Raw genomic sequence first — 57671 nt, forward strand, 5'->3', positions numbered from 1 at the left:
TCGATTAAAGTCATTAAACGGCATGAAGCCATTAGAGTTGACTGTTGAAGTGATTGAGTAAGACAGTAAGAAGTCAATATCAACCAAATCCTTCTCATATGAGGAGGATTTTTTGTTTAGGGCAAGTAACCAGTTCAATTAATCTTTGTTATCCTGTTTCAAATGAACAAAACCCCAATATTTTGGTATATGATAATAGAACTAAAGACATTAGTTTTGGGTCTTTAATCACAATATACAATGAATGTACATCAACACGAAAAGAAAACCTTATGGGTCGTTCTGCTAACGGCCATTACTATGGTGGTTGAGATTATATTTGGCCTCACCACCAATTCAATGGCCTTGCTGGCCGATGGTATTCACATGGGCTCGCATGTTTTGGCTATTGGTTTAAGCTGGTTGGCTTATGTGATTGTGCGTAGAGTATCGAAGAAAGAGAGCTTCAATGGCAATTCAAATAAGATCCTTTCTCTATCAGGCTATAGCAGCGGATTGATGCTATTGCTTTTTGCTATTGTGATTATGGTTGAGGCTATTGAACGCCTTTATAATCCGGCCAATATTGTTTATAAAGAAGCTATTGCAGTGGCAGTAATTGGTTTGGTAGTTAATATTGTCAGCGCGTTTTTATTGCATCACGATGACGAGCATTCGGACCATAATATCAAGGCTGCATACCTGCATGTTATTGCCGATGCGTTAACCAGTTTATCTGCTATAATAGGTTTGTTTGTAGCGATGGTTTGGGATATTCCGTTTATTGATACCATTGCGGCCATCATCAGCTCGTTGGTAATTATTAAGTGGTCGGTTGGTTTGCTGAAGAATTCGGGTGCCGACTTATTGGATGTGCCGCAGGACCATAAGCATCATCACCATCATCATTAATAGAGTGGTGGAGAACGTGAGGTGTTTATTTCTCAACTTCTTACAAACTAAAAATATAACCCAGCGAAATACGGAAAAAAGAAGTGTTAGGATAGGGCTCTCCATCGCCAATGGTTCGGGGAATGTTATACAAGTAGGTCAGTTGCATATCAAAATTATTCCAGTTAAGGCTCAATGGCAGGCGCAGTTGTGTGTTTAAAAGCGCGAAAACATCTCTGTAGTAGGTGTCAATTTCTTCGTTGGTGGTTTGATCAAAGTAGGCTTCGTTCAGCAAAAACTCGGCAGCTTCGGAACCAAAGAATAAAGATACTTCTGGTTCTAAGCGCAGGTAATTGTAGTTGCCAAATCGGGCCAGATACAAGTATGCATCGGTATTCCAGATAAACTGTTGCCCAAATTCCTGACCAACCAGGAGTGAACCATCAATGCTTGTGCCCAGTGTTTTGCTTTTGAGAGATAGGCCTGCATTGAGACTACTGTTGTAAATCGGATCAAACTCCGGATCGTTGACATGAAAAATGAAATAATCGGCCGAAAAACGATACCGAAAGTACGAGTGCTTTTTGAGGCTTTTTCCGTAACCAATACTCAGTATTGTGCTGCGGTAATTAGGTTCCAGCTGACTGTACCAGCTTCCGGATATTCCGGCATAGAAACCGTTTGAATGCATGTAATAGATTTGTCCGGACAAGTTAGACTGATAGCTGCCATTTTCTCGCCCGGCATAGTAGGTGCGGTTACTCCAGTTGGTGGCAACGTAAAGGAACTGAAAAGTGTTTTCCTCCAGCAGAAGGTCTAGTAAATCATCATCGCCAAACAGCACATCGTTCAGTAATGAATCAACCTGAGCGACACGCTCTTTATCCATAATATCTGTCCGTTGTGCCTTGGCTTGAAACGATAAAAGAAGAACTAAGAATAAAATAAGACCAACTGCTTTCATGATAAGTTTCTCTTTGGTATAAGCATGCAGAAAAGATAGCTTTTGATGACACTAATGTGTATAATTGGGAGCACTGGAAATTTCGATTGGCTACATTGGGTTGTCCCTAAAATCCGTAACCACAAAGGCACAAAGTAATCAAGCAAAAGTTGGTTTTCTTTGTGTCTTTGTGGTTTGCATTAGCTTTTAAGCATTACTAAAACTTGTTTGATAAGGCTTTTAATACTGCTTCATTTTCATGAATTAGTTTCCGCCATTTTTAGCACCGCCTGAACCTTGTTTGGCTCCCTGCTGTGCCTGTTGTTTAGCCTGTGTCTGGCTTTGCTGACGAACCGCTGTGGCTGTTTCACAGTTTTCGCCGTTTTGCAACTGCTGACGAATTTGCTTTTTCTGTTCAGATGAAAGGCTGCTGTGCAATTGCTGACGGTTTTGCTCTCTCACTTGGTTTTGCTCCTGCATCATCTCTTTTTGCTCTTCAGATAAACAGGCTTTCAAGGCTTCGCGTTTCTGCTCTCGGGTCATTTCCTTATTTTCCAAAATTGCTACCTGTTCTTCACTTAATGTTTCTCTAAAGGCCGCTCTGAATTGCTTATTTCCTTCCTTGTTTTGTTCCATCAAAGCTTGTTGCTCTTCGCTCAGTTCTACATGCAGACGATCACGCGTTTGGTCCTTTGTTTTGTCCTTCGTTTGGTCTTTTGTTCTGGGTTGCGTTTTGTCTTGCTGTTTTACAGGTGTTTCGGTTTGTGCATTCATTGCCGGAAGTGCTACAAACATAGCCAGAGCAATTACTCCAATTAATCGTGCCATTGCTTTCATAACGTATATGTTTTAGATGATTACTGATATCCATTTATATAGTAACCGCATCAACCTTTCGTTACCCTACCGAATGAATAAAAAAACTTTTGAATTTGCATTTGTAAAGCAGAGGAGACATAATACCGTACGATGCTTTTAACATCATTAAATCCTTTAACTTTGTTGTATGAGCACAACAACATTGCACATCAAAAACATGGTTTGTAACCGCTGCATTAAAGTGGTTAATGATGAGTTTGAGAAATTGAATCTACCTATTATATCCATTGAATTAGGTGTTGTTGAAGTGGATGATGAATTATCAGGAATACAACTGCTTGAAGTTAAAGAGGTGTTGCAGGATAACGGGTTTGAGCTGATTGATGACAAAAAAGGACAGTTAGTAGATAGCATCAAAACACTAATTATTGAGCGAATTCATCACAATGAAAACGTTGGAGAGACTGTTAATAGTTCCAGTTATTTATCTAGTACTCTGGGATACGATTATTCGTATTTGAGTAAACTGTTCTCATCAGTTGAAGGCCAAACAATAGAACAATACATTATCCGGCAGAAGATTGAACGCGCGAAAGAGCTGATGGTGTACAATGAGTTGTCGTTAAAAGAAATAGCTTGGCAGCTTGGCTACAGCAGTGTGCAGCATTTATCCAATCAGTTTAAGAAAATTACCGGATTAACGCCGTCACATTTCAGGCAGTTGAAGGATAACAAGCGCAAGCCGCTGGATAAGGTATAGACCAAAATCATATAACTCTTTCCCAAAAAGCTGTAACACATCTGAACCTAATTAGTGCTTACTTTGTCTTGTAAACAGATGCACTGGTTGACCGGTGATATAATTTGAAAGCACTATGAATATCTTGGATTTCATTACCTCTTTTATCGGCGATTTCTTTGCCATCCTGAGTGAGATGTCGCCCTATTTACTGTTGGGCTTTTTCTTTGCAGGTTTATTGTATGCGTTTATTCCCAAACAAAGTATTCAAAAATATTTCAGTGGAAGTCCGATGCGTTCCTCGGCTTTGGCTGCATTTTTCGGTATTCCCTTGCCTTTGTGCTCATGTGGCGTGATACCAACCGGAACAGCCTTCTATAAAAACGGAGCTTCCAAGGGAGGAACAGTGTCTTTTTTGATATCGACCCCGCAAACAGGCGTGGATTCGATACTGGCAACCTTCTCATTGATGGGTTTGCCTTTTGCCATTATTCGGCCTTTGGCTGCGTTGGTAACCGGTATTACAGGCGGTTTGATCACCAGCGTGGTGACACAAAATGAGAAAGATGAGCGTGTCTTCAGGGAAGAGACAATCCGTAAAAAGTCAGGAGCAGAGAAAGTGAAAGATGTGTTTCGCTACGGTTTTGTTGAGTTCATCCAGGATATTTCAAAATGGCTGGTGATTGGTTTGGTATTGGCTGCTTTTATCTCCGCTTTGGTGCCCGATGATTTCTTTGAATTGCTAAATATGCCACCTGTAGTCCAGATGCTGATGATTCTGGTTGTCTCAATTCCTTTATACATTTGCGCGACCGGCTCTATTCCTCTGGCTGCTATCTTAATTTTAAAAGGTATTAGTCCGGGTGCAGCGTTTGTATTGTTAATGGCCGGACCGGCAACCAATGCGGCTACTATCACCATGCTGGGAAAGGTGATGGGTAAACGCAGCCTGTTTGCTTACCTTGGAACAATTATTGGTGGTGCATTGGCGTTTGGCTTGCTTATTGATTACGCATTGCCAGTGCAATGGTTTACGCAAATTGCCAATGAGCACCTGGGACATCAGCATAGCGAGCGATTGAGTTGGTGGGAAATTGCATCAGGCGTTGTTTTGCTGCTGCTTATCATCAATGGCTATTATCAAAAGTATAAGTACAAAAAGTCGCAAAAGAAGGAACAACCGGTTATCAATCAGCAAACGGCTGCTCAATTTACTTTCCGACCTGTTGCTACAAAAGTGATTCGGGTCGATGGCATGACCTGCAACCATTGTAAAGCCAACGTGGAAAGTAACCTGGAACAACTTGATTTTATTGATAGTGCAAAGGTGAATCTGGCCGAGAAGACGGTAACACTGGAGGGCAATAATATTGAGCTGGAGACCGTTAAAGAGACGATTAATTCATTGGGTTATACCCTTAAGCAATAGATTGAATGGAACCATTTAAGTTTAAAAAACTGGAAGTGCAAGATGAAAGAAGTTGGATAGTTCGTTTATTCGCCTCAGCTTTAATTCGTCAAATGCTGTTGTATTGTTTTGTTGGTGCTGTTATCGGATATATTTTATTCTTTTTTGGTCAGGATGGAAATACGACTGTGTATTGGAATGACAAAGCTGCCGAGAATGTATTCATCGGATTGGGTTTTGGTATTTTTCTGAGTACGAGCCCTTGTGCCCGGGGACGATGTTCGTAATCGACGTTCATAATTGCTTCTATACCCGTGGCTAACTTTACTTCTTTCTAAAATAACGGTCATCGCTTGACTTTTGGAAGTAGCGACTGTCAGCCTCACCAAAACCAGATGAATCCTTAACTTTATTAACCTTTTGCACTTTTTTTATCGTTTCCTGTGTTGTATCCGGATCATCACTCAGGTAAACCGCTTCCTCTGAGGTTGATTGAATCTCCAATACCCGGCCAAAAGCTTCAGGAAGGTTAAGCGATTCGGCACTCTTCCAAACGCCCTTGCCATACACTGCTACTTTTTCTCCTTGTTCAAGTATGCCTTCTTTGTAGCGTAAGGTTTTATTAAAACCCAGCATGTTTTCACTTTCATGACCTTTCTGCTTAAGGTAGCGTTCCAGGTTTTGAGAGGCATCGTTAAAAAGGCCCGATTTATACTTTCGGTCTTGTACAATATAGCTTTTAACGGTTGGACCCTGAATAGAGGCCCGATTTGCGCCATCACGAATAACAAAATCGCCCGATACTTCTTCTTCAATAAGTGTATGCCAGCTAGAACTCTTACCAGATGAACGCTCTTGTTCGACCAAAATATAATAGTGAGCACATTTTCGCCCCGATAAAGGAGCTGTTAATGGTGTGCCAAAACACTCTATAGTACCTACCACCCGGGCACTTTCTCCATCAATAAATTCGCTCAGACGTTTGCGTTCAGCTTTTTTTAATTTACGCTTAATAACAGCTTTATTATTAAAGAAAATGATAATTAATGCAAATATTGCAATACCAGCAATAACAAGAATAATGACGGTTGTTTCCATGGGTATAGTGATATAGGTATGGTTTTAAAATTGTTCATTTGTATTCAACTGCTCAAGCGCATATTCCGCCTGTTTTTTAATATTATCATCACCGTATTTAAGGACTTTTTGATAGTAGCTAATAGCTTGTTCTTTATTACCATTTTCCATATAGGCGTAGGCAATATTACTCAAAACGATATAATCTGTTGGATTAATTCTTTCTGCCTTTAGAAGTGGTTCTAATGCTTTATCATACTGCTTTGTCACTAAATAGCCGATGGAAAGGTTTGATAAGCTTTCTACATGGCTGGGGTAATACTGAAGTACTGTTTGGGCGATTTCTTGCATGTTTAGGAGCAGTTGGTCATCCATTGTTTCATACAATTGTGCCTGATAGTCTTGTAACGATGATAGAAACATTTTCTTACCACCTTCATAGGGCTCATTATTGGTCCAGGTCCATTGGTTTTTGTTGATGGCAGAATAACGCACGGTCACTATAATTTCGTCGGTGAAACTTCTCCAATCACCAATTTGGCCAAGCACATATATTTTTCCAAAACGCATATCCAGTCTGTTGGGATATAGTTCAATACCTTTATTTATACTCTCAAATGCCAGTTTTAGATTGGATTCTTCGTAGTTGATTTGACTGCCAATAAATCCGGCCACCTGGTTGGTGCTATCTTTTAATATCAGAACCTGTTCATCATCAGGTGGTGTACCCCCATTTAAGGTAATAATCTCGTTGCGGCTATTATTAAAATGATAGTTAAATAAACAGGTGTAAAGTTCAGCATCTTTAGGAGATTCTTGCTGCCACTGGTTCAAAAAGATTCTTAGACTGGCAGTATCTCCATTTTGAAAATATTCCTGGAATTGCTGAAGCTTATCTTGTGCCTTCAGAGATGGCACAAGTAGGCTTAAAAAAAGAAATATAAGAGATTTTTTCATATTAATTAAGGTCTACTTTATAGTTCATTAAGATACTATTTATATGTTAAAATTCTAATTGGCCTAACTCTATCTCTTCTTCATCTTTATCCAATCTAAAAATCAGCGTTTTTTTCTGTTCATGCTCTCTACCGTAATCAGTGAAAATGGTTGCTTTAAGTATGGTTGGGCCAGAAATTTTTTGAAGGTTATCAGTGTAATAATCAACCAATATTTTGTATGAACCTCCAATGGCTTTTTTAAGCATAAATTCTTCCGGACCATAACCTTCTGTAAAATCTTCCGACATGCGTCCTCCAATTTTAGTATCCGTATTCTTGTAATACGCTTTTTCACCAGTAGGATCGATAACCCATAAGTCAATATCTGTGTCGTTATGATTCCAATCAATTACAACTCTGATATCAACAGGTTTTTTAGTAAAATCAGAGGGCTTCAGCTTGTTAGTCGCCAATAATTCAGGATATTTATTAAGCAGTCGGGTTAATTCGATATAAGCGATTTGCTCGATACCATAAAAACGTTCATCCATGTCTTTCTCCAGTAATTCTCCATTGTATATTTTATGAAGTAACGCATAGCTTTTCTGAATTTCCCCAACCTGCTCATAAGCCAATGCTAAATCTCTGTATGATTGAGGTTCTTCAGGACGGAGCTTTAGAACTTGTTTGTAAATATATACAGCAAGCTTGTACTGCTCAAAATACTCAAGCTTATAAGCTAAAGCTCTCATCAACTCATGGTTATCCAGCTTCAATTCAGCCAGGTTACTGAGGATCATAATTGCTTTTTGAGCATTTCCTTCTTTATCAAAGAGGTCAGCAACATCCAGGTAAAAAGAAGGACTGTTGGAATAATTATCCCTTATTTGGAGGTATTTCTGGTAAGCCAATTCCAGATTTGGTTCATTGCGGAGCGTATCGATATAAGGACTATCAGGGTTCCATGATTTTAATTCTATTTTATCAGCAATCTTTTTATTTAATTCATTAATGGCTTCTGCATTATTTGCTATGCCTTTCTTTGTGGTGATAATGATTAGTCCATTTGAGGCCCGCGAGCCATACAGTTTAGAGGCACTCTCGGGCTTTAGAACCTCCAATGCATCTATATCTTCGGCATCCATCGAACCGATTGGATTGCCTGTGGTTATAACACCATCTACAATATACAGCGGTTGATTGACAGCGGTGTTATAGTTGACTGAAGGTGAAGCATTATTATCTTCTACAATTTGTACACCAGATGCTTGTCCCATCAATTGTTCTGAAACAACGGTTGCAATGGAGCCAGTCAACGATTGTTGACGTGTGGTTCCGTAAGCTACTACCACAACTTCATCCATCTGGCATGCATCCTCATTAAGTGATATGTTTACTTCGTTGTTGTCACCTACAACCTGGTTTTGAGCTTGGAAACCAACAAAAGAGAAGACCAGCTCGTCATCTTGATCGGCATTAAGCGCATAATCTCCATTGACGTCACTGATAGTGCCATTAGTGGTACCTTTAATATAAACAGAAACGCCTGGTAAGCCTAAACCATCGCTGCCAACGACTGTGCCTGTTATAATTCTTTTGTTCCTGTCTAATCCTCTTCGACTGGTTGGAGGTGCAACAGGTACCCTTGAAGATGGTGTTTCTGTTTGGGCCACTTGGTTAATTGGCGTGTTATTCGATGCTATAGTTGGATTTTCAATACTATCAGAGTCATTATTTTGAACAGTTTTTAGTCCTTTTTTAGTCCATTTCCCTAAATACCATTGATGAATTAATTGATAGTCTTCAAATAGCTCTTCTTTTCTATCTTTCAGTTCATCAAGCCTGGTAGCTTCGTGCTCTTTAATGTTTTTAATACGTGATTTGTATTCTTCTTTTAGTTCTTGCGGAGGTTCGATTCGATAACGAACGTAATCTTCAATACGGTCCAAAATTAACATTGAAGTATAATCACTGACCAGTTTGTATTGTTTACCCAGTTCTATGATTGACTCTTTGTTTTCGTCTTTGTCCTTGTTAAGATGCTGTAGTTTTTGTTTGGCCCACAATCGTTTTACAAGTATTGAATTGTGCCTGTAATTAAGAGGTACTGACACTTCTTTGGTCACCTTTCCACTATAACCCAAAAGTAGTGTAAGGTTTGTTGCTTCGGAAAATCGACCCGCGATAGAAAAGCTTGTACTAATATTGGTGTGTTTGGGATATACTTCACTTACAGCATTGTTTTCTTTTATTCCAAGAAATTGATATGTTTCTCTGTTTAAGAGTTCAAAGGCTTTATTGCTATCTAATCGATTAAGGTTGATGCATTGACCACCTGAAGAAGAGGCGATATTGTTTAGGTCTTCATAATTAGCTGAACTGACTGAGCAAATGGTATAAACAGGACTATTATTGATGGAAGCGAATTGACCTAAATTGGATATGCCATCACTAAATAAAAGGATTTCATCAGATTTTATTGTAAGCACACTGAATAAATCGTAACACGTTCCGCCGTCATAGGTAATTTTGTTTAGTACAGTTTTTAGTTGACTCCAATTACCATCTTTTACCTCGAAATTCAGATTACTTTGAATAGCATTGCTAAAGGAGATGAGTTGTATGTCAACATTCTGAAGATAATCAAGGTATTGGTCAAGTAATTGTAGCTCTTTATCCTTTTGACGCATTCTTTGGGAATAAGAAGCATCCCATAAGATGGTTATTTTCTTAGGTTTGGCTTTTATGCGTGAATTGGCCTCAAGAGGAATATTGACGTAGAAATAATCTTTATAGTTGAGTGTGTTAGTGCGACCTTCAGATACTGGTATTTTAATAACAATAGGAGCTGAAGGAGTCAGGTTTTTTTGAGAAAAAGCAGCTTCGTATGCCTTGTTGGTAGCTTTAAATTTCAGGCCTTTGTATTTCGATTTTGTTGCTTCAGGTATGCCATTAGACCCTTTAATATTATACCTGACAGAAAAGTGTTCCAGTTTTTGTTGAATACCAAGTGGTAATTCAAAAACTTGACTATTATTGTCGACAGGTAATTCTTGTTCATAGGTGAGCACAATACGTTTATTGGCTTTAGGCAGTATAGGATATACCCGGGCTTTATAATTATTCCCTTGTGTTTTTTCTAACAAAGCCGGATCGATATTTTGACGTACTGTATTCTCATATGCACGCCTGGCTAGTTCTTTTTCGACTACTACAGCTTTTCTTAACTTACCGTTTATCTCCATGGCAAATTCTGATACATCTTGTCCTTCACCAAGGGGAAATGCTAACTCACCCTCCAATGTTCGATCCAGCTCATTAAAGAATTGCATATCATATGTGACTGAAGCAAAATTACCAATGATATTCACTTCAATAGATAGACTACTTAGTTTTAGCTGACTAGAGTCTTTTAGTAAGACCTGGGGAACTTCCTGGGCAAATAGAGTGGTAGGAAGTATAATAGAAATGAGGATTAACTGGCGCTTTAGACGAGTCATTAACCAAAATGCAGTTAAATTTAAGGAAGAGTTCTGGTTTGATTGTTTCGTTTTTTTCATAGTGTAGCATTTAATGTATTACTACATGTATGATGCACGTACATTTAAGATTCCATAAGTTGATGTGAAAATTTTAAGTCTAATCTTAAAATATTACTCCTTCATCTTAATCAATACTACCCACTTTTGGCGTAGCGTCTCACTACGCCAAATATGGGCTAACATTATACATTAAACAAAAACGCACTAAACAACACCATGAATATGGCTGAAACCACATAGAGTGAGATAACCACGATGGTGAAAATACCCCAGAATTTAAAGAATGACTTATGGTTGCTTAAGGCAGTACTTAGCTCATCGCTGTTTTTGGTGAGAACGGCCACCTTTGTTTTTTGCGAAAACTTAAACAGGTACATGGTTGGGAAAAAGTAAAGAAGCCCAAGCAAAATGTATACGCCACTAAATATAAAGCCTATTCCGGCAGGGAAGGCACCCATGGCATGTCCGCCTGAAAAAATTGACATAAGAGAGCCTGCAAATAAACCCATAATGACAATGAAGCCAATAAAAATAAAGCCCATAATAGATAGGAATTTGGCCCATTTACTGGTTTCTAATAAATAACCAGCGGCACTTTCTGAAATCGTTAGTTGTTTTTCGGCTTGTTCTTCAATGCTTGTTGGGATGTTTTGTTCTTCCATTGTTTAATTTTTAAATATGTGTGAATGATATTAATTAGGTTATAATTCTATAAATGCCATATCTTATCGTATTGCACATCGTAATCTTCTACTTCTAGCACCTCAATGCCCACCGACTGCATAAAAAATTTCTTACCAATATAAATAAGGTCATCATTATTGCGGGTGGTGATGTACCAGCCTTTTTTTCTCCTTTCGGGGAAGCGGTTAAAGAATTTGGCGCGCTCAATTAACAGCCAGCGGATAAAAACTTCGTTTTCTTCCAAACCAAGCCCCAGGATAAAGATGGATTTGTTAAACAGGATATGCAGCCAGGTATAGTAACCAGACCAGTTGCGCTGGTGACTGTCGTTAAAAGCGATGGCCTCGTAATTGCCATGTATCATTTTGCGTGCACGTTCCACATTACCCATGTATTGCGACAAACCCAGCTTAATGCTGCGGTGGTATTTGAGCATGCCGTTAGGGTACCACACCCCAAAGCCATCGGCAGGATGATTCAGTTTGTCATCACTATAATAACAGTTCCAGGGATAATAATCGGTAAAGCTTTTGCTGTAGGCTTTGAAAAATTTTAGCCCAGCCGACTTGGGTATTAAATCGTCGAAATTGGTGGTGAGGATAGGGGCTTTAAGACCGCGAATACGGTCAATAATTAAGTTTTGCCTGCTATTGGGTTGCCAGGGAAGTAGCTTTTCTTTGACCTCCTTTTGAATATGAGAGCTAAAGTTCGACTTTCGGAAATTCTGAATCTCAATGGCATCGTAGAATTCAGTAAACGAAATGCCCGAGAATATCTCTTTTTGATGGAGGTCTTTGCTTGAATGTTGGTTCCATAAATCGAGCAATAGCTGTTCCCACGACAGGTTATCGTTTTTGTAATAGCGGTTAATGCCATTGCCCAATATAAACGATATATCGTGGCGGTTGCTTTCGATAATTTGTTGGACTGATTCGGGAGAATGGAGCTTATTCATTTATTGTTAGGGTGTAATACTGTTGTTTTATTGTTCGAATTAGTATAACGTTAAGCCAGACAAACGCACGTGTTTATTATGGAGCGTAAAAGGTGATAAACTTGTTAATTGGTTCATACCAGATTTGAAGTTTGCTTCCTGCTTCAAATTGGCTATGTTCAATTAAATTGCCTTTATAGCTTCTTATAAATTGTTTGTATTCATTTATACCTACATCAATGTTTTCTTCTTGAATTTGATCATATCCTAAATCCACTATATGCTTAAGTATCTCTTCATCCAGTGGACTCCACATTGCAACACTCCGTGCCTGACAATTATTCACAGCTAAGAAGCCAAAGAAAAAGTGATTGTCCCATTCCTGGAATAGTTCATTGTCACCTAACCAAAAATAGGGGTTAGAGCTATTGGCAATTTCAATAGTTTCTCCTTGTCGTAATAGTTTATACTCAAGAACAATGACGCCATATTCCTTTTCAATTATCCTGGTGGTCACCGTATCTAATCCAGTAGAATTATCAAAATCACCTATAGTATAAATAAGGGTGTCTAATTGATTGTATAAGTGGTTCTTGATAAAGGAGAATATACCAAGAGCCGTTTGTTTATCTTTATTAGAAAACTTTGTATAGTTGTTTTCTATGTTCTTAATCGTATTAGCAGCAAGCGTTTCTTTTTGACTTAAATTGTTTAGTTTAAAGCTTTCCGTAGGTTTGTACCAATCCTGATTATTAAAATAATTCTTTAAATCTTGTGATGAGAAAGTTCTTCCATGACGGGCAAATATTTCATTTCTGAAAAGTCTCATTTCAGTTAGTAATAACTTGTCAGAGTTCGCTTCCTGGCTTTGTATATTAAAGAATGAGATAACTAAAACAGCTATTATAAAAATGCCTCGCTTCATTTATTAGTTTGTATTGACTGATTTTACTTTTAATTTACTATGAATGTGTGGTTTTAGTGATTTAATATTAGGTCGTACGAAGGTGCTGATCGGTTGAATTATTTATTTGTAAATCTCATGTATTTCTTCACTTCATCAACGTTGTTTGTCGAAGTAAGCATTTCCAACAATGTGAATGCAACATCTAGACCTGTTGCCGGTCCTGTTGATGTGATTATATTTTTATCAATCACAAGGTGTTTATCCTGAACATTAACACCCAAATCAGCCAGATAAGCTCTACCATATATGTCTGTTAAATCATATGTGGTGGCCTTTCGGTTTTTTAACACACCTGATTTTGCAACTGGCGCTGCCGCCGCACAAACAGCTGCAATAATTTTGTTGTCTTTATCAAAGGCACGTATCATCTCTTGAAACCGCTCATCAAGTACATCTTCATAATAACCAGAGTTTTTGAAACCACCAGGAATTGCTAAGGCATCATAATCGTTGATATCGACTTTGTCAAACTCCAGCTCCGGGCGAACAATTAAATTCCATTTGCATTTAATTTCTGGCCTGAGTGCCGTAGAAACCATTTCAACAGGCTCCTTTCCCAGCTCCCGGCTCCATCCAATTACATCGGTAAATACACCGGCTTCATACTCTTCGAATCCTTGAGAAAGAAATAATAATACCTTTTTATTTTTCATGTTTATTGTTGGTTTTGCTTATTGCTCTTAACTATAATTAACGGGTTAGTAGCCTGGTTAAAAATGGCGTAACGTAATGCTGTTCGGGGTGTACTGCTTTTACAGACCTGTCAGGTTTTAATGACCTGACAAGTGTAAGTTGTATTACATTTCCCTTAGTAGGCATAGGTTGTTGCTAAAAGAATAGTCCAAAAAACCATGCAATAATCTGGTAGACTAAAACTATTAAGCCTATTATTATGCCAATAATCCATAACACAACTTTTGCTATAAATGAGATTATAAATGTTAAACCCGTAAAATTCAGCAGTAAGAAAATGCTGGTTATTAAGCTGGCATATATGAGATTGGTTAAGAAGCCCAGAGCAAAGCGCATGGGAGCATTGGGCTTATAACCAAATAAGTTTATAGACTTATCATCTGTTTTGCGAGTAAAAACCAATATAAAGAAAGAGGTTACTAAGGTCATTGCCCATGGATGAATATCGTGCAAAAAATTGGTTGGGTTATTTACAAAATCAAACCAATTAAAAACATAGTTGATATCTTTATAATACACATAGCTTAAAAGGCCAAAAATAAGGAAGGCCATTCGATAGGCTAAACTATTACCAAATCGATAGGCAGCTTCAATTTTATCTTCGACTTTAAACAAAGAGTTACTGACTTTATCAGCCTGGCGGGGATCATTTATGTCTTCACATTTCTTCAGTAGTTTTCTGGCCTTACGGTAGCTTTTTTTATGAATGGCTGATTGTGCATCAGAATATATTGTTTTTTGAAATTCCGTAATAGGGCTTTTGCCTTGAATAATCTCATAATTGCTACCATGAAACAATATTTGATAGATATGGCCATTAAAAGAATATTCGAGCACCCAGGTGTTAATTTTGATAATATTTAATTCCTGAAAAAGAATTTTTTCATAGCTATCTCTGTCATTTTTCGACCTTTCAATAACAGCTTCAATACATCCATCTAACAAAGTGCCTTGTGGAGCATCATTGGTCGACAATGAATTCTTTGTAGTGTTAAATAAATTAATGCGAGGCAAATTGTTCTTGTTGGAAATAAACTCAGGAAAGAGCTTACTTACAGTGGAGTCGACTAAATAGTTTTGATTTGTTTTTGATCGGAAGTTCTGTTTAATCTGAATGTACTCCATTAACTGTTTGGCTCCCAAACAAGTTGGGCATGTCTCACGTCCTTTACCACCACATGCCGAGCAGGTAATATAACCTTCGCCACTACATTTTCTGCAGCTAACCTTGCCTCTGCCACTGCAATTATAGCATGTGTCGTAGCCTCTGCCACCGCAACTGGTACAGGATTTTGTTTCTTTGTTGCGACCGGCTCCTCCACAATAGCTGCAATGTCCTCCAAGCGAATAACTGCCTGATTCACGGTCTGCTTTGTCTCTTCCCGTTCCACCACACTGATAGCAGTATTTATCTTCAGTAATAGTTCCACTGCCTCTGCAGCTATAACACTCTTTTTTGCCATCACCATTGCATGTAGTACATGTCGTTTGGCCTGTTCCGCCACAGTTGGAACATTTCCATGTTCCGGCACCACCACAGCTTTGGCATGCTATATATCCTTTGGCACCACATCTGGAGCAATCTTTAATAAATTGTGAGCCATTTTTTTCATAATTGTAATTGATATTAGTAAAGTTAGTCACCGACTTCAGAGCTTCGTCCCACACATTCACTTGCGAAATGTCGTAAATGGTTCGTTCGGGCAGGGAGCCTCCTGTATAAGGTGTTTCGTTATATCGTTTGTCTCTTTTCTCAAGCTGTGTTTCAACAGAAACGGTATAGCATGGCATTTTATTTACAGACCGAACCTTAATATTATCTCCTAGATTTTTAAAGGGATGATGAGGTATGTTATTGGCCCAATCATTTACCTTAGTTTTTAATCTTATGACAAATTCCTTATCCGATGATACATCTAATCGAGTATAGATGTCTGTACTCATTTTATTAGCAATATTAGATTCCATCGATAAATACTTTTTTAAATTTTACTATGATATAAATTAAATAGAAAGGAGCTAACACTATCCATAAAACAGTTAGAAAACGCACTCTGTTAGACAAAGTGCTGGATAAGGCAGAGGTAATGACTTTAGTTTTTTTATCCTTGTATTCTTCAAGTTGTGTCAACCGCTCTTTTTCTGTTACGAAGAACGTGACTGTTTTTTTAACTTCAGATATTTTAAAAGCTTTAAATACCTCCAAGGTAGTTGATAATCGTTGTGTTACATCTTGATGAATGGAGTCGTTTCCGGTTTTGATGTTACGTGGAGTAAAATAACTTTTTTCTTGTGCCGTGCCAGAACTGATAACTGCAAATAGCAAAAGAAACCAGGCTAATAGTTTTAGGTTCATAAATGTTCTTGCTTTAGGTTGTCAGACTATTGTCTGTAGTTTAGTTTGTTATGTAAATATTCTTCAATTTCATGTTTTAAAGAACCATAAGGTATTAATGCCATGATGGGGTTGCACTAATTCTGAAGCGTCTGGGGGAGAACACCTTCTATTTCCGATTAGTGCTTACTAAAATAGCTTTTTTGCTTTAGCTTCTGCCATTATGTTGATAGAAATACTTTTTTTATTGGTTAATACAACCAAAAAGTGGATAGACTATGCTGAGTGGTTAAAGCTAGTATGTGGGTAAGTTTATTCGTATAAGCCTATTGTAGCCGGTTTTTCATTACATGAATCTGATGGTGAATCGCCTGTTGTTTTCAAGCTTTTTTCTGGTTTCGTAAGTTGTTGAAAATCAGCTATGGGTGTGGGGTTGAAAAAACATGCTTATGTTTTGACAAAAACGTCAGCATGTTTTTGGTAAAACATCACTACGTTTTTACAAAATCATAGGCACGTTTTTAAGCTGCAGCAGAGAGAAGTGCCAGGTTTCTCTTCTTTTTTATAGTAAATGGCCGGCCCAAACAATAAGGATGCCTTTTGTCGCTGGCGTAATAGAAACAAAATATCTGGTGCCACATAGGTTATCACTTACAGGTTTATTATTAATCTCAATCCTTCGACTTAATATGCACATCGCGTTGCGGGAATGGAATTTCAATACCAGCTTCGTTCAAGGCATTGTACACCTGCTGAGTAATGGCACTGTGTATCTCCAGCCCGTTTCTTACCTTCGATATCCAGTAGAGCATGCGGAAATCCAGTGAACTATCGCCCATGTTGATAAACAAAACGGATGGCTCAGGAACTGTGAGGATATCATCATGCTTGGCAATTTGTTCTTCCAGAATGGTTTTTACCTGCTCAACATCAGAGCCGTAGGCTACGCCAACCAGCACTTCGTAGCGCCTGATTTGATCGGAGTGTGTCCAGTTGATGACTTCATTAGAAATCAACTGTCCGTTGGGCACTATCACTTCGGCACCATCAAAAGTGCGCACCACGCTTGAGCGGATACCAATGGATCGTACTCGCCCGCGCAATTCGCCTACTTCAATCACATCATCAATTTTAATGGGGCGTTCAAACAATAAGATAAGGCCGGAAACCAGGTTGTTAAAAATGTTTTGAAGGCCAAAACCAATACCCACACCAAAGGCTCCAATTAACACGGCAAAGTTCTCCATGGGAAAACCGGCAACCGAAAAGGCTAGTGATACACCAATGGTTATCAGCGCATATTTGGCTAATAGCGCAATGGTATGTGGCAGACCTTTGCTCAGTTTGGTATGACTGAATACATCTTCTTCCAGAATGACCTTAATGACATTGGATACAAAAACCGATAGAGATAAGATGATGATTAAAGTGATGATGCGACCGATGGAAAAACTCATTTCGCCAATTTTAAACTGGTAGGTGATGCTGTTGATGATGGCATTCACCACTGGTTCGTCAAAATTAATACTGGCTAATATGATGTAAATTACCAGTAACGGGGTGACGATGGTTATAAACTGTATTAACCGGTTTTTAATACTATCACCATAATGTTGAATCACCTTCAGGCGCTTTGTTTTTTCATAGTTGAATACAAGTTCGATTATACCAATAACGATGAGCATGGATACATATAGCAAGCAAATGCTAAATGCATTGATCAGAACCAGGTTGACAACCAGTTCGCCCAAAACAAAATAACCAAGTATGCCAAGCAGAATCACCAATGAGATAAGACCAACGGCCAATAGCATCAGCTTATTTAGGGCTGAACTTAGTACTTTGCTTTTAAAGTGAATAGTCTTTACAAAGGCCTTGATTTTAAACATGACAAATAGCTCAAGCAAGATGGCAATAAGTAAATAAAGCCTGTAAGCCATGTGGTTGGGAGGGAAGAGGTTGATGACTGATTGTACCAGAATGAGAGAAAACAGGATGACGATGCTAAAGAAAAGTTTTTTATCTATCAGGCGGTATAGCAATATGGTTAATGGGATGCATATAATGATGCGAATAGCATCTTTAAATAACAGCGGCTGATTGGGGAAAAGCAATGCTGAAAACCATATAACCAATACAAAAGCGGTGCTAAGGTAGGCGGTTAGTATGCGTTTAAACTGTTGCATGTAAAAGCCGTCCGATTCTAAATTACCTTTTCGGATGATGTTTTTGTGAGCCTGCCTGAAGATAAACATGCCGAACACCAGTATGATGATAAACAGAAAAGCATTGCCTTCTTTGTCTTTCAGGTAGTTACCCATCAGCTTAAGTTCGATCGACAGATTTTTTTTAAGTATAGTTATGGCAGAGGCATATTGTCTGGCATTAAATATCTGAGCAAAAGAAATGTTACTGCGGGCAAAAATATTGTGTCGTTCCTGATTGACCTTATTTTCAATACGCTCAAGTATGTTTGTGATGTCTACGGTTTTTGAAATATTCCTATTTTGTATAGCTAATAAAACACTGCGTTGTTGGTGCAGTTGTTTCAAAAGAGAATCGTTTTTAACTATAACTTGTTCGATATTCGCACTTACGATACTGTCTTGCTCATCGCTGGGTATAGACAAAGCAATATTCGACCATTCATTACCTATTGCCTGAGCTTTTAATGCCAGGTCTTCATTGTCTTCTAATTGCTCTGTAATATCATTTTTTATGGATTCCACTTGCTGAAGTCGTTGGTTCCATAACGAGCGTTTATTAACAAGGTGCCGTTTGTTAAACATGATGAGTTCAACACCTTTTTCGTGGTGTGTTAAACTATCAATAAGGTTAAGGGTCGTTGTATCGTTACTTATTATTTTTTTCAAATGCTCAGAGTTGAGCATGTTCCGTTGCAATTGGTTTAATTGCTTGATGGCTTCGGCGCTTCTTGCAGGTATCTCAATAACATCAACTATGGTCTTAACAGCAGTGCTGTCTGTTGTTTCCTGACATTGTGCATTAAAAAGATGAATGTAACTGCAAAATAAGAGGATAAGAGCAAGTTTGTTGATCATCGTTTGGTTTGGTTTTAGTTCTAAGCCTAAAAATAGTAGAAGATCTGCAATTTTTGAACTAATAACCTGAGTTCGATTAAAATTAAACCGCTCAGATTTTATTAAATAACTGATATACAATGTATTTTTTTGAAGCATAGTGAACTATGATGATAAAATTTAAAGAAGTAGATTAGTTGTTTAATAAAAAGTTTGATTTACCGCTTGTAAACAACTGTTTTCTACGTCACATTTGCTAGAAATAGCCCGCTGTTCCTTCGCAATTGTTCCTTGAAACCAATTATTTACAAACGGTCTGAGCAATTAATTTTATGTCGAACTCAGGTTAGTAGATGCGATTAAATTGTTTTCGAATCATTAACCATTCTTTTTCGTTGAGTATTTCCAAAAGCTCAAAGAAAGTAGTTTTGAAATTGGAGTTATAGTCTTTTCGGATAGCAATGGCCTGTTGCATTTTGGCTTTCAATACTTGTTCATCAATTGTATAATTTAACCAGTAATGGGTTAAATCCTCTTGTAGCTCGTCATAATCATCCAGATATTGATTGGTAATTGTTTCAAAATGATTCACAATCTCCAACGTTTTGGGGTTGATTCCTTTATTGGCAATCAATCGCTCCACTCTGGAACTAAACCGGGCAATTGATTTATTTAGTTTATGGCGGGTTTTGTGTTTTTGTTTCAGGTATTTTTCGAGGTTTTTACTGGCTTTCACCATGGCTTCATCCCATTGTTGCTCGCTAAAGTGTTGTATAATTATTTGCCTTCTGACAATGCTCAAACTGTCGAGTCGTTCAAAGCCCGATATAGTCTGGCTATAGAATTCATCAAAGTGTTCGGATTCAATGTCTTTCTCCTGCCTTTGTTGATGAAAGGTTTTGATACGTTTCTTTTGAGCTTTGTAAAATAGCTTTGTGTCGGCCTGATGTTCGTGCAGGGTTGTTACTACAATAGTTTTGGCTTCTTTATCGAAGTTTTTTTTACTGTATTTTTCAATCGATGGAATCAGGTATTCATCAGCACCGCCGCCGAAGAGAAGTTTTATTAATAATGCGATTAGCATAATGTTAAAATCTATTGATTAATAAAAAACAATAAGTTACAACTAAAACATTTAAACAGCCAATGTTCGTTTCAACTTAACGGATAGAAGTTATATAATACCTTTTTTGATGAGCGTTGTTGATTATTAATTAAATAGCTTGATTTTAAATTATAATTGCCATAGGTCATCAGTTTGATTTATCAGCTTGATACCTGTACTAACAAACATTTCTTTTATATCGATGTTTGTAAAGGTAAGGACCATCATATACTGATAACGCTATGAAAATATTTAGTTATAATATCAAAAATTTCAGGCAGATTGAATACATGAAATTGTTACCGGAAGAGGTGAAGCAGGAAATTGAAGTTGTATCCAAGGTACTGCCCTTTAAGGCTAATAATTATGTAGTTGATTACCTGATTGACTGGAAGAATTACGAAACCGATCCATGTTATATTCTTACTTTTCCTAATAAGCATATGCTTCGAGAGGCTGATTATGAAAAAGTTAAATGGGCTGTTGAAAAAGGCCTGCCACCACATGAAGTAACTAAAATAGCCAATGAGATTCGTTTGAGTTTGAATCCTCATCCAGCACAGCAACAGTCTAATATACCAACATTGAATGGGGAACCGTTGCCCGGGGTGCAGCATAAGTATCGCGATATTGCTTTATTCTTCCCAACACAGGGGCAAACCTGCCATGCCAACTGTACTTTTTGTTTTCGCTGGCCACAATTTGTGAAGGATCTGGATTTGCAGTTTTCGATGAAGGAGATTGACCAGGTATGTGAATACTTCAGGCAACACGAGCATTTGCACGAACTATTGTTTACCGGTGGCGACCCCATGATTATGAGCCCGCGAACGATTAGTAAATACATCGAAACCATCTTTAAGGCAGATTTGAAGAATTTGAAAACCATACGTTTTGGAACCAAATCATTAACATGGTGGCCGTTTGTTTTCTTGCCTCAATACAACGAGGAGGCACAGGAGATGCTGGATTTGTTTAAGCGCATTACTGATAAAGGTATTCACTTGTCCATTATGGCGCATTTTAATCATTACCAGGAAATGTCGAACAGTGCCGTTGCAGAGGCCATTGCCAATATAAGGGCAACAGGTGCTGAAATCCGAACACAATCACCATTACTTAATCACATTAATGCATCTGCCGAAGTGTGGGCCACTATGTGGGATCAGCAGGTGAATATGGGCATGATCCCTTACTACATGTTTATAGAAAGAGAGACAGGGCCTTATGCCTATTTTCAAGTGCCGTTGGCGAAAGCCTATGAGATTTATACCGACGCTATTAGAGTAACATCGAGCCTGGCAAAAACAGTGACGGCTCCATCCATGTCGGCAGCCAAAGGCAAGGCGCAGGTTATGGGCATTATCGAAAACCCGCTAAACGGCGAGAAATATTTTCAGATTCAATACATCCGCCACAGGGATTATCAGCAGACCTATAAACCGTTTTTAATGCACTACGATGACAAAGCGACCTGGATTGATCAGCTTAAACCGGTGGAGATGCAAATTCATCATTCTGATTTATAGTCCATAGTTTGATAAAGAAGAGAGGGAAGAAGTCCGTTAATAGACTTCTTCCTGGTATTGTTTATTGGCTTTTAATTGTTCCAGGTAGGCTAATGATTGTGTATCATCAATTGCCTTTTGTTTACTTAAAATGTCAATTAAACTTTGCCGAACAGAAACGGCCAGTTTGTCTTTGCTACCACAAACGTAAATAATAGCACCTTGCTCAAGCCAGCTAATAATATCTTTGGCTTGCTGTTCAATCACATGATTGACATATACTTTGTTCTTTTGGTCTCTCGAAAAAGCGGTACTCAATTTGTTAAGCACACCACTTTGCTGATAGCTTTGTAATTCCTCTTCATAAAGGAAATCGGTTTGACGATGACGCTCACCAAATATCAACCAGTTTTTTCCCTTGGCTTTTTTGGCTGCTCTTTCTTGCAGAAAACCACGGAAAGGAGCAATGCCGGTTCCAGCGCTAATCATAATTACAGGCTTATCATCTTCATCCGGCAATCTGAATTTATTAATCGTTTCAAGGGTGACTGGCACCATATCGCCAACATCGAGGCGGTTCCAAAGAAAAGACGAACAAACACCATTGCGCATTCGCTGTTTGTTTTTGTTCTCAATAATCTTAACCGTTATATCGGCCTGTTCGCCCACATGTTCCCTGCTGGAAGCAATGGAATAGAGGCGTTGACCAAGTTTACGCAGGATACTTAGAAACTGTTCAACATTAAGCTCTCCCGGAAAGTCACTCACTAAATCAATTATGTCGTGTTCTTCAGTATATGCTTCCAGTTTCTTATTGTCTTCAATTAGTTTGTTAAGCTCCATATTATCAACTATGGCAGCATAATTACGAACAACTAAAGGCGTTATTAATGTCAGCTCATAATCGTGGATTAAAACATCCTTCAGTAAGCGTGTTCTTTCTTTATCTTTTACCGGATAGGCTTTGTCAAAGTTGAGTGTTTTTAATAGCTCATCTACCAAACTACGCGAATTTGTTCCATAAACACCAATGGCATCTCCCGGCAGATAATTAATGCCTGAATTTTTGAGCGACAGGCTAACATGCAACACTTTCTTACTACTATCCTCAGCCGTTAGCATCTCTTTATGTAATAATTCAGCTTTATAAGCAGAATTGGAATGGTCATCGAGTTTCAAATCAAAAACAAATCCTTCTTTCACCGTTTTATTAGCCACAGTCAGGTGCTTTTCAAATGCTTTAATGACATCTAATACCCAGTTTTTTGCTGTCTCTTCAAAATCAATGTCACATTTGACTAGTGGTAACTGGCGTTTGCCTCCAAGCGTTTCAAAACGTCGATCAATATCCTCACCAGTCTGGCAGAAATAACGATAACTGCTATCGCCAAGCCCAAGCACGGCATAATTGGCTGTAATATGCAAGTTTGTGTGCTTGTGAATGTATTCATGGAAATCTTCGGCTTGCACAGGCGGTTCACCTTCGCCATGTGTGCTGACGATTACAAGCAGGTTTTCTATTTGAGATAGTTCTGTAAAATCCATGTCTTGCATATCTCTTAATATGGAGGTGTATCCAAGACTCTGAGCATACTCATGTGCCAATGTGGCTACGGCTTTTGAGTTACCCGTGCGACTACCGTAAAGAATGTATAAACTGTTTTCAAATGTATCCATTGCAGATGTGGTTTAATCATTCAAGGAACTACATCCGAAAAAGTTCAGTCAAATAGTATTTTGTAGTTGAGAAGATGAAAAATCACTATTTATAAATGTTGTTTCACGCAAAGTAACGCCAGGCACGCAAAGATGAAAAGTGTGCTTCTTCAAAACTTTGCGGCCATTGCATTTTTTATTCATTGTGTGCTTAGCAAGAACTTATTTTTATGGCAATGGCATTCCCTCTATCCAGGGGCCATCGTTTTCTAACAGTAATTGCATTATTTGTTTAAACTCTACTTCTGTTATTTGTTGAATGTCAGTTTTAATAGTCGTTATTTCTTTCTGCGCAATAGCCAGATTCTGGCGTTGAGTAGCAGTTGGGCCATAAGTGTTATTCGCAATGTTAAAAGCAGCAACCTGCAAGCGACTGTTGACAGTTGGTTTTGTTTTTTCACCTACCAGGTTCTTGTTTCTATCACCATTAAGTGCCTCATCGATGTCAAAAAGTTGCTGTTTTAACTCGTGTAAACGTGTTTCCAGCTCACCGGGTTCCAGCTTCGAATGTTGTGCCGATTGTCGCAAGGCTTCCAATTGTTTAAAGGCTGTTTTAAGGGTTTTGTTAATGGCTGAAAGCTCCTGCTGGCTTGCCTGTAGCTCTTTTATGTATTCATTAATTGCCGTCTCAGGCTGTGCTTCCAGATGTCCTTTATTCAATGCTTGAACACTGACATTCACTGGCGCTGATAAATCCCTGACAGAACCATTCGACTCAAGGGATAAGCTGGCTGTGTAATCGCCCGATGGAACGAGGTAACCACTGGTATTGCCACTTGCTTGTCCGGGTTTAATAGTTGCCGGAGAAGCGTAGCGTAAATCCCAGGCTAACCTATGAAATCCTTTGCCTGTGGGAGCTCTCAGACGGCGAATAAAACGGCCATTTTCGTCGCTAATGCTGAGCCAGAGTTTGGTGGTGTCTTCACGCGCTTCAGCTGCCAGGTGCTCCCAGCCTGGAAATGATACTGTATCACCTTCTTTAAGAGTTTTCTGCTCTGCTTTTTGTCGCTGTTGACTCATTAAGGGGTAATCTTCTTTGAGGTAATATGTAAAAACGGCTCCAAATTCAGGATTGGGAGCTGTGTAGAAACCTGCTCCCTGGGAGCCTTTACCTTGCATGGTCATGTCAGGACGAGGAATGTACTTTAAAGCAGTTCGGGTGGGGAAGAGGGTGGCTTCTTCATTCAGCTGTTCTTCTGTCACATGGCGTAAGGCTGTGTAATCATCCAATACATAAAAGCCGCGACCAAAGGAAGCTCCCACTAAATCATTCTCTCTTCGCTGAATAGCAATATCACGGAAGGAGATGGTTGGCACATTACCTTTTAGCTGTACCCAATTTTCACCACCATCGATGGTAAAATACAGTCCGAATTCTGTTCCAAGGAAGCACAGTGCTGGTTTGACATGGTCTTGTACAAAACGCCAGACAAGTGTCTGTTCAGGCAGGTTACCAGTCATTGATTTCCACGATTTTCCCTTGTCAGTACTTTTATACAAATAGGGTTTGAAATCGCCATACTTATGGTTGTCAAGTGCTACATACACCGTATTAACATCAAATAAATCGGCTTTAATATCATTGACAAAAGCAGTGGCCGGCACTCCCGGCAGTTTGTTTATGAGTATGGTTCGCCAGTTGTCTCCACCATCTTCGGTGATGCTAATCTGACCATCGTCTGTTCCAGCATAAATCAAGCCTTCCTGCAAAGGCGATTCAGCCAGTGATGTGATGGTGTTATAAGTTGACATGGCATATAAATCCCAGGCATTGTCCCAGCTTTGTGTATTACCCATAATAGACAGGCTCAGTCGTTCTTCGTTTTTAGTCAAATCACCTGAAATGGGTGTCCAGCTGTCGCCCCGGTCGTCGGAACGCCAAACACGCTGTGAAGCAAAATACAGTCGGCTTGGTTGGTGTGGGCTAACCAATATAGGAGCATCCCAGTTGTAACGTTCAAATGGTTCACCTTCTAACGGTTGAGGTTGGATATGTACAATTTCGCCTGTCGTTTTATCGACTCGCACCAGGTTACCTTCTTGCCATTCGCAATAGACAATATTGGGGTTGCCTGGTTCAGTAGCAGGCTGGTGTCCATCGGCAAAAAGGGTGATGTACCAATCGGCATTGGTGATACCATTGGCTTTATCGGTGCGCGATGGTCCGCCTTGTGTATTGTTATCCTGTGTGCCACCATAAATATTGTAGAATGGCTCAGCATCATCAACCGCCACTTTATAAAACTGTGTGATTGGCAGGTTAGAAACATAGCGCCAGTTTTTCGTATTGTCAAAGCTTTCGTATAATCCGCCATCGGTACCTACCAGCAAGTAGTTGGGGTCATTCTTTTTGAAAGCAATAGCATGGTTGTCAGAGTGCTTGTGCTGTTCCGCCATGGGCTTAAAGGTTTGGCCTCCATCACTTGAAACCTGCATGCGCACATCAACCAGGTAAAGCTTATCGAACTGATGTGGACAGGCATATAATTCCTGGTAATAATGTGGACCTGTGGCTCCCGATACGGCATCCGACATTTTAACCCATGATGCGCCTCTGTTGCTGGAGCGATAAACACCACCCTTACGATGGTTCAATTCAATAGCGGCATAAATAATGTCTGGCTGTTGTGGCGATATGGCCAAGCCAATTTTTGCCATGTTACCATCGGGCAGCCCTTTCGATAGTTTTTGCCAAGTTTCGCCACCATCATCAGAACGATAAATGGCTGTGCCGGGGCCACCTCCCAGATAAGCTGCCACATTACGGTGCCGCTGCCACGTTGCCGCATAAAGTCGGTTAGGATTTCGTGGGTCAATCAGTATGTCTGTTGCGCCAAGCCATTCGGTGTCACCAAGTGTCTGTTGCCAGGTTTGACCACCATCACTTGATTTGTAGATGCCACGTTCGCCGCCTTTGTTCCATAACGGGCCTTGCACTGCTACCCAAATAATATCTGAATTATCAGGGTGAACAATGATTTTGGATATGTGCTGTGATGTTTTTAACCCCATGTTGGTCCAGGAAGCACCATCATCTTCACTTTTGTAAATACCATCGCCAAAACCAACATGGCGACCACCAACATTCTCACCGGTTCCCAACCATATTACATGGTGGTTATTGGGGTCGAGGGTGATACATCCGGTTGAATAGACCTTATGATTGTCGAAGATAGGTTGCCAGGTTGTACCTGCATTCACGGTTTTCCAAACGCCACCCGAGCCAACAGCTATATACCAGGTATTCTCTTGTTCGGGATGAATGGCAATATCTGCAATACGTCCCGACATCAGCGCCGGACCAATACTGCGCAATTTCAAGCCTGTAAACGTGGTGTCGTTTAGTAATGATTGTGCTGTTAAGGCAAATGAGAAAGTTAACAGCAATAAAGAAAGGACGAGTCCTTTTTCTTTCGTTCTTTTCATGCTTATGTATTGAAGGTGAGTGATAAAGTAGAGTAAATATACTAAGAATTGTTGGAATGTTTAATTGCTGAAAAGTATTGAAAGAATGATTTGGTAAGTGTTTGCATAAAAAAACGCCCCACTTCAAAAAAAATATGAAGCAGGGCGCTTAACACTATATATACACAAACTTTACGGTAAATCTAAATCTACATTGTTACGATAATCGCCTAATAAATGCTCCGAAAAATGATACCAAATCATCTTTTCGAAATAAGGTGAATATTGTGAAAAACCATGTCGTACATTCGGGATAATCATAAAATCGAAACGCTTCCGTGCATCCATTAAGGCCTTTACAACACGCATGGTATTAGCCGGATGTACATTGTTGTCAATTTCGCCGTGTACCAGCATTAGATGACCTTTCAGGTTCCTTGCAATCGTTGGATTGGTTGGTATTTTACTCTTGAACGTTATCTCGTATTCATCGTCAGGGCTATCAACTTTTGTTGAGTCTTTCACTTCTTCTTGCTTCTTAATCTTTTTCTTCACCTCTTTAACGCCGTGATGCGTTTCGCCCCACCATTTATTATAGATGTTGTTATCGTGGTTTCCAGCCGATGAAACAGCGGCTTTGTAAAAATCAGGGTAAGCAAACATGGCAGCTGTTGACATAAAGCCTCCGCCACTATGGCCGAAAATACCAACCTTATTAATGTCGATGTAATCGTAACGGTTGGCCAGTTGCTGCAGTGCAAACATATCGTCTTTTAAAGCATAATCGCGCAGGTTATCGTAACCATAGGTGTGATAATATTTATGACGTTTAGGACTACCGCCGCGGTGACCAACAGAAACCACTACAAATCCTAATTGAGCCAGCGCTGTATTATAGCGCGCAGTAACCGTGAAGTCGCGTACCACAGCCTCTGTTTGGGGACCTGGGTAAACGTATGAAATAACTGGGTATTTTCTGGTTGAATCAAAATCGAAAGGTTTCCAGATTACACCGTGCAAGTCCGTAACACCATCATCGGCTTTCACTACAAACTTCTCAGGGAAGCTCCAGCCCAATTCTTTTACGCGTGATAGGTCCATCGTCTCCAGTTCCATAATAATGGCACCATTTTTATCGCGCACCACAGCTTTAGGCGCCAGGTCAACACGTGAGTAGTTATTCACAAAATAGTTGGCATGTTTGTCGGTTTTAGGCATGCTAAAATGGTGGTTTGCTTCTTCTGGGGTGATAGTGCGTGTGTTGCTGCCATCGAAACTGGTACGGTAGTATATGTCGTAGTACGGGTCATAACCTTTCTCCTTGCCATAGGCCGGGTAATAAAGCGTATTAGAAGCTGTATCAATTCTGGCCACTTGCCCTACTACATAATTGCCTTTCGTAATCTGGTTTTTCAGGTTGCCATCGGCATCGTAGCGGTAAAGTTGTCCCCAGCCAGTTCGTTCCGACCACCAGATAAACTCTTGTCCTTCGTTAATAACATGAAGCTGGTTCATCTGATCGTTAAAGTAAGGTTTAGACTTTTCGCTAAACAAAGGTTTTACATCGCCTGTAGATGTGTTTACTTTCACCAATTCCAGCTCGTCACAGGTACGTTTTTTACGTATAACGAATAAGTTATCCGATGTTTTGGACGGACGGTAAGTACGGATGCTTTGGTCTTTCCATTTGCTCAAATCTGGTTTAGTCCAGTTCTCTGATGCTATATCATAAATCTCCAAATGTGGAATGCCAATGTGTTCATCGCCCGGCATGGCGTATTTATACGTTTCTACCGTTGGCCGCGGATTGGCTACAGAGTTGACAACCGCCATCTCCTTAACTTTACGCATGTCATAACGAACGGTGTAGAATTTTTTCTCATCCTTAAACCAGTAGACCCAGGCTTTTAAACGCTTATCGCTTGTCGTGTCGCCCCCTTTGCTTTGATAACTGAACCAGCGTGTACCATCAGTTGTTAGTTGTGTTTCAGTGCTATCTGTATCATCGGCACGCATCATATACAAGTTGTGCTGGCGCGCAAAAACAATGTATGTACTATCCGGTGAATAACTCTTCCATTTGTGTTTGGTTTCCTTTTTAACCGTATCGATTTTACTCACCCATTTGGTGCGCATGTTGTAATTAAATTTCAAATCGTCCATCTCAAAGGTGAAGCTTGATTGGCTGTTTTTTTCAAACTCAATCTTTTTGATTGGCAGGTCGTTGACATTGTATGGTTTGTGAGTGATGGCAGTTACTTTCGAGGCCAGATCATTGTTGTCGAACAAAGGCTTTTTCATGCGCTTATCCGGGTCGACAAACCAAAAGAAATTGCCATCAGATGTTTTGTAACTGTACCAGAATAGGTGGCTGTTTTCAATCCAGTTGGGGTTAACGCGGCTCGAACCAATGTATTTTTTAACATTGTCTTTGGTAAACTTGTTAGCCAGCTCAAAATTGGCCGTTTGTGCAGATGTAGAAAGTGATGCTAACAGAAAAACAGACATTAGCAACAGAAAGTGTTTCTTCATAAGATTTTGATTAATGTATGAACGACGAAAGTACATATTCTTTAGATATTCTTTTATGATATTTCTTTCGTTTCCTTTTGAATCTATTGTTTTATAATGATGAAATTGTTTGGAGCATTTAAGGATGGTGTTCGAATGTGAACATTGATTTGCACTAAAACGAACGTAGAAACAGAATGTTCAAAATACTCTTTAAGTATAATTTGCTGAAAATTATATTTATAACAATTTAGGTATGCTTGTTGCTTAAATAGGCGCAATCCAAATATCTAAATCTCAATAATATGAAACTAACCAAACAGTCTATTATTATTTTTCTTGTTTCTCTGGCATTAATATCGATGGAAATTATCTGGTCCAGGGTTTTTTCCGCCGAGTATTTTTACACCTTTGCTTTTCTGGTCTTAAGTATCAGTATTCTGGGGCTCGGCCTTGGGGCATTGACAGTGCGCCTGAGCAAGCGCTTAGCTGCTAAAGAAAGTTATGGTTGTTTGTTAAGTTTAACGGGGTTATTAATGCTGGCAGGGCCGCCTGCAGTCTTGTATCTTCAACTAGATTTCTCACAGTTGCTTAGTAGTTATTGGATGTTGCTTAAGTTATTAGCCACTATTTTAATACTGGGAAGCTCATTCTTCACAGGAGGTATGGTGCTCAGTGGTATTTTCAGAAAATCACATCAATCAATGCCGCAACTTTACATGGCCGATTTAGTGGGAGCTGCCTTAGGGGTTGTTTTTGCCGTGCTGTTAATGAACACAATTGGAACGGGTAAAGCGGCTTTACTGGTAGTCATTCCTGTTTTGATAGCGTCTTTAATTTCTTTCAATACTTGGTTCAAAGCGATTCCCCTTTTGTTGTTACTATCAGCGTTTGTTGTGCTGCCAAAGAGTTCAAGCATTCTAAAAAGTGCTAAAGAGGACAGGGCTGAGGTGATTTATTCACATTGGGATGCGATGGCTCGTTTAAAGGTTTACAAGTATAGCGACGATTACTGGGGCTTAAATATTGATAACGCTGCCAATTCGCCAGTCATTGGTTTTGATGGTAATTTTAACCGTCCCGATTCCTTGAAAATTCCTTTTGCAATACCTGCAGCAGGTTTAACCAAACGCTTTGATAACTGTCGCTTTTTATCCTTAGGTGCCGGAGGCGGTGGTGATGTTTTGATGGCTTTGCAAGATGGTGCGGCTGAAGTGCATGCTGTTGAAGTCAATCCGTATATTAATAAAATGATGACGGAAGGTTTCTTGCGTGAGTTTTCGGGCGATTTATACAACGATGAGCGTGTTAAAGTTGTGAGTGAAGATGCACGGGCATATGTTCGACGCTATGATAATTACTTTGATGTCATTTACTCGTTGAGTTCAAATAGTTTTGCGGCTCTGGCTTCTGGTTCATTTGCGCTGGCAGAGAATTACCTGTTTACTACCGAAGCTTTTCGCGATTATTATAAGGCTTTGTCAGAAGATGGTTTTCTATTGATGGAGCATCAGTTTTATGTATCGCGAATGGTTTCTGAAATATTAGATGCACTAGAAGATGAGGGCATTGAAAACCCCAGAGCCCATTTAGCTGTTTACCATCTTCCAACAATGCGTCGTCATTTGATATTGTTGGGTAAACAGCCACTTGATGAGGCAACTATTCAAAGTGCAATTCATGAAACCAATCAGGAGAATTATGCCTTTTTCAGACAATTATATCCGGCAGTTGACTCTGTCAAAGACAATCGTATTAATCAAATCATCGAAAAGGGTTGGAAGAATGTTCAGTCCACAGCTTCTACTAATTTGTCACCATGTACTGATAATCGCCCATTTACAGGTCAGTTGGGAATGATGAAGAACTTCTCTTTTGACCGCGTAAAAAAGCGATTAGTGCCATACGAATTCCAGGGTTTTCCCCTTTCCATTGTTATTGTTCTGGTCATCCTGGCCATCGTAAGCTTAGTGGTGCTGCCTCTTAATCTTCTACCGTATTTTAAAAAAGGTAATAAGTTTAAAGCGGCCGGTTGGCTTTATTTCTTCACTATTGGTGTTGCTTTTATGGCTGTTGAAGTCATATTAATACAGCAATTCACTCTGTTTATAGGCTCTTCGTCCTACACTTTTATGACATTATTGTTTGTGCTATTGGCAAGTTCTGGGATGGGTAGTTTCTTCAGTACACGTTTTAAAAACTACGTGCCTTTTGTGGTTATTGCCGTTTGGTTGTTATTTAATATTTTGTTCTATTCGCAGGTAGTTACACTTTTGGGCGGATTGGGCTTGTTCTGGCGTATTGTCATTACGTGTCTGTTAGTGGCACCATTAGGCTTTTTTATGGGCATGCCTTTCGTGAAAGGAAGCGCGAAAGCAGGCGAATTAGTCGATTGGGGGTTTGCCATTAATGGTGCAGCATCAGTTATTGGTAGTACTTTGGTGTTGATTCCCGTGTTTGTTTATGGTTTTAATTATGGCTTGATAATGGCTGGTATATTCTATTTGCTGGCATGGTGGTTATTGGGCAGGCATTTTATTTTTAATTCTAAGTAAATAAGCTTTTCTTTAAGTAAAGAATAACTTCCTGAGCTATGAATCACAGAACATTAACTGCCAAGGATATTAAAGAATTACGATACCAATGTAGAATGGGATATATTATTCCATTCTTCATCTTATTAATCGGTTCGGCAATTGTTATAACCCTCTTTGAATTGCATTTAAATCAAGGTGCGGGTTTCAATTATGGCATTAATACTATAATCGTTTCTGCACTTGCTTTATTGGCTGTAATGATTAGTTATCTGATGAATAGCAAGTATTATTACGATATCCGGAATAATTATAAAAAAGCACAGGTTAAAGTGCTTGAACGGAAGGTGAAGAAAAAAGATTTTGAAGCAGGAAGTGGCAATGTGACCACAATGCCACATAATCGAACGATGAATGAATTTATTCGCTACGATTTTATAATTGATAATACCATCTATCGCGTTGATGAACGCTTATATAATGCTTGCAATAATGGCGATAAGGTATTATTTTACTATGCACCCAAAAGCAAGTATTTGCTAGGTATGGCAAAAGCTTAATCAACAACTAACAGCACCGTTTATGAAACTACCCATTTACCAAATAGACGCTTTTACAGAAGAGATTTACGGTGGAAACCCGGCATGTGTGGTACCTCTGCAGGATTGGTTACCTGATGAAGTACTTCTAAAAATTGCGAAAGAAAATGCAGTGGCTGAAACGGCTTTTTTCGTCAAAGGGAAAGACAAAGTTTATTTGCGTTGGTTTACACCCGATTTGGAGATGGATTTATGTGGTCATGCTACTTTGGCTGCGGCTTATGTGTTAAAGGTTCACCTGGACTATGAATCAGATGTGATGGTTTTTGACACATTGAGTGGTGAGTTAAAGGTGGAATGTCATGCTGATATCTTAACCCTCGATTTTCCAGCTCGCGAACCAGTAAGAGCAGACTTACCGAAAATTATCAAAGAAGCCATTAGCATTCAGCCCGATGCCGTTTTAATGGCGCGTGATTATGTGTTGGTGTATCCTTCAGAGAGTATGGTGGCCAATTTGCAAATTGACCGTAATATTTTTGATAAAATTGATCTGGGTACGGGGGGGGTGATTGCCACAGCCAAAGGAGAACAGAGCGATTTTGTATCGCGTTTTTTTACTCCTCAAGCCACTATTTTAGAAGACCCGGTAACCGGTTCGGCCCATTGTTCTTTAATTCCATATTGGAGCAAGCAACTTAATAAAAGTGATATGACGGCTCTTCAATTATCTGAACGCCGGGGAACTCTATATTGCCAGGATAAAAATGACCGGGTTTTAATAAGTGGCAAAGCCCGCACATTTATGGTTGGGCATATTTGGGTAGATTAATCCAGGCGTTCGATGTTGGTATGTATAAATAAACCATTTAGCTTTTAACAATTTGTCAGTTTTTCGACTCAACAATTCTTCGTTTTTTAAAAGTTGTCTTCTGTCGGTAATTATCTCGATAAGTAGTTTGAATCCTCATTCACAATAAGTACTTTAGTTTTTGTCCTGTTTAATGACTTGGTTTCCAGCATATGATTAAGTAAATTTATGCAACTTACCCAGTTATTTATGAACAAAGTCCGATTTATATGTCTTTTCATCCTCTATGCAAGCTTTTGCTTTGCACAGGATTCGCCTATGCGTTTTCAGAGCATCACCATAAATGACGGGCTTTCGTTAAGCTCGGTATATTGTATTAAAAAAGACAGCAAAGGCTTTATGTGGTTTGGTACCGAGGATGGTTTGAACCGTTTTGATGGTTATCATTTTACCATTTTTCGCACCGATGTAAACAACCCCAACAGTATATGTTACAAGTGGATTGAACACATCGAAGAAGATGCTAACAAACAATTGTGGTTTGGCTCGCGCAATGGCTTATCGCATTTTAATCCGGTGAACGAAGTATTTACCAACTTTAATAAGAATCAGGAGCATTCCATTAACAATGATACCATTACTTGTTTGCATGCTTATAACGCTTTCATGGTTGTAGGAACAAAGCAGGGCTTATCCTTATTTGACAATAAATCCTTAGCTTGTTTAAATTACACAACTATAGACCAGGTCAATACCATCGAACCTTATGCAAATGATTTATTAATTGCGGCTTCCAATGGTCTTTTTATCTTGAAGTCTAATCTGCAGCTTGAAAAACTTGCTGATACACGATGTGTAGATATTATTGTTGATTTTCCCAGGATATATACGGCATCGAATAATGATATTGGTGTAATTCAGGACTCGAGAGCTGAAAATGAAAAAGAGCTCGTTACTGAACTCAATTTAATTGAAAGTATTACAATAGATGATGATAAGCGGTTGTGGATTAGTACACAAGATGGCTTATGGTGCAAACATTTGGAAAGAGCCTGGCTTAAAAAGGTGATTAATACCAATACCACCACCAATAGCTTGGCTATTAATACCAATAAATCTGTTTGGATCGATGATAAGGCTTCAGTGTGGTATGCTACACATGGCGATGGTTTGTTTGTAATAAACAGGCATCTTGAAATTACTAAATGTATTCACAATCCTACAGATAATGAGAGTGTTAACCAGAATGTATTCAACTGTATATATGCCGATAAGAGTAACGGTAATATTTGGTTAGGAACTTATGGTGCCGGAATAAATATTTATCATCCTGCAGCAAATAAGTTCGATTTGATAAAACATAACCCACTTAATGCGAATAGTTTGCCCAGTAATTTTATCTGGTCGGTATTTGAAGCGCATGACAGTTGTCTGTGGATTGGAACGAACGACAAAGGTTTATGCAGGTATTGTCCCAAAACGGATGCATTCACCAATTTTTTAAATGACGCCAATAATCCTAAAACTTTATCCAATAATTCGGTGCGCGAAGTGTTTGAAGATAACGATGGTGTTATTTGGGTTGGAACAGATGGAGGTGGATTAAATCGCTTTAATCCCTCTAATAAGGATTTCACGAGCTTTGTTCACAACCAAAACGACGAATTATCTATTTCTGATAATTCAGTGCGTGTTGTTTTTGAAGACAGTAAGCAACAGTTATGGGTAGGAACGCGCAATGGCCTTAACCTATTCGATAAGGATAAAGGAACATTCAGGCGCTTTGTTAATCAGGTGGATAACCCGAAATCTCTTTCTAATAATTTTGTATATGCCAGCATTATTGAAGATAGGGAGGGGAATTTGTGGATTGGTACCTATGGTGGTGGACTTAATAAGCTGAATCCGGAAACATACACGTTTACTCATTATTCAACAGAAGGCGAAGATGGAAAGCGTTTGAGCAACAATATTGTTTTTAGTTTATACCAAGATGAAAGAGGGCTAATATGGATTGGCACTAATGAGGGATTAAACGTATTAAACCCTGAAACAGGGAATGTTAAGGTGTTGGGAATGAAAGATGGTTTGCCCAATGAGGTTATTTACAGTGTTTTGCCTGATGAAAAAGGTAACCTTTGGTTAAGTACTAATCATGGTGTGTGTTGTTTGGAACCAGCAATCATGAAATGCCGCAATTTTGATGTGAGTGATGGCTTGCAAAGCAATGAGTTTAATGGGGGAGCATATCATAAAGGCATTTCAGGAAAACTATACTTTGGTGGTGTTTATGGCTTAAATGTACTTCATCCGGCAGTTATGAAAACCAATGAAAGTGTTGCTACCCCAATAATTACGAGACTCGAGGTTTTGGGCAATGAAGTAAGGGTATCGTCTTTAGCTGATTCGGAAAGGACGATAACAGAACTGGACAGCCAGTTTGTGCTATCAAGCAATATTAGTTATACCAAACATATTGAACTGGATTACTCGCAGCGCTTTTTTGCCATTGAGTATTCAGGCTTAAACCATTTGTTTCCGGGTAAGACACAATATGCTTTTCAGTTATCGCCAATTGATAAAAAATGGAATAAAGCCGGGCAACGCAACTATGTATCATTTGCCAATGTAAAACCCGGTGAATATGAATTTAAGGTGATAAGTACGAATAGTGATGGAGTGTGGGGTGATGGTATGGCTAAACTGGGTATAACGATTCGTCCACCATTTTGGCAGACGACCTGGTTTTTAGTTATTGAGATAATTATTGTTTTGATGCTCATCACCTTTATCTATCGCTTCCTGTTGAAGATTCGAATGAATAAACTACTCAAAGCACAAAATGAGAAGATTAGGCATACTAATTTGCAGTTAAAGCGTTCGCAGGAAAATCTGCGTCAAATGAATATCACCAAGGACAAATTTTTCTCCATCATTTCTCACGATTTAAAAAACCCTTTTACAAGCCTGATGTCCATCAGCAACATGTTGAACGATAATTATGAAATGGCAGATGAAGAAGATAAGCGCGATGCCGTTACCCGGATTAATCATTCAGTAAAAAGCATTTATTTATTGTTGGAGAATCTGTTGACCTGGTCACGTTCGCAACGAGGAAAAATTAATTTTGAAAGCAAGCCTTTTAACCTGTCTACGCTTGTTAATGAGAATATTAACCTTTATACGCCGGCAGCGCTTAAAAAAAATATAAGCTTGATAAACGAATTTCCAAAAGACTTGGAGGCAGTAGGTGATCGGAACACGATTAATACGATAATCCGCAATATATCGGGTAATGCGCTTAAGTTTACGCCAACAGGCGGTCAGATTACTTATGCTGTTTCAGAACAAGACGGGCTATTGAGAGTTGCTATCAAGGATACTGGAGTTGGCATTAATGTCGAAGATCAGGAACGTCTGTTTTGCATCGATAAAAAATTAAAATCTGATGGTACAGAAGGTGAAAAAGGTACGGGGCTAGGACTCATTATCTGTAAGGAGTTTGCTGAGAAAAACGGTGGCGAAATTGGCGTTGTAAGTGCTGCAGGTAAAGGCTCTGAGTTCTGGTTTACAGTCAGGAAATCTTAAGCTGTCAAATGTTATTGTTCAAAATAAACTTTTCGGCACAATTTTGGTTTACTGTAAAAACACTATTTTTGCAGCTCGAATAACAAAATAAGAACAATGGCATTAGCAATTACGGCATATGGCACCAAAGTATTACGCAAGGTGTGTGACGAAATAACAAAAGATTACGAGGGTTTGGGGACACTGATTGACAATATGTGGGAGACCATGTACGAAACCAATGGTGTAGGATTGGCAGCTCCGCAGGTAAATAAAGCCATTCGATTGTTTGTTGTGGATACTGAGCAAGTGTATGAGGGTATGAACGATGAAGATAAGGAAGACTTGTTTGAAGATGAAGAGCCTATTAAAGAAACCTTTATTAATGCACAAATAGTTGGTGAGTCGGAAGAAGTATGGTCTGACAATGAAGGATGTTTGAGTTTGCCAGACATCAGTGGAGAAGTAGAGCGCCCCTGGGCCATTGAAATTGAGTATTACGACCGTGATTTTAATAAGCACACCAAAACATTCACAGGGTACAATGCCCGTGTCATTCAGCACGAATATGATCATACTGAAGGCATTTTATACGTCGACCATTTATCGGGTATTGCAAAGCGATTAATCAAAGGCAAACTTAATAAGATTGCTGAAGGGAAGATTTCCCCACGATACCGTATGCGATTCGCAAAATAATCGCTTAAAAACATAACTAAAAATGGCCTTAATTCTACTGAGTTAAGGCCATTTTAGTTTTATGAGCTTTGCCTTATACAAATAGGCTACCGTTTGATGCGCAGTAATTGCAGCTTCGTACATATACCGGGCACTTGTCCTTGTTTATCTGATACTTTTGCAAATGGAATTAATCTGTTCAAGAAAATAAAGTATTACTAACAGGATATTTAAATCATGAGAAAACAAACATTACCAATATTGTTAGCATTCGTCGTTGTGGCAATTAGTGTGGTTAGTTGTGGTTCAAAAGAAGAAGCGAAGCAGGCTGCACCTCGCTATGTAAAGGTTGAACAATTGGGTACAAGAGAGAATACCGAGGAGCTTGTGTTTCATGGCCAGCTTAAAGAGAAGAAAGAAGTAAATGTAGCATTTAAGGTTGGTGGACAGGTATTTAATGTGTTGGTTGATGAAGGCGACCATGTTAAAAAGAATCAGGTGATTGCACGAATTGATCCTCGTGATTATAAAATTCAGTTGCAATCGGCCAAAGCTCAATATATTCAAATTGAAGGGGAATATGCCCGATATAAAGAGCTGTATAAGAAAAATAAATTACCGGTTAACACACTTGAAAAAATGGAAGCTGGTTATTTAGCTGCTAAAAGTGCCTACGAAGCGGCTCAAAATGCGCTTAATGATACAGAGCTAAAAGCACCTTTCGAAGGTTTTATCTACCGTAAAAAAATCAGCAATTTTGAAAATGTAGCGCCTGGTCAGCCCATATTTGCACTGCTGGATGTGAGTCATTTAGAAGTTGGTTTTAGCTTGCCTGAAAGTAAAGTCAATCAGGCAAAGAACTTTACTCAAATTACTGTTGATGTGGCCAATGCCAATGCTTATAACTTACCAACTGAAGTGTTGTCAATCAATGAGAAAGCCAATGGTAACGATATGTTTGACGTACGTTTGATGGTTAACAACTCAGAAAGTAATGATCTTAAACCTGGTATGTCTGCCAAGGTGCGGATAGCTTTATCAAAAGGAAATGAACACAAAGTTGTTTTACCTGTTGAATCGGTATTTGAGAAACAGGGTAAAAAATATGTTTGGGTATTTAACCAGGCGAATAACAAGGTCGTCAGTACCGAAGTTAATGTGAACATGATTGAAAACCTTGGTTTAATTTCTGTTACTTCTGGTTTGAAGGGAGATGAGTTGGTAGTAATAGCAGGTGTACATAGCCTGGTAGAAAACCAGGAAGTAAGAATTTTAGACAATAATAAATTATAAGCTCGTAACATGTTAGACAGGATTTTATCTCAAAAAGCATTTTTGAGCTTTGTTTTTGTGGCCGTTATTTTAGGAGGAATCATTTCCTTTGACTCAATCGGTAAGCTCGAAGATCCTGAAATACCGGTGAAAGCTGCTGTTGTTATTACACAGTATCCGGGCGCCTCAGCCGATGAGGTTGATCGCGAAGTAACAGATGTATTGGAGAAAGCTATCCAACGTTTGGAAAATATTGATTTTTTGGAGTCACGTTCCATTGCGGGGATGTCTGAAATTACCATCAACATTAAATCTGGTACTAAAACCAAAGAAATGCCACAATTGTGGGATCACCTTCGTCGTAAGATTAACGATGTAAAAGGTAACTTGCCTGCTGGTGCAGCTGAGCCTATCATCAACGATGACTTTGGCGATGTGTCAGGTATTTTTCTGGCTGTTTCAAACGATGGCTATGATTATCACGAGTTTCAGGACTATGTGGATTGGGTGAAGCAAGAGCTGATGCTGGTAGACGGTGTGAAGCGCATCGAAGTATTTGGCAAACGCACTGAAGTGGTAAGCGTTACTTTTGATAACGAATATTTTGCATCGTTGGGGATCAATCCAATGATGATTTTCCAGGCCTTTAACGATCAGGGAGCCATTGTTAACCCGGGCTCGTTTGTGTCAGGTACAGAACGCATTCGCATCAGTATTGGTAATAAATTTGAGAGTCTTGATGAGATACGTAATTTCGAAGTGAAACTGCCTAATGGTGGTCGTTATCGCTTGGGACAAGTAGCCAAAGTAGAGCGCGAGTTTTATGAACCAACGCTCCAAAAATTAAAATATAACGGGAAAGAAGCCATCAGTTTAGCCGTATCAATGGAGAAGGGTGGCAATGTGATTACTCTTGGAGAAGCCATTGAGGCGCGTGTGGCTGAATTGCAACAGGAACTGCCGGTAGGTATAGAGTGTAACAAAGTCTTTTATCAGCACAATTATGTAACTGATTCTATCGATAACTTCATTGTCAATCTGGTTGAATCGGTAGTGATTGTAATTGCTGTGCTTTTATTAGCCATGGGTATGCGTGCCGGATTGCTGATTGCCAGTGGTTTGGTGTTTACTATCCTGGCTACGTTTATTGTGATGGGACCAATGGATGTTGAAATTCACCGTGTGTCGTTGGCAGCTATTATCATTGCCATGGGTATGTTGGTGGATAATGCCATTGTGGTGGCCGATGGTATCCTGGTTGATTTAGACAGGGGCATGAAGCGCAAAAAAGCCTTTGTTAACACGGCTAAAAAATCAGCGTTCCCGCTTCTTGGAGCCACGTTAGTTGCCATTCTTGCTTTTATGCCATTGGCTTTTAACAGCACGGGAGCGGGAGAGTTTCTGCGACCATTGTTTTATGTCTTAGCTATCTCTTTATTTGCCAGCTGGATATTTGCCATGATTCAAACACCATTTCATGCACAATATTTCTATAAGAAAGGTAATAAAAAGGATAATGATGGTGAGCAGAATGACCCATACGGAGGTAAGTTCTATCAGGTGTTTGGTAAATTTATCCGTTTCGCCTTGTGGCATAAAAGTACGGTTATCATTACAACCATTGTGGTGTTAGTACTGTCATTCTGGTCATTCCGATTTGTGAAACAAAACTTCTTCCCGGGTGCTGAATATGACCAGTTTATTTTGGAGTACCGCTTACCTGAGGGTTCTGACATTAGCCAGGTAGAAAAAGATTTAGACGCCATTCAGGCTGAGTTAAGCAGTTGGGACGATGTGTCATCGGTAGTAACAAGTTTAGGAAGCACGCCGGTACGCTACACATTAATGCGCCCGATGAATGGACTAAGCCTGAGTTATGGTGAGTTGATTGTCACTACCAAAGAAACTGAACTCCGAAAGGGAGTGATGTTGGAGATTCAGAAATATGTGGAAGAGAATTACCCATCGGCCTTTGCGCGTTCACGTGAGTACATTGCAGTTGGTGGTGATTTTAAAATAGAAGCAAAGTTTAGCGGTCCTGATGAAAAAGTATTGCGTCAACTGGCAGAGCAGGCCAATGATATTATGCGCCAGGAACCAACCGCTACATTTGTGACCAACGACTGGAAAAATACCATTAAGGTATTGGAGCCGGTGTATTCACAAGATAAAGCACGCGAGTTGATGGTCAATCGCTCGGATGTAGCCAATGCTTTGGCCGTTGCTTCAACAGGACTTCCTGTGGGCGTTTATTATAATAATGAATACCAGTTGCCGGTAATGTTGAAATTAAATAAGTCCATCGAAAAAGATATGGACCAATTATCGTCAATCCCTGTTTGGGCTGGTTTGCCTCAAAGTGTTGCATTAGGTCAGTTGGTTGATTCCATCACAATAGGATGGGAGAGCAGTATGATTCGTCGATACGATAATCAGCGCTCCATTAAAGCACAATGTGACCCCATTGAAGGAGTGGTGCCAAACGAACTATTAATGAAACTAAAAGGTGATATTGAGGCCATACCATTACCAGAAGGCTATAAACTGGAGTGGTTGGGCGAATATAAAAACAGCAACGAGGCTAACGCCGGTTTAGGCGAGAATTTACCTTTGGCAGCCCTTTTGATTGTAATCATCATCATTGGTTTATTCAATAATTTCCGCCAGCCGGTTATTATTTTGTCAATCATGCCGCTGGCCTTTATTGGGGTGATATTAGGCTTCCTGATTACGAGAATGCCTTTTACATTCTTCTCTATCATCGGAACATTAGGACTAATGGGTATGATGATTAAAAATGCGGTGGTATTGTTGGATGAAATTAACCTGCAGATAGCCGATGGAAAAGCCATGTTAAATGCCATTATCGATGCAACATTATCGAGGGTGCGTCCGGTAATGATGGCGTCCTTAACCACCATATTAGGTATGTTACCACTGGCATTTGACCCCATGTTTAAAACCATGGCAGTGGCCATTATGTCTGGTTTATTTGTAGGTACGGTTATTACTTTAATTGTAGTGCCGGTGGCCTATGCTATGATGTATAAGGTGGATACCAAGAGCTTACATTGTAACGCAACACAGGACGATAAAGCGATAGAAGAATAAGATTTTTTTTCATGTATAGGTTAGTAGTGGAGCCGGTTGGGTGCAACGGTATTGAGCTGGCTCCATTTTTAAGTCAGATGTAAGATGAAAGACACAAGTATCAAGATTATTGACATGTTGTTTAAAGCCGTAAATCGTCTTAAATCTTATGTCTTTCTACTTGATACTAAAATAATAAAGAAATGAAACACTATATAATAACACTGGGCTTATTGATTGGCATGGGGGCATCAGCACAACAGCAACTTTCGCTTTCCGACAGCCGTCAGATGGCCTTGGAGTATAACAAAACGTTAAAGTCGGCTCATTTAAAATACAATGAAGCAGAAGCTCAACGTAAAGAAGCACGAACAGCTTACTTGCCTAACATAGACGGTTCTGCTACCGCGATGTACTTGCCGGATATGGACATGACACTTCCTGCAGGTTTGCCCGTTGTTGACGCATCGGGTAATCCAACGGGTGATTTGGTGGGCTTGCCAGCGCTGAGTATGAATGATATGAAGTACTATAATGGTCAGGTGGCTATGCAAGTACCAATATATATGGGAGGTCAGATACGTTATACAAATCAAATGGCCGATAAAGGTGTGGAGATAGCACAGCAACAGTATCAGCTCGAAACAGACCAGGTAGTATATAATACGGATAATGCCTACTGGAATTTGGTGGCTTTTAGGGAGCAGCTAAAGGTAGCCAATAAATACTATGAAATGCTGGATTCACTGGAGCAGCAAATGAAGGATATGTACGAGTTAGGGCTTACGCCACGAAGTGAGCAATTAATTGTGACGGTGCAAAAAAACGAAGCGCAATTACAATTGATGAAGGCCGAGAATGCTCTGAAGATCATGAAGATGAACTTGTGCCAGATAGTTGGGCTTGACCTCAATACCAATGTTGATGTGAGCGATTCGCTTAATACGGATCCACAGTTGATACTAATGGCTAACAGTGTAGACTTAGCTTTGACTAATCGCAGTGAATTAAAGATGCTGGATGGGCAGGTAGCAATTACAGAATTACAGAAGAAAACTGCCATGGGCGCTTACCGTCCACAACTGGGAGGGCAAGTTAGCTATGGTTATACAGAAGTGCCTGATTTGGTTGATGGACAAACCATGACACAATTATCGGCACAGTTAACTATTCCTTTGGTACATTGGCGCGAGAAAAAGCACAAGAAAGATGCGGCACGATATAGAGTGCAGCAGGCTCAACTGCAATTGGACGACACACGGGAATTAATCCAGTTGGAGGTGCAACAATATATCATCCAGGTGAATGAATCGTTTGAAGCCATTCAGATTGCCAAGAAAAGTAAAGATGAAGCCATTGAGTCGTTAGAAGAGGTTACTGCCAGCTTTGAGGCAGGTTTAAACACCACCACCGATGTGCTAAATGCACAAGCCTCGTGGTTATCGGCTCAGGCAGGTTTGTTAAATGCCCTGGCAACTTATGAAGTGGCAAAAACAGCTTATTATAAAGGCATTGGTCAACTAAATGTTGATTTGGCCAATAACAACAATCAATAGTGTTTCTCAACAGGTAATGGCTCGTTTTAAAAAGTTAAAAGGAGTCATTACCTTTAGCACGTTATTACGAGAGGTAAACAATCAGTTATGAAGAAATTTGATGCCTGTTACAATGATAAGTTTATAAAAGGTGGGCCTATTCTGTTTGTGAATTACAAAACACGATTGCTGTTTGAATTTACAATGGGAGGTGTATTCTATTTTTTAATTACATACACCTTGTTTGCCGAGGAACCATTTCAATGGAAAGGATTAATTTTTTCCTTGTGGCTGTTCTTTTTTATTGCTGAAGGTATTTTTGCTTTTAACAAAATCATTGCCTGCAGACATCCCTGGCACACACATACTAAAGGTAGAATTCTTTTTTTATCTGTTTTTTCGGCTGTTTGGTTTTATATAGCCACTTCAATGGCACATGTTATTAAACCCTGGCTTGAAGATGAAAAACCATTAACGGATATGGCCTACAACGTGGCTATTGTAATAGCAATGTTGTTTGTGACTATTTATGTGGTCATCCTTTTTGCCTATAATTACCATCAGAGCCTAAGTGTGTTTATGATTGAGAATGAGCGGCTGCAACAAGATAAACTCAAGCAGGATTACCGGGCATTGCAAGACCAGGTAAACCCACACTTCCTCTTTAACAACCTTAGTACCTTAATTGCCATCATTCGACAGGACAAAGAGGCTGCCATTCGTTTTGCCATCAACTTCTCCGATGTGTATCGCTATGTGTTGCAAAGCAATAAACATAGTTCCATCAAGCTATCGGAAGAAATCAATTTTATGAAAGCCTTTGGAGCCTTGCATAAAGAGCGTTTACGCGAAGGTTTAGTATCAGAGTTTGATGTCGACAAAAAATATTATGATTGGCAGTTGCCGCCACTGAGCATGCAACTGTTAATTGAAAATGCGGTGAAGCACAATGTTGCTACAAAAAATTCACCATTGACTATTAAGATATATACCAAAGATGATTATTTAGTGGTCTGGAACTCCATCAACCCTAAGTCAACTACTTACTCGACTAACACTGGTTTGAGTAACTTACGCAAGCGCTATGAGTTATTGACTGATAAAGAAATTGTGATTGAACATTCCGATAAGGAGTTTAGGGTGGAGTTGCCATTAATTAAGCAGATTAAAGAGAAAACCGAAAATATCGATTGATATGGATATTAATGCTATTATTGTTGAGGACGAGATTCATAGTGGCGAAATGCTTCGTGATATGATTACTGATTTGCGGCCGGATTGGAAGATCCTGACTATGCTTCAAAGTGTGAGTGAGACGGTCGAATGGCTTAAAAATAATGAGCATCCCCACATAATATTTCTCGATATTGAACTGGCCGATGGTAACTGTTTTTCCATTTTTGACCAGGTAGAAGTTAATGAAAGTGGTATTATATTTACGACTGCTTATAATGAGTATGCACTCAAAGCTTTTAATCTCAATAGTATCGACTACCTTTTAAAACCAACTAAAGAAGAAGATCTAGAGCGCTCAATCAGTAAGTTTGAATCAGCCATTGAGATAATTTCAAAAGTAACCGAGGAAGAAGAAAAGAAAAAAACAGCTGATATTGATTACCAGGAGCTAGCTCGTTCGATAGCTAAAACACAAGGCGGTTACCGCAAGCGTTTCCTTATCTCTAAGCGTGAAGCTTTTTTTAAGCTGGGAGTCGAAGATATTGCTTATTTCTATTTTGATGCACGCGTTACTTTTGCTGTTACCTATGAAGGGCGCCAACATATATTAAGTACTTCACTTGATAAGTTGGAGGAAGAACTTGACCCTGAAATGTTTTTCCGAAGCAACCGCCAGACCATTGTTAATGTGGAGGCTATCGATAAGTTTGAGAGCTATTTTAGTGGCAAACTAGTCGTTAAATTGGTGAATAACCTGCATGATAAAATAATGATAAGCCGGGCCAAAGCAGGCGCTTTTAAAGACTGGATGAATCATTGATTTGACAATTAATATTTTCTAATTGTTAGGGGGTTTTCATAGGCATTGCAGAGTAAAATTGTTTTCCTATTGTAATTTGGTATAAATTTTTTAGTGCTTCATTTAAAAGAAATTGATAGTGATTTAGATATGTAATGTACTTAAATGTAGACTCTTGCTTTCCTTGGTGCTTATTCGTTATTTTACTAGAGGAAAATTAGTTCTATGAAAAAAGGTAATAAGAGTATTCTGCGTAAGCTATTTATTTATATGATGGGATTTGGCATTGCAATGGGATTTATTTTTCCGGTATATGCCAATTTTTTTGTTGAATGGAAGGATGGTTTCTTTCCTTATTTTTTGGTTGGCTGTATTATGGCCGGTATTATAGTAGGGGTAGTTAGTTTTTGGTTTGTAAAAAGTATTTTAATAAAACAGTTGCTAAAGATATCATCGGTAGCGGCCAGTATATCGGAGCGAGACATTTCTCAAAGGATCGGAATAGAAAGTAATGATGCTGTAGGCGATATTGCTGCAGGCTTTAATGTGGCATTTAAGCGTCTGAATGAATTTGTGAGTGAAATAAAAGTCATATCAGGAACAGCAGGTAATATCTCAGGGAATGAGGGATCCATAGAGCAATTAAATAAAACGCTTGAACAAGTAACTTCGTCTGTCTATAATGCTAACCAGCAAAGTAAAACCATTCAGGATAAGATAACAACCAGTAAAAATTATCTAAGAGAAACCACAGTCAACCTTCAATCAACCTCTAGTAATATTGAAAGTTTTACGAAAACAGTTCAAAAACTAAATCAGCATGCCGAGGAGATTAATCAAATTGTTTTATTGATTAAGGAAATAGCTATTCAAACTAATTTGCTAGCGCTAAATGCGGGTATTGAGGCTGCTAAAGCAGGGGTTCACGGGCGAAGCTTTTCTGTGGTGGCCAATGAAGTGAGAGATTTGTCAGTTAGGATTTCATCATCTGTTGGTGAGATTGAAACTATTTTTAATGCGCTGAATGATGAGCTTATGAAAACCGAAGAGGTAAATAGTATGATAAGTAGGCAGTTTGATGAAAATTTAGCGCAGAATAAAGCTTTTAAGGAAGTTTTTGCAACAATTGAATATGCTTCTCAAACAAACATGGAAGAAGGGTATCAAATGATGACAGTTATTGATGATCTCAATAAAACGGTTGAAAATATTAATTCCACTTTCCGCTCGTTTTCAAACCATATGATCGAATTGAATGCCACCATGGATTTATACAAAACGGCAGATTAGATTAATAGAATCCCTGATTATTTGGCATTTTTTTGTTCATTGGTTGTACTTTAAAATTAGGTAGGATAGTAAAATTAAAGGGCACTACTATTAGTACCCTTTCCTCTTTGTTGTGAACATATTCGCATCAATCTAAAGTAATAACGGCAAATAAAACATCATCTGTAAGCGATTTTTCAATAACATCGTGTCGTGTCAATTCCAGATATTTATCCAGCATCTGTTGTTTTAAATCGTTTTTACCCTGTAGTTCATAAGTACGGGCCTGCCAGAAAGTGATTGACAAATCATTTGGCTTATATTGTTCGGCTTTTAATAAATAATTTTCGGCACTATTGGTTTTGCGTTGTGATTTACGCAGTATTTTGTCTTCATTCACGTATTTGCTTTCAATGGTATTAATGGCATATAGTTGTTTGATCGCAATTTGAAGATAATTAGCTGCCAGTTCGTTATGACTGTCATTGCCCGGAATGTCAAACTTCACAAACACCGTTTTATCCATACTGCTTGTTGCTCCATTTATTTTACCGGCCTGCCACATATGGTTACTTTGGCTAATAACACGCAACACTGCCTCGTCGATAGTTTTCGATACCGAGTTGCTAATGCTCAAATTAGAGACTGAACCATCTTTTTCCACAATAAAATCAACAGCAACAACTCCTTCATCGTACAGGTAATCTAATTCAGAAAGGTAAGCAAGCTCTTGTTGCAAATGTTGCGAGAACGTTTGTTGTGAGGTTTTGTCAGAATCAACAACGCCAATAAATACTGGTGCTTCAATACGGGTTTCTTCAATAAATTTCTGCTTCATCGTTGATTCCTGTGCTACTATGCTAACTGTAAACATCAATAGCACCAATGCATAACTTAATTTTTTCATGGTATAATGTTTAAATGGTTAATGTTTGCAGATTGCCCAATATTCAAGCCACAAGTATTAAAAATCAGTAAAATAAGTTGTAGGTTAGTTTGGCATGATTTTAATTAGGTAGAAGCGTGCCGAAATGAACAGTTGATTGTTCGATATTGAACGATTTTGCTTATATAACAACTTTTGGGCAAGAATTTATTTCTTTGTTGTCGGTGATGTTTCATCAGTTAAACTGTCTAATTACAAAACAATGGTGAAGAGAGGAGCTTAATAGAAGTTTTATGAGCGACTTTAATAAACGTATAGAATAGTGCTGCTTTTGTTAGTTTTGTAATAACTTTTACATATTAATACGAAAAGGATATGAAAACCGTTATTGTTACTCTATCTGTACTGTGCCTAATAAGTCTTGTTGGGTGTCAACAAAGCATCGGCCTTAAAATAATGTCCTACAATATTCGCCATGGCGAAGGGCTGGATAATGAGTTGGATTTATCGCGTTCAGGTCAGGTTATAAAATCAGAGGCTCCTCATTTATGTGCTTTGCAAGAAGTGGATAGTTACTGTCGTCGTTCGGATAGTGTTAATCAAACCAACTACTTAGCGCAATATACTTCAATGACCGGGACATTTGGTAAGTTTATGGACTTTGATGGAGGAGAATACGGAATGGCTACTTTATCGTCCAAACCATTGCTTTCAACTAAAGTGTTGCAATTGCCCAATGGTCTTCACGAGCCTCGTTCTGCTATTGTTCATGAGGTGGAAATAGCGAAAGCTTGTACGATTGTTTTCGTCAATGTGCATTTCGATTGGCTGGAAAGTGAAGAGGGTGTGAAAAGTCGTTTAAGTCAGGCCAGGGCTTTAATGCGTTATATTAATACTACTGATAAAGCCGTTGTAATAGCAGGAGATTTTAATTGTACCTCACAATCGCCGACCATGCAGTATTTTGCAGAGCAAGGCTTTGTGTTGGTTGATAAAGGAGAAGATAATTTAAGCTTTCAGGGAGAAGGAAAAGCCGAGATTGACCATGTTATTTATCGCAATGCAGCGAACTTACAGGTTAAGGTGAAAGAGTGCTACTTACTAAATGAACCCATTGTGTCAGATCATCGTCCATTAGTGGCTGCATTAGAAATAATTTATTAAGTGCTTTTCTATTAATAACTAGCTGATATTTATTGGAATAAGCCATTGCGCCCACTACAATTATGCACTAAATTTAATAGTATGGGTGCAAAATCTAAGAAATCATTATTGGCGGGCATTCCTGCCTGGGGCTTGGCGTTGATGACTAATATGGTGTCGTGGATATTTTTAGCCTTACTGTTCGATGAAACAGGCGCCAAAAATAGTTCCAATATTTTTCTGTTTGTTGTGTCGTTTTTGCTGGTTTTGTTCTTTACCGGAGCTTGCTATATGATATGTAAACGCTATCCTTCAAGTTTTTGGTATGTGCCTCTGCTATGTCAATTTCACATCATTAGTTCACTGTTTATTGAAGTCCCTTTCTGGACGCGTTCACCTATGGTATGGATGATGCTTGGTGTTGGAATTCTTTGTTCTATAATAGCTGCGGTTATTGGATTCTGGGTAGGTCGAAAATTATTATAGCTTAATGATGACTGTCATGAAAACAATTAAGGTAATGCTGGCATTAGTTTTGTTTTCGCTAGTGTCGTATAGTGTATTAAATGCTCAAAATAAAGGGGGTGGGACTTTAAATAAGATTAATCTCTATGCAGATTTTGGTGGGCACATGGCTGGTCAGGCATCTTTAAATATGGAAATTCAAATACATTCGGGTGAAAAACTTAGCTGGTATGGCAGGGGAGGTGTTGGAGCTGCAGGTGTTATTATGGCCACTGGAGGTCCGGGAGGATTAGGTGCTGTTACCATGTTAAGTGGTAAAGGGAATCGGCATTTTGAGATAAACGGAGGAGTATTTGTTGGGAATGATTATGAGCAGAATGAATTATTTTTGCTGCCATTGCTTGATTTTGGTTACAGGTACCAAAAGCCAGAAGGAGGATTTATTTTTAGAGTTAAAGCAGGGATTTTAGGAGTGGGAATAGGTTTGGGATATGCATTTTAACAGCTTATAGTATTATTGTTTGTATGTGATGCATCCAGTACTATTTGTGGGTAGTACTGGTTTTGTTAATGATGATGTGATTAAATTCATTTATATTCAGTAAATTACGAATTGCTAATTTAACGGATACGACTATGATAACCGAACAGAGTGCTATATGTTGGAAAGCAAAGTACCAGATAGGTGTTGCAAGAATTGATTTAGAGCATAAATTGTTTCTCCGCTTGGTTAACTCATTGAAGCTGGCCCTTAATAAAGGCAGGAGTGAAGAGGTTCTGCAAGGAATTATCGATGAGATAGAGTTGTATGCTCGTTTTCATTTTACCAGCGAAGAAAATCTGATGAAGGCCATTCGCTACCCTGACTACGAGGAGCACCACTGGCGTCATAACGAATTGCTTGAAACATTTCGGATTAAAAAGTTGAATCATGCCGGTTTTGATAGTTTCCATCAGTTTTTAGTTGAGTGGTTTATTGAACACACCACTGTAGAAGATATTCGCATAAAGCGATTTGTTGACGACCACAATGTAAATATTGAAGCCTTTTGCTACGATATCCAGGAAGATACTTTATAAGTTGAGAAGTTAATTTGTTTCGTGTTTTCTGTTCTCAGTTTATCAATTCCTTAGTTCAACGTATCAGCGAATCAACAAATTTTCAGTTCTTCTTAAAATGAAAACCCGCTAACACAATCATGTCAACGGGTTCATCTTAAGTCTTTAATCTTATATCTTTCGTCTGATATTTACTTTAAATATGTATCTAACCATCGGAAGAATTCGCGTTGCCACAATATACCATTATGACAAGAAAGCACCCAGTGGTTTTCTTCTGGGAAATATAAGAAACGGGCTGGTACACCCACCATTTTAGCTGTGTTGTATGCTCCCATACCTTGTGTGTAAGGAATACGGAAATCTTTAGCACCGTGAATCACCAACATTGGTGTATCCCAGTTTTTAACAAAGTTATGAGGTGAATTAGCGTAACTACGCATGGCTGTTTTATTGCTCTTATCCCAGTAGTTGCCTTTGTAATCCCAGTCAACAAAGAACATTTCTTCAGTTGTGCTGTACATTTGCTCAAAGTTGAAGATGCCACAGTGTGAGATAAAGGCTTTAAAGCGCTTGTTGTGATTACCGGCCAACCAGTAAACAGAATAACCACCATAGCTGGCACCGGCTGCTCCAAGGCGATTTTCATCTATAAAAGGCTCTTTGGCAACAGCATCAATAGCCGAGAAATAATCTTTCATGTTCTGACCACCATAGTCGCCACTAATCTGTTCGTTCCACTCCTGACCAAAACCAGGTAATCCTCTTCGGTTAGGCGCTACAATAATGTAATCGTTGGCGGCCATCATCTGGAAATTCCAGCGCAGGCTCCAGAACTGGCTCACCATGCTTTGAGGACCACCACCACAATATAATAAAGCAGGATATTTCTTGTTCTTATCGAAGTTAGGTGGATAAATCACCCATACCAGCATGTCTTTATTATCGGTTGTTTTAATCCAGCGTTTCTCAACATCACCCATCTTCAATTGGCTCAACAATGGCTCATTTACTTTTGAGATGTTAGTGCCTTCACCTGTTTCTGCATTCACATTAATGATTTCCGTGGGGTGCTTCATCGATGTTTGCGTCGCAATCAGCCCATTGGCAGCAACAGCTACCGAGTTGTAGTTATGAATACCATCCGTTACTTGCGAAATGCTCTCATCAGCCATGTCGAAGCGGAAGATTTCATTGGAACCTTTGTCTTCGCTGGTGAAGTAGATGTGTTTGCTGTCTGGTGTCCAGGTTAAGCCATGTACATTCTGGTCGAAATCAGCTGTATAATCTTTTTTATCACCAGTTGCCAGATTCATGATGAATAAGCGGTTCTGGTCGGCTTCGTAGCCATCGCGCTCCATGCTTTCCCAGGCCATATACTTTCCATCAGGCGAATAAACAGGCGCAATATCATAACCCATCATCCCTTCAGTAAAGTTCTTAGTAGTGGCTTCAGCAATATTGTATACATATATGTCGCTGTTGGTAGAGAAAGCAGATTCCATACCCACCTTTTTCTTGCTTGTATAGGCAATGTTTTTTCCATCTGGCGAAAAGTTGATTTGCTCCATGCCACCCCAGGGTTTGTTGGGTGAATGATAACGCTCTCCTTCCATAATATCAGTGCCTTTACCAACGGTAGCGCCATTGGCATATTTGATGTAGAATACATGTGTATATGTTGGGTCAACCCAATGATCCCAATGACGATACATCAAATCATCTTCAATGCGGGCATCGGCATACTTTAAGTCAGGATGGAGGTCGTGAATGGTTTTATCCAGCTTTACGCTTTTTAAATAAACCAGTTTATCCATGGTTGGCGAATACTTATAACATTCAATGCCACCTTCAACCTTGGTGACTTGTTTGTTTTGTGTTCCATCCGGGTTCATTTCCCATAGCTGAACATCGCCTGAAGCGGCTGAAAGGTAAGTGATTTTTGCTCCGTCAGGACGCCAGCTTACTTCAAATTCACCACCTTTGGTTGATGTGATTTGTGTAAACTCACCACCGGCCGTCGGCATGGTATAAATGTCGGAGTAAGTTTTGTTCTCTTCAATTTTGGTGTATGAAATGGTGAATGCCACTGTCTCACCATCGGGCGAAACGGCCACGCTGCCTACACGACCAAATGACCAAAGTACTTCGGGTGTCATTATTTCACTGTCAACCTTTAAATTACGATTTGTGAAAGTCCCTTCTTTTTCTGTTTTTTTAGGCACAGAACAAGCGCCTAACAGAAAGGCAATAGCTGCTATAAAAGCAATTTGTCTCATGATAAAATGATTTATGTATGAACTGTTTATTTGTTGCGTTTTCGTTCCGACTAAGTTAAGAAGTTATTTGTTATTAAGATTTGAGTTTTGTCAGGAAAGGCGATGTTTCCAGTTTCTGGTTCCAGGTTTTCAGATGTCGGTTCTGTTTTGAGGTTTGAGGGTTTCTCATTTCATCAGTACGACACCAAATATCGGGTTCAATCAATATGATTCCCTGAGGCTTGCCTCGGGGTCAGCTTTTTTCTCCCCTGAATTTCACTACCCTTTACCTGTATTATTGTTCAATATTCATGTGTTTAATGCATTATACAAAAATTAATCACCTCATCCCGACCTTCTCCTGAAGGAGAAGGAGACTGCACTTTGAAAGGCAATAGCCTCTTTTTTAATGCATTGCTCTTCCCCGATTAGCACTTCCTCTCCTTCAGGAGAGGATTGAGGAGAGGTGTATTTTCGGCGATAACACATTGATACCGTTAATACTATATTCTATTTTACAATAAAGCGTATAAAGAGTAGCTGAATTTCAGGGGAGATGGCCGATTTATATCAGTAAGAGGGATTTTCTTTATTATTTTAAGTCTTGCTTTAGTAATAGTTTTATAAGTTGTTTGTTACCTGATGCTTGTAGCCACTCTTGTTTGAAGTTAGTAGCACTGCTGGCCTTAATAAGTCTGGATAAGGTATGAAGATGTAAATTCCATTCGTCTTTAGAATAACAAATAACAAACAGGGCATGTATGGGGTTTGAGTGTTTGACCTGTATGCCTTCATGTGACTTGTAAATTTGCAATCTAAACTTCCTGTGTCCTTTAACAGGGATAGAAAGACAAGCAACACCATCTGTTGCAACACACTCAGGATAGTCTATTTTCTCAAGCACACGTTTTGAAAGCGTTTGTGGGTTAAGACTAAGTTTTTCTGCTAAATACTTTGATGCCGTTTTCGCAAATTCATCAGGATACAGGATGTCTTTTAACTCAGTTATTTCCTGTTTTAGTATTAGTTTTCCAAACCATTTGTGCGTTGTTCCATCTCTTTCAACCAGAATTTCTCTGAGTTCTTCTTCAAGTAATTTATCCGTTTTTTTAATGCCTGTTATGCGTTCAATCAAATGTAATAAGGCGTATTCTCTTTTAATGCGTCCATGTGCATATATAAAGTACCAGGCTGCACCACAGGAAATAAAGATAACGACTAATAATAAAGGCATTGTTCCCATCTCTATAAGGAGAAAAATATAAGATATAATGCCAATTATTTGCGCCCAGGGATAAAAAGGAGCAATATATTTTGGGCGATAGTGGTTAATATTGGCTTCGCGCATAAAAATCAAAGCTACATTGGCTATGATAAACAGAACGAGTTTTAGGGCTGACGCTGTTTTGACAAATGTTTCAATATCAAGAAACAGGATAACCACAATCATGATGGCTGATGTGCAAAGGATGGCAATTGCTGGTGTTCCCTGTTTAGTTAATCGGGTGAATAGATTGGGGAGTAGTTCATCTTTACCCATGGCCAGGGGATTGCGTGAAGCTGCCAGTAAGCCGGCATTACCGGTTGAAATAAAGGCAAGTACGGCTCCGAGTGTCATTATCGTGATGCCAAACTTCCCCATAATGGTTTCTCCTCCAATGGATATGGGGGTGAAAGTAGAACTTAACTCGTCGGGATGAAGGATACCTACTGTGATAAATACAACAGCGACATATAAAACTGAAACAATGCCCCATGATGAAAAGATGCCAATGGGCAGGTTGCGTCCCGGATTTTTAACTTCGCCTGCAATGGCAGTTACTTTAGTAGTGCCGGAGAAAGCAATAAAAATAAGCCCGGCAGTCATAAAAATAGAATCAGCTCCTTCAGGTGCAAAAGGAGTCAATCTGCTTGTCTCCACATAAAAAGCGCCAACAATGATATAAAGCAGTAGGATAAAGAATAAAATAAGGACTGAGATGGTTTGAAAGCGCCCTGAGAACTTGACCCCTTTTATATTGAGTACTGTAAAAATAAGACACCAGCTCACACTGATAATTTTCATTTGTATTTCTGTGATATCCGGCTTTAGCAGAATTACAAAAATGCCCATTGCCAATAAAGAGAAAGCCGATTTAAAAGCTAACGATATCCAGGCGGTTAATCCACCAATAGTACCCATGAGTGGCCCCATACTGCGATCGGCAAATATATAAATGCCGCCTGTGACGGGCATGGCTGTTACCAGTTCTGATTTAGCCAGTACTGTTGGAACAATCATCAGGCTGGCAATGAGATAGGATAGTATCATGGCCGGACCAGCTTGAGCATAGGCAATAGCAGGTAAAATAAATAAGCCAGAGCTTATCATCACACCTGAGGAGACACTGATTACCTCGATCAGACTTAATTGCCGTTTAACTTTTCTGGTCATAGCTATTTTTTATTTATTTTATTGGTTTAGCTAGCATTCATTTCTTCAAGCTTACATATCACGTACATCAGTAAATGAGCCGCTTTCCAACTCCCGTGCTTTCTCCATTCCCCATATCAGCTTTGCAGCTGCGGCGCGTGAGTCAGGCATGTCTTCGGTATAGCGGGCTTGTTGCAAGCGCTCAACAGCCGGGTATTTGTCTGTTTCTTTAATATTCCATATGGTTTCCTGAATCTCACTATCGACCAGGCCTGGTGCAAATGCTATAAAATGTGTTTCGCTATGTTCTTGGGCATACACATTCATCAGCATGTTGAGGGCAGCCTTTGAAACAGCATAAGGTCCCCAGCCGGGAGTGCTACGCAGTGATGCTTTGGTTGACATACCCACTACCTGGCGGATGTCTTTTTTTAGGGTAAAGAGAAGGTCGAGCAAGACCTTGTTGGACCATACATTGATATCCATCACTTGCTGCATGGCTTCCGCATTGACTTCACTCATCCATCTAACCGGGCCCAAAACACCGGCATTTAAAATGACCATATCAAAGCGCTTGCTATCACAGATAAAACCAGGAAGTTGTTCTTCAATAGCTTTGTGATTTGTTAAATCCAGCTGGATATGATGATAATTGGGTTCGTTTACCAAATCATCGGCACGGCGACGACTGATGCCCCACACTTTGGCACCTCTGGCCAGGTACTCTTGAGCCAAACCGTGGCCAATCCCCGAACTGGTGCCTGTTATAAGAATATGCATGTGTTTCTTTTTTTAAGTTTTTATATATAACAATATCGACTATCCAGATGGTTAAATCAAATGGAAAGATGAGGTAAATAGGTCGATTGATGAATAGGGCATAAGCTGAATCTATCTTGTAACAATTCACTATGTTGTCTAATATTTAGTTAATATTAAACGATACTTTTCCTATTTTTAGGTCAAAATCTAATCTATGAAACTACTTTTTATTCATGGTTGGGGAACCACCAATACCGACTCGTACGGAGAGTTGCCGCAAGCCATTGTTCAACAATTGACTGAGCATCAGGTAAGCGTTGATATACAACATGTTTTTCTGGGGCGCTACATTAGTTTTCACGATGAAGTAACGATGGATGATATTGCTCGAGCGCTAGAACGGGCGTTGATTGATTTACCTGGAAATTCAGAAGGTCACATAGCGCCATTTTCGTGCATTACCCACTCGACAGGAGGTCCAGTGGTGCGCTATTGGGTCAATAAGTATTATGGTAGAAATGGCTTGTCACAACTGCCTTTAAAGCATTTGGTGATGCTGGCGCCTGCCAATCATGGTTCGTCGTTGGCCAAGCTTGGTAAAGCGCGCGTTGGTCGCATCAAAGCCTGGGTGAGTGGTGTTGAACCGGGTGTAGGTGTGTTGAATTGGTTGAGCCTTGGTAGTGAAGGACAATGGGACTTAAACAGCCAGTACCTCGATTATAATTATGAAGGAAAAAACTTCTATCCGTTTGTATTGACAGGACAGGGGATAGATAACCAATTCTACGATTTTTTAAATAGTTACCTGATAGAGTCGGGTTCTGATGGTGTTATTCGTGTGGCAGGTGCTAATATGAATTACCGTTTTATTACGCTTAAACAAGATAAAAACGAGAAGCTGCGCAATCGTCCGCTTACCTGTGCAATGAAAGGTGAAAGCATTCAGATATCGCCTCGTATTCCCTTAGGAGTCTATCCTCAATACAGCCATGTGGGTAAAAAGATGGGTATTATGCAGAGTATTCAAGCCGATGATTCGGGCGAGCTGGTTGGTGATATTGTAAAGTGTTTGTTGGTTGAGGATGCCAATCAATATTCAGCTTGTGAGCAATACCTGTCAGGTATTACCTCGAATCATCAAAAAGATAAAGACCGCTATTGTATGTTGGTCTTTAATGTGTGCGACGATACAGGCGTATCCATCAATAAGGACGATTACGACTTGTTTTTATTGGCGGGTAAGCAATATCAGCCGCATCATTTGCCATCAGGATTTCTGAAAGATAAGCAGATGAATGACCTAACCAGCCGATTGGTGTATTATGTTGATGCCAATAAAATGAAAAACATCAAAGATGGACAGTTCGGAATTCGTGTGGTGGCTCGACCCGATAAAGGGTTTTCTTACTATGCCGCAGCCGAATTTCGTTCCGACGGTATTAAAGCCGAAGATGTGTTACAGCCTAATCAAACCATTTATATCAATATTGTGATGCATCGTTTTGTGGATAAGAACGTATTTCGTTTTGGTAAGGCTGGCGGTACCCCTGTAAATTTCAAAAAAGAGAAGCCATCCGGCGAGCATTTGTAAGAGCAGGTTATTATCAAGAATCTTTATAAATACCTCAGACAAGGGGTTTTGTAGTTCGGACTCAAGGCTAATTTTCTTACCTTACATCATCCTTTACAAAACCCATTGTCATGAATCAAACAAACAAAAACAACCGTCGTCATTTCTTAAAAATGACTGCTGCCGGATTGGCCGGAGCTACTTTACTGCCTCAAACAGTTGAAGCCAAATCGAAGAAAAACAACAAGGTCATATACCGTACATTAGGCCGGACTGGCGTTAAACTGCCCATTGTGAGTATGGGAGCAATGAAAGATGCTGCCATGGTAAAAGCCGGATTAACAAAGGGTGTTAAGCACTTTGATACTGCTCATGTTTACCAGAAAGGTAAAAATGAGGAAATGCTGGGCGAAGCCTTAAAAGGTCAGGATTTAAGCCAGTTATTTACCGTTACCAAAGTAGTGCCCGATGATATGGATCGTCAGACAGGCCTCGTTGGTGATGGTTGCACAGCCGAGAATTTTCTGAAGATGTTTGACATCAGTTTAGAACGCCTGCAAGTTAAATCAGTTGATTTATTGTATGTTCATGCTGTATCATCCAGACAAGC

The 57671-nt window shown here is 39.3% G+C and carries 43 protein-coding genes (2 of these 43 cut by a window edge); 23 read left to right on the plus strand and 20 right to left on the minus strand.

From position 1 onward, the window contains the following. Together J1N10_RS13595 and J1N10_RS13600 are read left to right on the plus strand one after the other, a co-directional pair. Positions 1-61 carry the final stretch of a glycoside hydrolase family 3 C-terminal domain-containing protein gene (locus tag J1N10_RS13595; RefSeq protein ID WP_262327268.1) on the plus strand. 2159 nt of this gene lie to the left of the window's left edge, so 61 of the gene's 2220 nt are visible here — the last part of the coding sequence; the start codon falls outside the window, past its left edge; it ends in the stop codon at positions 59-61. Between the two features lie 179 nt (positions 62-240). Then, entirely contained in the window at positions 241-891 is a 651-nt protein-coding gene (locus J1N10_RS13600) for a cation diffusion facilitator family transporter (RefSeq protein WP_262327269.1), read from the plus strand. Between the two features lie 40 nt (positions 892-931). On the opposite strand, the gene J1N10_RS13605 is transcribed toward J1N10_RS13600, so the two are convergent. Together J1N10_RS13605 and J1N10_RS13610 are read right to left on the minus strand one after the other, a co-directional pair. Beyond that, entirely contained in the window at positions 932-1834 is a 903-nt protein-coding gene (locus tag J1N10_RS13605) for a hypothetical protein (protein ID WP_262327270.1), read from the minus strand. Between the two features lie 243 nt (positions 1835-2077). After that, on the minus strand, positions 2078-2650 hold the full coding sequence (locus tag J1N10_RS13610; protein ID WP_262327271.1) for a hypothetical protein: 573 nt from the start codon (positions 2648-2650) through the stop codon (positions 2078-2080). 169 nt (positions 2651-2819) lie between these two features. On the opposite strand from J1N10_RS13610, the gene J1N10_RS13615 reads away from it, so the two are divergent. From J1N10_RS13615 to J1N10_RS13625, 3 genes are all read left to right on the plus strand, one after another. After that, entirely contained in the window at positions 2820-3392 is a 573-nt protein-coding gene (locus J1N10_RS13615; protein ID WP_262327272.1) for an AraC family transcriptional regulator, read from the plus strand. Positions 3393-3507: 115 nt separating this feature from the next. Next, on the plus strand, positions 3508-4800 hold the full coding sequence (locus J1N10_RS13620) for a permease (protein ID WP_262327273.1): 1293 nt from the start codon (positions 3508-3510) through the stop codon (positions 4798-4800). Positions 4801-4805: 5 nt separating this feature from the next. Next, the gene (locus J1N10_RS13625) at positions 4806-5066 is read left to right on the plus strand and encodes a hypothetical protein (protein ID WP_262327274.1); all 261 of its coding nucleotides are present in this window, start codon (positions 4806-4808) and stop codon (positions 5064-5066) included. 37 nt (positions 5067-5103) lie between these two features. Here the strand turns inward: J1N10_RS13625 and J1N10_RS13630 are convergent, their stop codons facing one another. The 11 genes from J1N10_RS13630 to J1N10_RS13680 form a co-directional block, all read right to left on the minus strand. Then, the gene (locus tag J1N10_RS13630) at positions 5104-5877 is read right to left on the minus strand and encodes a hypothetical protein (RefSeq protein ID WP_262327275.1); all 774 of its coding nucleotides are present in this window, start codon (positions 5875-5877) and stop codon (positions 5104-5106) included. 24 nt (positions 5878-5901) lie between these two features. Further along, the gene (locus tag J1N10_RS13635) at positions 5902-6813 is read right to left on the minus strand and encodes a tetratricopeptide repeat protein (protein WP_262327276.1); all 912 of its coding nucleotides are present in this window, start codon (positions 6811-6813) and stop codon (positions 5902-5904) included. A gap of 46 nt (positions 6814-6859) precedes the next feature. Continuing rightward, entirely contained in the window at positions 6860-10354 is a 3495-nt protein-coding gene (locus tag J1N10_RS13640) for a VIT domain-containing protein (RefSeq protein ID WP_262327277.1), read from the minus strand. A gap of 164 nt (positions 10355-10518) precedes the next feature. After that, positions 10519-10998 (minus strand): DUF5362 family protein, encoded by a 480-nt coding sequence (locus J1N10_RS13645; RefSeq protein ID WP_262327278.1) that lies wholly within the window; start codon positions 10996-10998, stop codon positions 10519-10521. A 47-nt stretch (positions 10999-11045) separates the two neighbouring features. Continuing rightward, positions 11046-11975: a hypothetical protein gene (locus J1N10_RS13650; RefSeq protein WP_262327279.1), complete on the minus strand. Its 930-nt coding sequence runs from the start codon at positions 11973-11975 to the stop codon at positions 11046-11048. Positions 11976-12051: 76 nt separating this feature from the next. Continuing rightward, positions 12052-12879: a YARHG domain-containing protein gene (locus tag J1N10_RS13655; RefSeq protein WP_262327280.1), complete on the minus strand. Its 828-nt coding sequence runs from the start codon at positions 12877-12879 to the stop codon at positions 12052-12054. 98 nt (positions 12880-12977) lie between these two features. After that, positions 12978-13574: a DJ-1/PfpI family protein gene (locus tag J1N10_RS13660; RefSeq protein ID WP_262327281.1), complete on the minus strand. Its 597-nt coding sequence runs from the start codon at positions 13572-13574 to the stop codon at positions 12978-12980. 175 nt (positions 13575-13749) lie between these two features. Beyond that, complete coding sequence (locus J1N10_RS13665; RefSeq protein ID WP_262327282.1) at positions 13750-15582, minus strand: hypothetical protein; 1833 nt, start codon at positions 15580-15582, stop codon at positions 13750-13752. Further along, positions 15572-15970: a hypothetical protein gene (locus J1N10_RS13670; RefSeq protein WP_262327283.1), complete on the minus strand. Its 399-nt coding sequence runs from the start codon at positions 15968-15970 to the stop codon at positions 15572-15574. The genes J1N10_RS13665 and J1N10_RS13670 overlap by 11 nt, the downstream gene beginning before the upstream one ends. A 650-nt stretch (positions 15971-16620) precedes the next feature. Continuing rightward, positions 16621-19011 (minus strand): mechanosensitive ion channel family protein, encoded by a 2391-nt coding sequence (locus J1N10_RS13675; RefSeq protein ID WP_262327284.1) that lies wholly within the window; start codon positions 19009-19011, stop codon positions 16621-16623. Positions 19012-19336: 325 nt separating this feature from the next. Continuing rightward, entirely contained in the window at positions 19337-20074 is a 738-nt protein-coding gene (locus J1N10_RS13680; protein WP_262327285.1) for a hypothetical protein, read from the minus strand. A gap of 263 nt (positions 20075-20337) precedes the next feature. Between J1N10_RS13680 and J1N10_RS13685 the strand changes: the two genes are divergently transcribed. Continuing rightward, complete coding sequence (locus J1N10_RS13685) at positions 20338-21624, plus strand: KamA family radical SAM protein (RefSeq protein WP_262327286.1); 1287 nt, start codon at positions 20338-20340, stop codon at positions 21622-21624. Positions 21625-21660: 36 nt separating this feature from the next. Here the strand turns inward: J1N10_RS13685 and J1N10_RS13690 are convergent, their stop codons facing one another. From J1N10_RS13690 to J1N10_RS13700, 3 genes are all read right to left on the minus strand, one after another. Further along, positions 21661-23280, minus strand: coding sequence for a diflavin oxidoreductase (locus J1N10_RS13690; RefSeq protein WP_262327287.1), 1620 nt, complete (start codon positions 23278-23280; stop codon positions 21661-21663). A 207-nt stretch (positions 23281-23487) separates the two neighbouring features. Continuing rightward, positions 23488-26745 (minus strand): VPS10 domain-containing protein, encoded by a 3258-nt coding sequence (locus J1N10_RS13695; protein ID WP_262327288.1) that lies wholly within the window; start codon positions 26743-26745, stop codon positions 23488-23490. Positions 26746-26916: 171 nt separating this feature from the next. Beyond that, positions 26917-29256 carry a S9 family peptidase gene (locus tag J1N10_RS13700; protein ID WP_262327289.1) on the minus strand — a complete coding sequence of 780 codons (2340 nt, stop codon included), beginning with the start codon at positions 29254-29256 and terminating at the stop codon, positions 26917-26919. Between the two features lie 284 nt (positions 29257-29540). Between J1N10_RS13700 and J1N10_RS13705 the strand changes: the two genes are divergently transcribed. The 11 genes from J1N10_RS13705 to J1N10_RS13755 all read left to right on the plus strand — a co-directional run bounded on the left by J1N10_RS13705 (position 29541) and on the right by J1N10_RS13755 (position 46526). Continuing rightward, positions 29541-31790, plus strand: a complete 2250-nt coding sequence (locus J1N10_RS13705) for a spermine/spermidine synthase domain-containing protein (protein ID WP_262327290.1) — start codon at positions 29541-29543, stop codon at positions 31788-31790. A 38-nt stretch (positions 31791-31828) separates the two neighbouring features. Next, positions 31829-32329: a hypothetical protein gene (locus tag J1N10_RS13710; RefSeq protein WP_262327291.1), complete on the plus strand. Its 501-nt coding sequence runs from the start codon at positions 31829-31831 to the stop codon at positions 32327-32329. A 22-nt stretch (positions 32330-32351) separates the two neighbouring features. Next, positions 32352-33140 carry a PhzF family phenazine biosynthesis protein gene (locus J1N10_RS13715; protein ID WP_262327292.1) on the plus strand — a complete coding sequence of 263 codons (789 nt, stop codon included), beginning with the start codon at positions 32352-32354 and terminating at the stop codon, positions 33138-33140. Positions 33141-33368: 228 nt separating this feature from the next. After that, positions 33369-36707, plus strand: coding sequence for a ligand-binding sensor domain-containing protein (locus J1N10_RS13720; RefSeq protein WP_262327293.1), 3339 nt, complete (start codon positions 33369-33371; stop codon positions 36705-36707). Positions 36708-36803: 96 nt separating this feature from the next. After that, positions 36804-37385 carry a peptide deformylase gene (def, locus tag J1N10_RS13725; protein ID WP_262327294.1) on the plus strand — a complete coding sequence of 194 codons (582 nt, stop codon included), beginning with the start codon at positions 36804-36806 and terminating at the stop codon, positions 37383-37385. Positions 37386-37601: 216 nt separating this feature from the next. Further along, positions 37602-38657 carry an efflux RND transporter periplasmic adaptor subunit gene (locus J1N10_RS13730; RefSeq protein WP_262327295.1) on the plus strand — a complete coding sequence of 352 codons (1056 nt, stop codon included), beginning with the start codon at positions 37602-37604 and terminating at the stop codon, positions 38655-38657. Positions 38658-38666: 9 nt separating this feature from the next. Beyond that, on the plus strand, positions 38667-41747 hold the full coding sequence (locus tag J1N10_RS13735; protein WP_262327296.1) for an efflux RND transporter permease subunit: 3081 nt from the start codon (positions 38667-38669) through the stop codon (positions 41745-41747). Positions 41748-41929: 182 nt separating this feature from the next. Continuing rightward, entirely contained in the window at positions 41930-43282 is a 1353-nt protein-coding gene (locus J1N10_RS13740; RefSeq protein WP_262327297.1) for a TolC family protein, read from the plus strand. A gap of 87 nt (positions 43283-43369) precedes the next feature. Continuing rightward, positions 43370-44455 carry a sensor histidine kinase gene (locus tag J1N10_RS13745; protein ID WP_262327298.1) on the plus strand — a complete coding sequence of 362 codons (1086 nt, stop codon included), beginning with the start codon at positions 43370-43372 and terminating at the stop codon, positions 44453-44455. 1 nt (position 44456) lies between these two features. Beyond that, complete coding sequence (locus J1N10_RS13750; RefSeq protein ID WP_262327299.1) at positions 44457-45257, plus strand: LytR/AlgR family response regulator transcription factor; 801 nt, start codon at positions 44457-44459, stop codon at positions 45255-45257. 204 nt (positions 45258-45461) lie between these two features. Beyond that, positions 45462-46526 carry a methyl-accepting chemotaxis protein gene (locus J1N10_RS13755; protein ID WP_262327300.1) on the plus strand — a complete coding sequence of 355 codons (1065 nt, stop codon included), beginning with the start codon at positions 45462-45464 and terminating at the stop codon, positions 46524-46526. Between the two features lie 127 nt (positions 46527-46653). Here the strand turns inward: J1N10_RS13755 and J1N10_RS13760 are convergent, their stop codons facing one another. Then, positions 46654-47412: an energy transducer TonB gene (locus J1N10_RS13760; RefSeq protein WP_262327301.1), complete on the minus strand. Its 759-nt coding sequence runs from the start codon at positions 47410-47412 to the stop codon at positions 46654-46656. 354 nt (positions 47413-47766) lie between these two features. Here J1N10_RS13760 and J1N10_RS13765 point away from each other — a divergent pair, with 354 nt between their 5' ends. The 4 genes from J1N10_RS13765 to J1N10_RS13780 all read left to right on the plus strand — a co-directional run bounded on the left by J1N10_RS13765 (position 47767) and on the right by J1N10_RS13780 (position 50079). Further along, positions 47767-48555 (plus strand): endonuclease/exonuclease/phosphatase family protein, encoded by a 789-nt coding sequence (locus J1N10_RS13765; RefSeq protein ID WP_262327302.1) that lies wholly within the window; start codon positions 47767-47769, stop codon positions 48553-48555. Positions 48556-48636: 81 nt separating this feature from the next. Beyond that, positions 48637-49020 (plus strand): hypothetical protein, encoded by a 384-nt coding sequence (locus J1N10_RS13770; protein WP_262327303.1) that lies wholly within the window; start codon positions 48637-48639, stop codon positions 49018-49020. Positions 49021-49036: 16 nt separating this feature from the next. Further along, entirely contained in the window at positions 49037-49501 is a 465-nt protein-coding gene (locus J1N10_RS13775; RefSeq protein ID WP_262327304.1) for a hypothetical protein, read from the plus strand. Between the two features lie 134 nt (positions 49502-49635). Further along, positions 49636-50079, plus strand: coding sequence for a bacteriohemerythrin (locus tag J1N10_RS13780; RefSeq protein WP_262327305.1), 444 nt, complete (start codon positions 49636-49638; stop codon positions 50077-50079). A gap of 170 nt (positions 50080-50249) precedes the next feature. Here the strand turns inward: J1N10_RS13780 and J1N10_RS13785 are convergent, their stop codons facing one another. The 3 genes from J1N10_RS13785 to J1N10_RS13795 form a co-directional block, all read right to left on the minus strand. Further along, positions 50250-52337, minus strand: a complete 2088-nt coding sequence (locus J1N10_RS13785) for a S9 family peptidase (protein ID WP_262327306.1) — start codon at positions 52335-52337, stop codon at positions 50250-50252. Positions 52338-52908: 571 nt separating this feature from the next. Beyond that, positions 52909-54750, minus strand: coding sequence for an APC family permease (locus J1N10_RS13790; RefSeq protein WP_262327307.1), 1842 nt, complete (start codon positions 54748-54750; stop codon positions 52909-52911). A gap of 51 nt (positions 54751-54801) precedes the next feature. Beyond that, complete coding sequence (locus tag J1N10_RS13795; RefSeq protein WP_262327308.1) at positions 54802-55509, minus strand: SDR family NAD(P)-dependent oxidoreductase; 708 nt, start codon at positions 55507-55509, stop codon at positions 54802-54804. Between the two features lie 196 nt (positions 55510-55705). On the opposite strand from J1N10_RS13795, the gene J1N10_RS13800 reads away from it, so the two are divergent. Both J1N10_RS13800 and J1N10_RS13805 read left to right on the plus strand, forming a co-directional pair. After that, entirely contained in the window at positions 55706-57082 is a 1377-nt protein-coding gene (locus tag J1N10_RS13800; RefSeq protein ID WP_262327309.1) for an esterase/lipase family protein, read from the plus strand. Between the two features lie 110 nt (positions 57083-57192). Then, on the plus strand, positions 57193-57671 hold the 5' portion of the coding sequence (locus J1N10_RS13805) for an aldo/keto reductase (RefSeq protein WP_262327310.1). The gene runs 712 nt beyond the window's last position; 479 of the gene's 1191 nt are visible here — the first part of the coding sequence; the start codon lies at positions 57193-57195; its stop codon lies off the right edge, out of view.

It is taken from the genome of Carboxylicivirga litoralis (assembly GCF_025499605.1).
GTDB classification, from domain to species: domain Bacteria; phylum Bacteroidota; class Bacteroidia; order Bacteroidales; family Marinilabiliaceae; genus Carboxylicivirga; species Carboxylicivirga litoralis.

Bases quoted from the DNA above. Each gene is read 5' to 3' on its own strand.
- J1N10_RS13620 (WP_262327273.1), top strand. From the start codon at position 3,508: ATGAATATCTTGGATTTCATTACCTCTTTTATCGGCGATTTCTTTGCC.
- J1N10_RS13710 (WP_262327291.1), top strand. From the start codon at position 31,829: ATGAATCACAGAACATTAACTGCCAAGGATATTAAAGAATTACGATAC.
- J1N10_RS13605 (WP_262327270.1), bottom strand. From the start codon at position 1,834: ATGAAAGCAGTTGGTCTTATTTTATTCTTAGTTCTTCTTTTATCGTTT.
- J1N10_RS13720 (WP_262327293.1), top strand. From the start codon at position 33,369: ATGAACAAAGTCCGATTTATATGTCTTTTCATCCTCTATGCAAGCTTT.
- J1N10_RS13745 (WP_262327298.1), top strand. From the start codon at position 43,370: ATGAAGAAATTTGATGCCTGTTACAATGATAAGTTTATAAAAGGTGGG.
- J1N10_RS13630 (WP_262327275.1), bottom strand. From the start codon at position 5,877: ATGGAAACAACCGTCATTATTCTTGTTATTGCTGGTATTGCAATATTT.
- J1N10_RS13660 (WP_262327281.1), bottom strand. From the start codon at position 13,574: ATGAAAAATAAAAAGGTATTATTATTTCTTTCTCAAGGATTCGAAGAG.
- J1N10_RS13775 (WP_262327304.1), top strand. From the start codon at position 49,037: ATGAAAACAATTAAGGTAATGCTGGCATTAGTTTTGTTTTCGCTAGTG.
- J1N10_RS13655 (WP_262327280.1), bottom strand. From the start codon at position 12,879: ATGAAGCGAGGCATTTTTATAATAGCTGTTTTAGTTATCTCATTCTTT.
- J1N10_RS13790 (WP_262327307.1), bottom strand. From the start codon at position 54,750: ATGACCAGAAAAGTTAAACGGCAATTAAGTCTGATCGAGGTAATCAGT.
- J1N10_RS13685 (WP_262327286.1), top strand. From the start codon at position 20,338: ATGAAAATATTTAGTTATAATATCAAAAATTTCAGGCAGATTGAATAC.
- J1N10_RS13635 (WP_262327276.1), bottom strand. From the start codon at position 6,813: ATGAAAAAATCTCTTATATTTCTTTTTTTAAGCCTACTTGTGCCATCT.
- J1N10_RS13730 (WP_262327295.1), top strand. From the start codon at position 37,602: ATGAGAAAACAAACATTACCAATATTGTTAGCATTCGTCGTTGTGGCA.
- J1N10_RS13615 (WP_262327272.1), top strand. From the start codon at position 2,820: ATGAGCACAACAACATTGCACATCAAAAACATGGTTTGTAACCGCTGC.
- J1N10_RS13800 (WP_262327309.1), top strand. From the start codon at position 55,706: ATGAAACTACTTTTTATTCATGGTTGGGGAACCACCAATACCGACTCG.
- J1N10_RS13770 (WP_262327303.1), top strand. From the start codon at position 48,637: ATGGGTGCAAAATCTAAGAAATCATTATTGGCGGGCATTCCTGCCTGG.
- J1N10_RS13650 (WP_262327279.1), bottom strand. From the start codon at position 11,975: ATGAATAAGCTCCATTCTCCCGAATCAGTCCAACAAATTATCGAAAGC.
- J1N10_RS13600 (WP_262327269.1), top strand. From the start codon at position 241: ATGAATGTACATCAACACGAAAAGAAAACCTTATGGGTCGTTCTGCTA.
- J1N10_RS13640 (WP_262327277.1), bottom strand. From the start codon at position 10,354: ATGAAAAAAACGAAACAATCAAACCAGAACTCTTCCTTAAATTTAACT.
- J1N10_RS13690 (WP_262327287.1), bottom strand. From the start codon at position 23,280: ATGGATACATTTGAAAACAGTTTATACATTCTTTACGGTAGTCGCACG.
- J1N10_RS13715 (WP_262327292.1), top strand. From the start codon at position 32,352: ATGAAACTACCCATTTACCAAATAGACGCTTTTACAGAAGAGATTTAC.
- J1N10_RS13760 (WP_262327301.1), bottom strand. From the start codon at position 47,412: ATGAAAAAATTAAGTTATGCATTGGTGCTATTGATGTTTACAGTTAGC.
- J1N10_RS13645 (WP_262327278.1), bottom strand. From the start codon at position 10,998: ATGGAAGAACAAAACATCCCAACAAGCATTGAAGAACAAGCCGAAAAA.
- J1N10_RS13765 (WP_262327302.1), top strand. From the start codon at position 47,767: ATGAAAACCGTTATTGTTACTCTATCTGTACTGTGCCTAATAAGTCTT.
- J1N10_RS13785 (WP_262327306.1), bottom strand. From the start codon at position 52,337: ATGAGACAAATTGCTTTTATAGCAGCTATTGCCTTTCTGTTAGGCGCT.
- J1N10_RS13675 (WP_262327284.1), bottom strand. From the start codon at position 19,011: ATGATCAACAAACTTGCTCTTATCCTCTTATTTTGCAGTTACATTCAT.
- J1N10_RS13700 (WP_262327289.1), bottom strand. From the start codon at position 29,256: ATGAAGAAACACTTTCTGTTGCTAATGTCTGTTTTTCTGTTAGCATCA.
- J1N10_RS13780 (WP_262327305.1), top strand. From the start codon at position 49,636: ATGATAACCGAACAGAGTGCTATATGTTGGAAAGCAAAGTACCAGATA.
- def (WP_262327294.1), top strand. From the start codon at position 36,804: ATGGCATTAGCAATTACGGCATATGGCACCAAAGTATTACGCAAGGTG.
- J1N10_RS13695 (WP_262327288.1), bottom strand. From the start codon at position 26,745: ATGAAAAGAACGAAAGAAAAAGGACTCGTCCTTTCTTTATTGCTGTTA.
- J1N10_RS13755 (WP_262327300.1), top strand. From the start codon at position 45,462: ATGAAAAAAGGTAATAAGAGTATTCTGCGTAAGCTATTTATTTATATG.
- J1N10_RS13665 (WP_262327282.1), bottom strand. From the start codon at position 15,582: ATGGAATCTAATATTGCTAATAAAATGAGTACAGACATCTATACTCGA.
- J1N10_RS13740 (WP_262327297.1), top strand. From the start codon at position 41,930: ATGAAACACTATATAATAACACTGGGCTTATTGATTGGCATGGGGGCA.
- J1N10_RS13670 (WP_262327283.1), bottom strand. From the start codon at position 15,970: ATGAACCTAAAACTATTAGCCTGGTTTCTTTTGCTATTTGCAGTTATC.
- J1N10_RS13625 (WP_262327274.1), top strand. From the start codon at position 4,806: ATGGAACCATTTAAGTTTAAAAAACTGGAAGTGCAAGATGAAAGAAGT.
- J1N10_RS13680 (WP_262327285.1), bottom strand. From the start codon at position 20,074: ATGCTAATCGCATTATTAATAAAACTTCTCTTCGGCGGCGGTGCTGAT.
- J1N10_RS13750 (WP_262327299.1), top strand. From the start codon at position 44,457: ATGGATATTAATGCTATTATTGTTGAGGACGAGATTCATAGTGGCGAA.
- J1N10_RS13705 (WP_262327290.1), top strand. From the start codon at position 29,541: ATGAAACTAACCAAACAGTCTATTATTATTTTTCTTGTTTCTCTGGCA.
- J1N10_RS13795 (WP_262327308.1), bottom strand. From the start codon at position 55,509: ATGCATATTCTTATAACAGGCACCAGTTCGGGGATTGGCCACGGTTTG.
- J1N10_RS13735 (WP_262327296.1), top strand. From the start codon at position 38,667: ATGTTAGACAGGATTTTATCTCAAAAAGCATTTTTGAGCTTTGTTTTT.
- J1N10_RS13610 (WP_262327271.1), bottom strand. From the start codon at position 2,650: ATGAAAGCAATGGCACGATTAATTGGAGTAATTGCTCTGGCTATGTTT.